Source organism: Microcoleus sp. K4-B3 (assembly GCF_036704615.1).
Taxonomy (GTDB): domain Bacteria; phylum Cyanobacteriota; class Cyanobacteriia; order Cyanobacteriales; family Microcoleaceae; genus Microcoleus.
Map to the genome: position 1 here is coordinate 1 of NZ_JAUBSF010000005.1, position 57,671 is coordinate 57,671.

Annotated in this window: 43 protein-coding genes and 5 pseudogenes (1 of these 48 running past the window's edge); 18 read left to right on the forward strand and 30 right to left on the reverse strand. The window is 44.4% G+C overall.

Annotated elements, in window-relative coordinates; translation table 11 throughout:
- Positions 1-83 precede the first annotated feature (83 nt).
- The gene (locus tag QUA78_RS04170) at positions 84-467 is read right to left on the reverse strand and encodes a YkvA family protein (protein ID WP_333301535.1); all 384 of its coding nucleotides are present in this window, start codon (positions 465-467) and stop codon (positions 84-86) included.
- Positions 468-756: 289 nt separating this feature from the next.
- Between QUA78_RS04170 and QUA78_RS04175 the strand changes: the two genes are divergently transcribed.
- Complete coding sequence (locus QUA78_RS04175) at positions 757-1,500, forward strand: SIMPL domain-containing protein (RefSeq protein ID WP_333301534.1); 744 nt, start codon at positions 757-759, stop codon at positions 1,498-1,500.
- Between the two features lie 270 nt (positions 1,501-1,770).
- Here QUA78_RS04175 and QUA78_RS04180 read toward each other — a convergent pair.
- A pseudogene (locus tag QUA78_RS04180) lies at positions 1,771-1,920 on the reverse strand (transposase); the annotation flags it as partial.
- A gap of 99 nt (positions 1,921-2,019) precedes the next feature.
- Between QUA78_RS04180 and QUA78_RS04185 the strand changes: the two are divergent.
- Both QUA78_RS04185 and QUA78_RS04190 read left to right on the forward strand, forming a co-directional pair.
- Positions 2,020-2,265: a Uma2 family endonuclease gene (locus tag QUA78_RS04185; protein ID WP_333301532.1), complete on the forward strand. Its 246-nt coding sequence runs from the start codon at positions 2,020-2,022 to the stop codon at positions 2,263-2,265.
- Positions 2,266-2,299: 34 nt separating this feature from the next.
- Entirely contained in the window at positions 2,300-2,551 is a 252-nt protein-coding gene (locus QUA78_RS04190; RefSeq protein WP_333301531.1) for a hypothetical protein, read from the forward strand.
- A 137-nt stretch (positions 2,552-2,688) separates the two neighbouring features.
- Here the strand turns inward: QUA78_RS04190 and QUA78_RS04195 are convergent, their stop codons facing one another.
- Both QUA78_RS04195 and QUA78_RS04200 read right to left on the reverse strand, forming a co-directional pair.
- Positions 2,689-3,006: a hypothetical protein gene (locus QUA78_RS04195; RefSeq protein ID WP_333301530.1), complete on the reverse strand. Its 318-nt coding sequence runs from the start codon at positions 3,004-3,006 to the stop codon at positions 2,689-2,691.
- A gap of 152 nt (positions 3,007-3,158) precedes the next feature.
- Entirely contained in the window at positions 3,159-3,287 is a 129-nt protein-coding gene (locus tag QUA78_RS04200) for a hypothetical protein (RefSeq protein ID WP_333301529.1), read from the reverse strand.
- A gap of 226 nt (positions 3,288-3,513) precedes the next feature.
- Between QUA78_RS04200 and QUA78_RS04205 the strand changes: the two genes are divergently transcribed.
- Together QUA78_RS04205 and QUA78_RS04210 are read left to right on the forward strand one after the other, a co-directional pair.
- Positions 3,514-4,905, forward strand: coding sequence for an NB-ARC domain-containing protein (locus QUA78_RS04205; protein ID WP_333301528.1), 1,392 nt, complete (start codon positions 3,514-3,516; stop codon positions 4,903-4,905).
- Positions 4,906-5,001: 96 nt separating this feature from the next.
- On the forward strand, positions 5,002-5,676 hold the full coding sequence (locus tag QUA78_RS04210) for a 5-formyltetrahydrofolate cyclo-ligase (protein ID WP_333301527.1): 675 nt from the start codon (positions 5,002-5,004) through the stop codon (positions 5,674-5,676).
- A gap of 609 nt (positions 5,677-6,285) precedes the next feature.
- Here QUA78_RS04210 and QUA78_RS32750 read toward each other — a convergent pair.
- Positions 6,286-6,621 (reverse strand): annotated as a pseudogene (locus QUA78_RS32750) (IS701 family transposase); the annotation flags it as partial.
- Between the two features lie 503 nt (positions 6,622-7,124).
- On the opposite strand from QUA78_RS32750, the gene QUA78_RS04220 reads away from it, so the two are divergent.
- From QUA78_RS04220 to QUA78_RS04235, 4 genes are all read left to right on the forward strand, one after another.
- A complete protein-coding gene (locus QUA78_RS04220; RefSeq protein WP_333193105.1) occupies positions 7,125-7,340 on the forward strand; it encodes a hypothetical protein in 216 nt (71 codons plus the stop codon).
- Positions 7,341-7,487: 147 nt separating this feature from the next.
- Entirely contained in the window at positions 7,488-8,384 is an 897-nt protein-coding gene (locus QUA78_RS04225) for a pirin family protein (RefSeq protein ID WP_333301526.1), read from the forward strand.
- Positions 8,385-8,706: 322 nt separating this feature from the next.
- Entirely contained in the window at positions 8,707-8,868 is a 162-nt protein-coding gene (locus QUA78_RS04230; RefSeq protein WP_445302344.1) for a hypothetical protein, read from the forward strand.
- Positions 8,869-9,250: 382 nt separating this feature from the next.
- On the forward strand, positions 9,251-9,397 hold the full coding sequence (locus QUA78_RS04235) for a hypothetical protein (protein ID WP_333301524.1): 147 nt from the start codon (positions 9,251-9,253) through the stop codon (positions 9,395-9,397).
- Between the two features lie 461 nt (positions 9,398-9,858).
- On the opposite strand, the gene QUA78_RS04240 is transcribed toward QUA78_RS04235, so the two are convergent.
- The 6 genes from QUA78_RS04240 to QUA78_RS04265 all read right to left on the reverse strand — a co-directional run bounded on the left by QUA78_RS04240 (position 9,859) and on the right by QUA78_RS04265 (position 19,996).
- Positions 9,859-11,205, reverse strand: a complete 1,347-nt coding sequence (locus QUA78_RS04240) for a response regulator (protein ID WP_333301523.1) — start codon at positions 11,203-11,205, stop codon at positions 9,859-9,861.
- The gene (locus QUA78_RS04245) at positions 11,202-17,990 is read right to left on the reverse strand and encodes an AAA family ATPase (protein WP_333301522.1); all 6,789 of its coding nucleotides are present in this window, start codon (positions 17,988-17,990) and stop codon (positions 11,202-11,204) included. The genes QUA78_RS04240 and QUA78_RS04245 overlap by 4 nt, the downstream gene beginning before the upstream one ends.
- A 193-nt stretch (positions 17,991-18,183) precedes the next feature.
- The gene (locus QUA78_RS04250; protein ID WP_333301521.1) at positions 18,184-18,333 is read right to left on the reverse strand and encodes a hypothetical protein; all 150 of its coding nucleotides are present in this window, start codon (positions 18,331-18,333) and stop codon (positions 18,184-18,186) included.
- A gap of 72 nt (positions 18,334-18,405) precedes the next feature.
- Complete coding sequence (locus QUA78_RS04255; protein WP_333301520.1) at positions 18,406-19,056, reverse strand: hypothetical protein; 651 nt, start codon at positions 19,054-19,056, stop codon at positions 18,406-18,408.
- A gap of 19 nt (positions 19,057-19,075) precedes the next feature.
- Complete coding sequence (locus QUA78_RS04260) at positions 19,076-19,378, reverse strand: hypothetical protein (protein WP_333301519.1); 303 nt, start codon at positions 19,376-19,378, stop codon at positions 19,076-19,078.
- A gap of 81 nt (positions 19,379-19,459) precedes the next feature.
- The gene (locus tag QUA78_RS04265) at positions 19,460-19,996 is read right to left on the reverse strand and encodes a hypothetical protein (RefSeq protein WP_333398599.1); all 537 of its coding nucleotides are present in this window, start codon (positions 19,994-19,996) and stop codon (positions 19,460-19,462) included.
- 4 nt (positions 19,997-20,000) lie between these two features.
- Between QUA78_RS04265 and QUA78_RS04270 the strand changes: the two genes are divergently transcribed.
- From QUA78_RS04270 to QUA78_RS04280, 3 genes are all read left to right on the forward strand, one after another.
- On the forward strand, positions 20,001-20,198 hold the full coding sequence (locus QUA78_RS04270) for a hypothetical protein (RefSeq protein ID WP_333301517.1): 198 nt from the start codon (positions 20,001-20,003) through the stop codon (positions 20,196-20,198).
- A 39-nt stretch (positions 20,199-20,237) separates the two neighbouring features.
- Positions 20,238-20,996 carry a phytochelatin synthase family protein gene (locus QUA78_RS04275; protein ID WP_333301516.1) on the forward strand — a complete coding sequence of 253 codons (759 nt, stop codon included), beginning with the start codon at positions 20,238-20,240 and terminating at the stop codon, positions 20,994-20,996.
- A 1,034-nt stretch (positions 20,997-22,030) separates the two neighbouring features.
- Complete coding sequence (locus QUA78_RS04280; protein WP_333301515.1) at positions 22,031-22,216, forward strand: hypothetical protein; 186 nt, start codon at positions 22,031-22,033, stop codon at positions 22,214-22,216.
- A gap of 172 nt (positions 22,217-22,388) precedes the next feature.
- On the opposite strand, the gene QUA78_RS04285 is transcribed toward QUA78_RS04280, so the two are convergent.
- Both QUA78_RS04285 and QUA78_RS04290 read right to left on the reverse strand, forming a co-directional pair.
- The gene (locus tag QUA78_RS04285) at positions 22,389-22,538 is read right to left on the reverse strand and encodes a transposase family protein (protein WP_333301536.1); all 150 of its coding nucleotides are present in this window, start codon (positions 22,536-22,538) and stop codon (positions 22,389-22,391) included.
- 270 nt (positions 22,539-22,808) lie between these two features.
- A pseudogene (locus QUA78_RS04290) lies at positions 22,809-22,940 on the reverse strand (transposase family protein); the annotation flags it as partial.
- Positions 22,941-23,340: 400 nt separating this feature from the next.
- Between QUA78_RS04290 and QUA78_RS04295 the strand changes: the two are divergent.
- A pseudogene (locus QUA78_RS04295) lies at positions 23,341-24,463 on the forward strand (IS630 family transposase).
- 501 nt (positions 24,464-24,964) lie between these two features.
- On the opposite strand, the gene QUA78_RS04300 reads toward QUA78_RS04295, so the two are convergent.
- The 9 genes from QUA78_RS04300 to petB form a co-directional block, all read right to left on the reverse strand.
- A complete protein-coding gene (locus QUA78_RS04300; RefSeq protein ID WP_333301513.1) occupies positions 24,965-25,510 on the reverse strand; it encodes a hypothetical protein in 546 nt (181 codons plus the stop codon).
- 260 nt (positions 25,511-25,770) lie between these two features.
- Positions 25,771-27,132, reverse strand: a complete 1,362-nt coding sequence (locus QUA78_RS04305; protein ID WP_333301512.1) for a cytochrome 450 — start codon at positions 27,130-27,132, stop codon at positions 25,771-25,773.
- Positions 27,129-27,257, reverse strand: a complete 129-nt coding sequence (locus QUA78_RS04310; protein ID WP_333301511.1) for a hypothetical protein — start codon at positions 27,255-27,257, stop codon at positions 27,129-27,131. Before QUA78_RS04310 ends, QUA78_RS04305 begins: the two co-directional genes overlap by 4 nt.
- 199 nt (positions 27,258-27,456) lie before the next feature.
- Positions 27,457-34,710: an FG-GAP-like repeat-containing protein gene (locus QUA78_RS04315; protein WP_333301510.1), complete on the reverse strand. Its 7,254-nt coding sequence runs from the start codon at positions 34,708-34,710 to the stop codon at positions 27,457-27,459.
- 71 nt (positions 34,711-34,781) lie between these two features.
- Positions 34,782-35,276, reverse strand: coding sequence for a hypothetical protein (locus tag QUA78_RS04320; RefSeq protein WP_333301509.1), 495 nt, complete (start codon positions 35,274-35,276; stop codon positions 34,782-34,784).
- A gap of 155 nt (positions 35,277-35,431) precedes the next feature.
- Positions 35,432-43,168, reverse strand: a complete 7,737-nt coding sequence (locus QUA78_RS04325) for a DUF7948 domain-containing protein (RefSeq protein WP_333398601.1) — start codon at positions 43,166-43,168, stop codon at positions 35,432-35,434.
- Between the two features lie 377 nt (positions 43,169-43,545).
- Complete coding sequence (locus tag QUA78_RS04330; protein WP_333301506.1) at positions 43,546-44,442, reverse strand: helix-turn-helix transcriptional regulator; 897 nt, start codon at positions 44,440-44,442, stop codon at positions 43,546-43,548.
- A 514-nt stretch (positions 44,443-44,956) separates the two neighbouring features.
- Positions 44,957-45,439, reverse strand: a complete 483-nt coding sequence (gene petD, locus QUA78_RS04335; RefSeq protein WP_333398602.1) for a cytochrome b6-f complex subunit IV — start codon at positions 45,437-45,439, stop codon at positions 44,957-44,959.
- 182 nt (positions 45,440-45,621) lie between these two features.
- Positions 45,622-46,290, reverse strand: a complete 669-nt coding sequence (gene petB / locus QUA78_RS04340; protein WP_333136441.1) for a cytochrome b6 — start codon at positions 46,288-46,290, stop codon at positions 45,622-45,624.
- A gap of 588 nt (positions 46,291-46,878) precedes the next feature.
- Between petB and ctpA the strand changes: the two genes are divergently transcribed.
- Positions 46,879-48,114, forward strand: coding sequence for a carboxyl-terminal processing protease CtpA (gene ctpA / locus QUA78_RS04345; protein ID WP_333306530.1), 1,236 nt, complete (start codon positions 46,879-46,881; stop codon positions 48,112-48,114).
- A 213-nt stretch (positions 48,115-48,327) separates the two neighbouring features.
- Here the strand turns inward: ctpA and QUA78_RS04350 are convergent, their stop codons facing one another.
- The 4 genes from QUA78_RS04350 to psaM form a co-directional block, all read right to left on the reverse strand.
- The gene (locus QUA78_RS04350; RefSeq protein WP_172190424.1) at positions 48,328-48,744 is read right to left on the reverse strand and encodes a slr1601 family putative cell division protein; all 417 of its coding nucleotides are present in this window, start codon (positions 48,742-48,744) and stop codon (positions 48,328-48,330) included.
- A 246-nt stretch (positions 48,745-48,990) separates the two neighbouring features.
- Positions 48,991-49,140, reverse strand: coding sequence for a hypothetical protein (locus QUA78_RS04355; RefSeq protein ID WP_333306528.1), 150 nt, complete (start codon positions 49,138-49,140; stop codon positions 48,991-48,993).
- 10 nt (positions 49,141-49,150) lie between these two features.
- Positions 49,151-49,363 (reverse strand): hypothetical protein, encoded by a 213-nt coding sequence (locus QUA78_RS04360; RefSeq protein WP_333306527.1) that lies wholly within the window; start codon positions 49,361-49,363, stop codon positions 49,151-49,153.
- Between the two features lie 849 nt (positions 49,364-50,212).
- On the reverse strand, positions 50,213-50,308 hold the full coding sequence (gene psaM, locus QUA78_RS04365; RefSeq protein WP_006633247.1) for a photosystem I reaction center subunit XII: 96 nt from the start codon (positions 50,306-50,308) through the stop codon (positions 50,213-50,215).
- 424 nt (positions 50,309-50,732) lie between these two features.
- Here psaM and QUA78_RS04370 point away from each other — a divergent pair, with 424 nt between their 5' ends.
- A complete protein-coding gene (locus QUA78_RS04370) occupies positions 50,733-51,503 on the forward strand; it encodes a TerC family protein (RefSeq protein WP_333306525.1) in 771 nt (256 codons plus the stop codon).
- Positions 51,504-51,651: 148 nt separating this feature from the next.
- Positions 51,652-51,759: pseudogene (locus tag QUA78_RS04375) on the forward strand (Uma2 family endonuclease); the annotation flags it as partial.
- A gap of 254 nt (positions 51,760-52,013) precedes the next feature.
- On the opposite strand, the gene QUA78_RS04380 reads toward QUA78_RS04375, so the two are convergent.
- The gene (locus QUA78_RS04380; RefSeq protein WP_333398603.1) at positions 52,014-53,102 is read right to left on the reverse strand and encodes an ABC transporter ATP-binding protein; all 1,089 of its coding nucleotides are present in this window, start codon (positions 53,100-53,102) and stop codon (positions 52,014-52,016) included.
- 126 nt (positions 53,103-53,228) lie between these two features.
- Here QUA78_RS04380 and QUA78_RS04385 point away from each other — a divergent pair, with 126 nt between their 5' ends.
- Both QUA78_RS04385 and QUA78_RS04390 read left to right on the forward strand, forming a co-directional pair.
- On the forward strand, positions 53,229-54,950 hold the full coding sequence (locus QUA78_RS04385; RefSeq protein WP_333299833.1) for an iron ABC transporter permease: 1,722 nt from the start codon (positions 53,229-53,231) through the stop codon (positions 54,948-54,950).
- Between the two features lie 36 nt (positions 54,951-54,986).
- Entirely contained in the window at positions 54,987-55,508 is a 522-nt protein-coding gene (locus tag QUA78_RS04390) for a pentapeptide repeat-containing protein (RefSeq protein ID WP_333299834.1), read from the forward strand.
- A 65-nt stretch (positions 55,509-55,573) separates the two neighbouring features.
- Here QUA78_RS04390 and QUA78_RS04395 read toward each other — a convergent pair whose 3' ends face one another.
- The 3 genes from QUA78_RS04395 to QUA78_RS04405 all read right to left on the reverse strand — a co-directional run.
- A complete protein-coding gene (locus QUA78_RS04395) occupies positions 55,574-56,623 on the reverse strand; it encodes a Fe(3+) ABC transporter substrate-binding protein (protein ID WP_333299835.1) in 1,050 nt (349 codons plus the stop codon).
- Between the two features lie 625 nt (positions 56,624-57,248).
- Positions 57,249-57,440 (reverse strand): nucleotidyltransferase domain-containing protein, encoded by a 192-nt coding sequence (locus QUA78_RS04400; protein WP_333189245.1) that lies wholly within the window; start codon positions 57,438-57,440, stop codon positions 57,249-57,251.
- 142 nt (positions 57,441-57,582) lie between these two features.
- Positions 57,583-57,671, reverse strand: the 3' portion of a protein-coding gene (locus QUA78_RS04405) for a cupin domain-containing protein (protein WP_333299836.1). Its footprint extends 400 nt past the window's final position; the window shows 89 of its 489 coding nt (coding positions 401-489); its start codon lies off the right edge, out of view — the gene reads right to left on this strand; its stop codon occupies positions 57,583-57,585.

Below are 57,671 nucleotides of genomic sequence, written 5' to 3' on the forward strand. Positions count from 1 at the left end.
GAGCGGAATGAAGCGAAAGTTTCACGTTCCGTTTTGAAGGAGAGGTAGGGGTAGAAATTCCCCTATCGACTCTACCAATTATTTTAACGTCTAAATATTTGTTTTAGGCTCATTGCTGCTAATATTCCCAAGCTCATCCAGATGGCAATAATCATAGCACCTGCAGCCCAATTTATCGGTTTTTCTCGATCTATTTTTGTGGTTGCTTTTTCCCGACACTCGGCTAAAACCTGTGGCGGAATCATCTTCAGTACCAGCCAAATTCCCAAAGGTACAATTATCAAATCGTCCAAGTAGCCTAGAATCGGTATGAAGTCAGGAATTAAATCGATCGGGCTAAAAGCATAGGCAACCGTAAGGGCTGCTAAAATTCTGGCGTACCAAGGTACTCTCTGGTCTATACTGGCTAAATAAACAGCGTAAGTCTCTTTTTTTAGTCGGCGGGCAACTTGTTTTAAAGATTGCATATTTTAACAATTTTACCCTTTTTCAATAAAACTTAAAAGTAACTAGGAGTTGCGCAGGTATTGTCAGAAACCAGGTTAATTTCTATATTTCTCGTTGCCAAACCTCTTATTTTGCCCAGAACACCGGGTTTGTTTGGTCGAGAGTCCTGCGGACATCATAATAACTCACAATTTCTTCAGAATTACTGACTGTTTTTTTAGTTGCTAAAAATGTAACAAGCCGGATATTTAGCAATTTCAGTGAGAAGGTAAAGTATAGCATCTGTCGTATGTGAGGAGCATCAAGTTTATGAATTCAAATTTGCAACGTGGCGATCGCATTAATTTCCGCAGTCTGTTAACAGCGTTGTGTTTAACCTTAACTCTCGTCAGTTTCGCGGGATTAGATCCGGCGGCTGCTCAAGAACAGCGGATGAGAACGCTGAGTGTCACCGGGCGGGGTGTGGAAGCAATTCCGACAACCCAAACTCAAGTTGCTTTGGGGGTTGAGGTGCAGGGGAAAACGGCGGCCGAGGTGCAGCAGGAAGCGGCGAGGCGATCGTCCGCTGTGGTAGAGTTGCTGCGATCGCGCCAAGTGGAAAAACTCGAAACTACCGGCATCACCCTCAACCCGACTTACAGCTACGAAAACAACCAGCAGCGCCTAACAGGTTATATTGCTACAAATACCGTCAGTTTTCGGCTTAATACTCAATCTGCTGGCACTTTGCTCGACGATGCAGTGCAAGCGGGAGCAACGCGAATTCAAGGTGTGAGCTTTGTGGCCGCCGACAGTGCGATCGAACAAGCTCAAAAACAAGCACTCAAAAAAGCAACTCAAGACGCTCAAGTGCAAGCGGATGCAGTCTTTAGCGCGCTCAATCTGAAGCGGGGAGAGATTCTGGGCATTCAAGTCAACGGTGCGATCGCGCCGCCTCCTACTCCTATGTATCGGCAACTTGCTGGTGCTCGCGGTGCTGCTGATGCTACAACGCCAGTGGTGGGAGGAGAACAGCAGGTAGAAGCTTCTGTGACTTTGCAAATTGGATATTAAAATTAAATAGTTAGGGGTTGAACTGGCCACCTCAGCTTGACCCTAACGATTTCTCGATTTATCAAGCAGCTTTGTCTACAAAAAACTTTAGCCGTTTTAACCACTTCTGCCAGTAGTCGAGCAAGTGTTCGCGTTCCAAGACAAATATTTCCGAATCTTCGCCCGGAAGAGCCACAACAATCAAAGCATTAACAATTTTGGCTCTTCAGTATATAATATTCTAAATTATTAGCTAAAATGCCATTTCAGTAAACATCGGGATTGAAAGTTTTAAAAATTTATGAATCCATAACCCGAACGTTTAATCAGTTTCAGCTTATTATTAATTCCCTCGACCACCCCACTGGTTTTTATACGATAAAAGTACGCAATAATTTCATACAGCCATCTAATAATTGTCTTCTGACTGTTTGGGAAATACTTTTGACGGGACAAAGCATTTCAATCTTTTAAAAGATATCCTCGTTTAATTGTCGAGGTTTTGTCAAATGGTAATGAAGGGTTCGATGGGGCGATAATTTGGCTGACTATCAAGAATTAGAAACGCTTCAAGAGTATGTGTTAATTAGCCAAAAATGGCAGAGGGTAGAGTGTTTTCGCCTTAATGCTGAAGGCTTGTGGGTTTTGTATTCCTATAATCAAGGAAGCGAACTACACTTGGCTAGCGTAGATTTTAACACAGGTATTGATGCTATTTATGAGGATGTAATTTTTACTAAGGAAGATTCAGAAGCAGAATTTGATGAACTGCGATCTAGGGGATAAATCATTAAAATCATTAAAGGAACTGATAATTACCATGTTATCCCCCGCACAAAACCTCGCCGAACACATCAAAGATTGGGAATTTATCGAGTTGTGGTTATATCCGATGGTTTTCCCGCCTCGGATTCTGATGTTAGTGGGCGACAAAAATGGTAAGTGTTGTATTTACTCGCCATCGGGCAATTACAAACCGCTGTTTTTAAGTTCAAGTTACGATGAGGCTCACTCGTGGCTAGTGGAAGATAAATATGAGCAAGTTGACGGTAGCTTTTACCGACAGAAATAGTTTGATACTGTGATATTATGAGGGCGATCGCACCTAGCCCAAACCCTACAGTTTTATTGCTGGAGTAGCTGCTCCGCTAAGTGCGATCGCGTAAGTGGGAAGGTATGGTTAATTCCCTGAAAAGCTGGGGACTCAATTTAAAATGCCAGCAAGAAAGCCCCGATTATTTGTAAGATATGGATGATAGACTCAATAGACAATCCCAGTGAGCCGGCCAAGGAGCCGATCGCTGTCGCTATTTCAGTAACACCGGCACCTGAACTCATTAAAGCTATCAACTGGCTAATAATTTCAATAACAGCGGGTACGTTAGCAATCAAGCCAAACAGAGCCGCAACAGAAACAGCTCCGACATTGAGAGCTTCGAGTAGTCCCGTTAGCTGCGCGATCGCGTCTGGCCCTTGGGTGTGAATGTAATCTAAAATTTGTGTGATTGCTGCTACGAGTGCATCCATGCTTATTTCCTTTTAAAGTCAAATACCTACGATCAATCAATACTCTTAGTCAACTAGCTGAAAAAGCAGTTCAAAAAATAGTCGGATTATTTCAAACCCATTCAAATCATTTCTCATATCGATACGATGCAAAAAAAAACTATTTATTAGCTTTAACCCGTAATTTTTCTGACAATTTTTCTATGCTTATCAATGACATCAGCAACCTCTTTGACCGTCTCCTTTTGTTCTGGTGACAGCGGACATTTCAGCTTAGGTTCTTTTTTTTGTTCGTTAGCCATGAGCTTAATACTCCAATGTTTTGCTATAGTTTATTAGCGGAAAATGATGGCTTATCTTTGGATAATATCATTATATTCACAGTGATGTCCAGTCATAAAACGTCAGAAAATGTAAGTTGTTTTACCTGACGCTAACTCTCAAAAAAACTCAAATGTTGCCATCCATGTCATAAAATGTCATAAAATAGCAGGTATAATAGGCAAAACCCCTAAACTTAACTCACCGATGGACGTTAAAGAAGTCTTGAGATTTGCCGATGACCTGGTTTTCGCTAAGACGGGAGAACATTTGGAGGATCTGCAAGAAGCTATCCTGGGGGGTGTATGGGAAGGTCAAAAATACTCTCAAATCGCGGAAGCATCGCATTGTAGCGAGGGTCACGTCAGGAATATAGCTTCAAAATTATGGAAGCGTTTATCAAATGTATTAGGTGAAGAAGTTACTCCATCGAATTTACGCTCCACACTTGAGAGACGACAATTATTCATCATTTCATCAAATTCGGGAAATGATTTTTTTATTGGTAATGTCAATGTCTGTAAGGATAGTCAATTTTCAGAATATCCACAAAAGCGATCGCCCTCAACCCCCACCTCAGAAACCTCCAAACCCCAAACCCGACTAGACTTAGCCGATGCACCTCATATTTCATTATTGTGCGATCGCACATCCGAACTCGCCACCCTGGAAAAATGGATCGTCCAAGAAAAGTGCACCCTCGCAGCAATATCAGGAATAAGCGGCATTGGCAAAACCGCACTTTCCCTCCACCTCATCCCACAAATTCAGCATAACTTTGAATGCGTCATCTGGCGAAGTCTCCGCCACTCCCCACCCTTAGAAACTACCCTCAAAAATATCCTAGAATTTCTCTTAAATAAACCAGAAATCGAACTCCCTATCAGCATCCCCGAGCGACTTTCCCTGTTAATGGAATATCTGCGAAAAAACCGCTGTCTCATCATCCTCGACGACGTGCAAAGCATTCTCAGCAGCAGACAACTAGCAGGAAATTACCGCACAGAATGCGAAAATTATAGCATCCTCTTCAGACAAATCGGAGAAACCACCCACAACAGTTGTTTAATCCTCAATAGTTGGGAACCTCCCAGAGAAATTACCGCCTTAAAAGGTGAAAATTCACCAGTTCGCACCTTGCAACTCAAAGGCATAGATGCAGCAGCCGAAATTTTCCGACAAAAAAGTTTACTCAATCCCGAAACATGGGAAAACCTAATTAACACCTATCAAGGCAATCCATTGTGGTTAAAAATAGTCGCCACCACCATTCAAGAAATATTCCGAGGCCGGGTTGCAGATTTTTTGAAATATGATAGGCTATTTCTAGGGGAAGAATTGGCAGCAACATTGCACCTGCAGATAAATCGTTTGTCAGAATTAGAGAAAAAGCTAATCTCCCAGCTCAGCCAAGAAGCGAATCCAGTTTCAATAGAGCAATTGCTACAAGATGCCGATTTCTCGCCCTCCGAGTTATTCAACGGGCTGCAATCTTTGGGGAGGCGATCGTTAGTGGAAATAGAAGAACAGGAGAATGAAACGCTATTCAGCGTTTGTCCTGTGGTGAAACAATATGTAATATCAAATCCAGTTAATTAGCCACGATATCTGTAGGGAGACGGCAATGCCGTGTCTCCCATTTTGAGGACACGGCATTGCCATGTCCGTACCCGCAGCGATGATTTAATATGAAATATGAATACTGCTGAACCTTCATTAACTAAAACCGAATTAAGACGATCGCTCCTCAACACCCGCAAATCCCTATCAGCACAAGAATGGAGACAAAAGAGCGATCGCCTCTGCAACCACCTGCAAAACTCGCCCCTATTCAACCAAGCAAAAACAATCCTCGCCTACTTCAGTTTTCGCCAAGAACCAGATTTAAGTCCCCTATTTACATCTTCTGTGGAGGAGGCATCTTGCCTGCTCAATTCTGGAGACAGGCAAGATGCCTGTCCCACAACCGCCATTCCCACCCCTAAAAAATGGGGATTTCCTAGGTGTGTCGGCAAACAGCTATCCTGGCACATCTGGCAGCCCGGAGATGCTTTACATACTGGAGCTTACGGCATACTCGAACCACTGCCGGATGCTCCTAAAATAGACCGCTCAGAAGTAGATTTAATCCTCGTACCCGCTGTAGGTTGCGATGTTCGCGGCTATCGCTTGGGCTACGGCGGCGGCTATTACGATCGAATGTTCTGTTTAGCTGAGTGGGAATCAAAAATTGCGATCGGCACAATCTTTGAATTTGCCTTGCTCGCCCAACTACCAGTAGACTCGTGGGACAAACCGCTGCACGGAATTTGCACAGAAATAGATTTGACAATCGTACAGCAAAAATCAAGAAGGTCGATCGAACAATAAATTTTCAGTAATTATCCTTAGATCCATATTTATATATAGCAACCGTCAGGGCGGCGCCGGACGAAAAGCCCAATACATCTTCGATCGCCAAAACGTAAACAATTAAACCGATCGAGCTGACGGGGTGACAACCCCTTCAAAACCCGCACCAGTGGTGGATTGACCCAACTTGAACTCTCAAAAGATGGGGTCGAAATTATTAAGTCGCTCCATCTGTTAATTATGTTTCCTCATTCTTATCAGAACCATCTCGGGGGGTGACAACCCGCCCCAAAGCCAGAGGGGGTAAAGGGCGAGGTAATTTGTGGTAACAAAAGATAGGCAGCCTGTGTTATTAGACGCTAGTCTATCTCAAAAAGTATGTTACTAACATTTTATCAGACCCACTTACAAAAACAACCGATCCAGACCCAATTTATTCAACTCACAATCTTGCTCTCTTTAAGACAATCCTAGAAACAAGTAAGATTAGAACGGCTCGCACTCCTTATTGCCCTATCCCATTACAACTGAAAGTCGGCGCCGCAAATTGCCGAGATTTTTGGAAATACCTCAATTAACGATCGCACGCTCTTTGGTTTCCCTTAATCACTTATTGGTTAACGGGACTTAAACAAATTTCAAGCCCAAACAGAGCATCGAACTTGCTATGTGTAAGGCGAATACGTCACCATTATCTTGCAGCCAACCGACAAATCGATAAGATATAGCTGTTCTAAAAGCTGAGAAGGCAGAGCGTAAATATTTTCAAAGGTTTGTTATCCCAACGCCTTCTCAATCCTCCGGTTAACTGTTGCAAAAAAATAAAACTGTAGGCGCCGAAAACTAATATGAAGTGCCTGTGAAGGCTTTTTATGCTTCTCACTTGATATTCTTTTAACCCTAACCAACATGAGAGCTTCACGGTAAAATACTTCCACCCAATTACGCCCTTGAATAAGTTGTGATTATTTTTTCTCCTGTCGCTTGGGTTCCGAGGGCATTAGTAAGTCGCTTCTGTCAAAAAATGGTGTAATTGGTGGTAAACCACTCCTACTGCGTTGTTTGACATCTGTGTTAAGTTTTTTCGCTCACGCAAGATCCAAAAATCCCCCCAAATAGTGTCTCAACCCTTTTTTTGGGCTTGATGACTAAACACATCATCGAACCGATCGCACCATTGCTCAAAGCATGGGGGCATGGCGTCAGGCGTGGTTTCTTTCATGGGTGTAGTTTGACGTAAAATGCTTACCCTATATACGTTATAAGCTCTTTACTCTTATTTCATTGTTTAAGTCCCGCCAATTGTTCCAGCACTGCATTGGTTTCAATGTTGTGACTTCCATCACTGGTAACACGGACTTGGTTCACCCAATATTTTCAGTATTATCACTGAAAAAAACCAGCACCATCACTTGCTCTTCGGAGAAACCAGGAGATGATTAAGGTGTCGAGTTCAAAACAATCCCATGTCTCCAGTTAACCTTCTCCCCGGCGCTATCAACGAATTAATCGCCACTGTCACCGATACTCACCGCCTTACTAAAGCTGACCGCTACGGCATGATGGCTGCCATCCTCGATGAGTCCATCAGCGAAGAAGAACGCGGCTCGCTCGATCGCCTGATTCGCTCCCTAGTCAAAGGTCGGATTCAAGTCACTGATGAACTTTCCATCGTCTCGTAAACAGAAAGCTGGTTGAGAACTCGATACTCTACAACAGCTTTCCATTACAAAAGTTTAGACAAGTCACTTATATAACTCTCTAGGGATAGCTTTTTGTATAATGCACTTTTGACATAGACGATTAGCGTTGGCAACTTCATCAACATTATGACGGATAGCATCCAGCATCTCATCGAGCCGCACATTCAAGATTTGGGTGGATTCCAAGCCCGCCGCCTGCTTCCCTCAAACGTTCTAGCACTGGTAGGCCCGTTCATCTTTTTTGACCATCTCGGTCCTGCGGTGTTTCCACCCGGTCGGGGCGTGGATGTCAGACCGCATCCACACATCAACTTAGCGACCCTCACCTACCTGTTTGAAGGGGTTTTGCTGCACCGCGATAGTGTCGGCAGCGTTCAAGAAATCCGTCCCGGCGCGGTGAACTGGATGACGGCAGGGCGAGGCATTGTCCACTCCGAACGCACGCCCCAGGACGAGCGCAGTAAAGAAGCCATCCTGCACGGCATCCAAACCTGGATAGCACTTCCCGACGAACACGAAGAAACCGACCCCTGGTTTCGGCACCATCCAGCAACCGATCTGCCTACTTGGGAGGATACAGGAGTTTCGTTCACCCTGATTGCGGGTGATGCCTATGGTCGCACTTCCCCAGTTCAAATATTTTCACCCATGATTTATCTGGACGTGCAACTGACTCCTGGAAGAGAATTTACCTTACCGGGCAATTACAGCGAACAGGCGGTTTACAGCGTAACAGAGGGGCTTGCGATCGATGGAGTGCCTTTAGAACAGCATCGGTTGGCGGTTCTAACTTCAGGCACATCGGCAAACATTTCTGCTTCAGGCACGGCTCGGTGTATTGTGATTGGCGGTGAACCTGTCGGTGAGCGGCATAAGTGGTGGAATTTTGTATCGAGCCGGCACTCGCGCATTGAGCAAGCTAAACTCGATTGGAGAGAGGGACGGTTTGCTCAGGTTCCTCAAGAGACAGAATTTATCCCACTGCCAGAAGAGCCGCCTGCTCAAGCAGAACAGCCATTGTGAATAGCCCCAGCCATATCAATTAAGGAACTGTTTTTTGATTCAGAATCCGGTCTTTTCTCCTCCACTTTTAGCGGATATTATTCCTAAACCTTGGATGGCGTTAGGCGTTAGGCGCGGAAAAAAGAGCGATGGCGCGGGGCATAGCAAGGTATTCGGGAACCTTTTTGGCAATCGACCTCCAACTAAGTTTCATTACTGTTTAAAGAATATTTTTAGCGAACACGGAAACGCGATCGCCCCTACCCCTGCACATCCTTTAATATCATGTCCGGTCGATTGACCGTGATACGATCTTGAAAAACACCACCCCTTCAGATCGAGAATGCCAAGACGAATTACGATCGCACCTCATCTGATCCCAGAAGAGCTTGATGGCTCGTTTCCGTCAGGCCAAAACAACCACGAGGGCCCATCATTACCAAATTATTTGGCTGCTGGCTTGCGGGAAAACCACCGCAGAAGTAATGGCGGTAACAGTTTATAGTCGCGGTTGGATTTATGAAGCGAGTCTGGGGATACAACCATTCTGAACCAGACTCTCTCGGAGATCGGCGCTGCCTTGCATACCGATCGGGACCCTCTACTCAATGATGTAGAACAAGCCTTATTGTGGCAAGTCCGAAAACAGCCTCCCCTCTATTGGTGGCCAGAGCCAAAAGCTTCATCAACGTGAGGCTCCACGCACGCTCCCTCACGCTCAGGAGGCAACGAAAGACGGACTCGCGGGCGAGATCTGGCGCGTCATAAATCACGCGAGGCGCGATCGCTGTGTCGATCGCATCCCCCATAGCATCAATTGTCGAGTTCGAGCGCGTCAGTTCCATGAGATTCACGCGCTCGACAACATCAATGAGAGTTTAGTTGAGATGACGGCTATTGTCGGGGCGTACACTCCAGAGTCAACGCCTGTGCGCGCGAGTGACCACAAGCGCTCCCAAAAGAATGCTTGGATAGAGATGAACTGTCGATCGTATCACGGTCGATCGATCGGACATGATATGAGTTGGGATTGATGGGCAAAGGGCGCAAATGGTTCGGAACGACTACCACAAAGCCTTACCGCGCCACTCGGCTAGCGTAATCTGAATCAAAAGATTTATCTAAAAGCGCACCTTGCAATAAAAGTACGATCGAGAAAGAGTAATTGCCCGAATTAATATCGGATGGTTTGGGATAACAATACTCCGGACAGTTTTTGGAACGATACTACAAGCTTACGCGGGGCAAGGAGCATAAAAAAGTCGAATTAAATGTAAGTCAGGGGTGGAGCTGACATTGATTTAATTATCCACAGGGGCTGCGAAGTCTTAGAACATAAGCCATTGGGCCCTATAAAAACTGTCCGGACTATTGGGATAATAAATGTCTTCTAAATCTTTATTAGCAGATATCGTTGTGCTGTAAAAACCAGTTTATTTTAATGGCGGTCAATAATACATGGTTGTTATAACCCTGCCAAATTTTATTTAAAAAATTATTTTTGAGAGTGGTGAATCGGAATTTCGATTGCCAATGTCGCCCCTTGAGCGGGTACCGAAAGACAACGGAGTTGCCCGCCGTGGTTTTCCACTACAATAGCATAGCTAATCGATAACCCCAAACCCTTTCCTTGGCCCACTTCCTTCGTTGTAAAAAATGGCTCAAATATGCGTTGTTGAATATCTTCGGTTATGCCCGGGCCGTTATCAGTAATATAAATACCCAGTTGAAAGTCGGAGAGTAACTTCGTGCAAATAGTAATAGTAGGGATTTGGCTGCTATCACCTGCCTCTTTTGCCCAACTTTTTTGTGACGGCAACGCATCAATCGCATTGGTCAGGACGTTCATAAAAACCTGATTCATTTGCCCCGCATAACATTCTATCTTTGGCAGAGCCTCATACTCTTTTACCACTTTAATTATCGTTTGGTCTGCTTCATCTTTCAGCCGATGCTGCAAAATCATCAGCGTACTTTCAATTCCTTCATGAATATCCACCGCTTTCAACTCAGCTTCATCGAGTCGGGAAAAATTCCGCAGCGATTGCACTATTTCTCCGATTCGGTCAGCTCCTATCCTCATAGAAGCAATTAACTTCGGCAAGTCATTCCTGAGAAAAGTGAAATCGATCGCCTCCAGTTGTTCCTGGATAGCGGCTGTGGGATTGGGGAAATCTTCTGCGTAGAGTTGCACCAGCCTCAGCAAATCTTCAGTGTACTCCCTTACGGGCGAGAGGTTCCCTTTAATGAAGCTAATCGGATTGTTAATTTCGTGAGCTACCCCCGCTACAACATTCCCCAAACTTGACATTTTCTCGCTTTGGATGAGTTGAGCTTGCGTATGTTGTAACTGTTGTAGAGTCAGCTCTAGTTGTTGGGATTTCTCCCGCTCTTTAGCTTCGGACTCCTGCAATCGCGCATTTTGTTCGTGCAGTTTTTTTTGCAAACGCTGAAGAGTTAGTTGATTTTCGACACGAGCTAAAACTTCTTCTAAATGAAATGGCTTGGTGATGTAGTCTACTCCTCCCACAGCAAATGCTGTGACTTTATCCAACACTTGATCTAGGGCGCTCAAGAAAATAACTGGAATACCCGAAGTTCTGCCATCCGCTTTTAAATGTTGGCAAACTTCGTAGCCATTCATCTGGGGCATCGTGATGTCGAGCAAAATCAAATTGGGTGGAGTTGAACGCGCTGCTTTTAATGCCATCTCTCCGTTTATTACGCCCCGAACTTTATACCCTTTGTCGCTCAGCATAGTGGATAAAAGACGCAGGTTGTCTGGCGTATCGTCAACCACTAAAAGATTGGCAAAATCAGATTCTAATTGCTGGCTGTTCATGGAATCATTTCTTCAGTTAAGTTAGTGATTTTATCAAACCGAAAGTTGTTAGCCCAATCGGCGATAGTCTCTGCAAAAGAAGTATTGGATTCGGAGATGACGGCGACCAAACTTAAAATCAGCTCTGCATCAGCATCGATAGCTGCTTGATGTAACTGTATCACCCACTCCGCAGGCATTGTGGCTAAATTCGTCCTCAATAATTCAGTTTCTTCCTCTCCTTTTACACTCAAGTCTTGACCCCCAAGCTGAGATAATTTAAGGTTCGGTAAATCTTCATAGAGATACTGTACCCCTAAATGTTCAGCCATTTTGGCAAAAATAACTTCTTCTCGGAAAGGCTTGCTGACAAAATCATCACAGCCTGATGATAAAACAATGGCTCGCTCTTCCTCAAAAGCGCTAGCGGTCAACGCAACGATGGGGGTAGCCTCCTCTTGAATCTGGGCTTTAATTTGTCTGGTGGCCTCATACCCGTCTATCACAGGCATTTGCATATCCATCCAAATTAGGTGAGGTTTCCAAGTTTCCCAGATTCTAATAGCTTCTTGACCATTTACTGCTTCGCGCACCTCCAAGCCAAGCGGTTCGAGAAGATGAACCAATAGCAAACGGCTCTCCCATTTATCATCAACCACCAAGATGCGATATGAGGGTTGGTTGGGTTCTAAACCAATTACCCGCCTTCTTGATTGTCGAGGTTGAACTTCAGCCATCTCAGGGGAGCTAATTTGGATATCAAAACTAAAAATTGTTCCTCTATTCAAGGTACTGCTGACGGTAATGTCTCCTCCCATCAGTTGTACGAATTGTCGGCTGATGGGTAAACCTAAGCCTGTTCCTTCTTGAGATTTCCGACCTGCTTCTGTTTGCACAAAAGCCTTAAATAGAGAATCTAGCTCAGTAGGATCAATGCCGTAACCAGTGTCTTCCACTTCAAACGTAATAGTCCCTGCTTCGTTGTCTGTTGGGGACTTTTGTTTCGCACTAATTGCTGCAACCCGAAGCGTTACACTTCCCTTCGTAGTAAACTTTATCGCATTTCCTAACAGATTAATCAAGACTTGACGCAATTTACTTTCGTCAGTCTTTACATACTGAGGAATGTTGGAATTGATGTTAAGACTGAGCTGTAAACCTTTAGAATCAGCTTTTAGTTTGAGCATTTCTTCGAGAGAATGGAGCAAATGATACAGGTCAAAGCTAGTAGGATTTAAGGTAATCCGACCTGCCTCGATTTTGGACATTTCCAGCACATCATTAATCAGTGCCAGCAAATGCTCTCCAGAGCGACTAATGATGCCGATCTGTTCCTGCTGTATGTGAGAAAGGGATGAGTCTCGGGCCAGCACTTGGGTAAAGCCGAGAATTGCATTGAGGGGAGTTCGCAGTTCATGACTCATATTTGATAAAAATTCGCTTTTAGCCTTGTTAGCCGCATCTGCCACTTCTTTGGCTTGTTGTAAGGCTTCCTCTGCTTTTTTGCTTTCCGTAATATCGCTTGCTGTGCCAGTTATTCCTAGAATATTTCCCTCGGAATCCCGCACTACAATTGCATTTGCCCGGAGATTGATAGGTCTGCTGTCTTTAGCTAATTGTATAGTTTCATACTGAAAGACGGACTCTCCGTTCAGGATACATTGGAATATCTCGTTATCTTTGAGAAGTTGTTCAGGTGTCTTGAAATCTGTAAATTTTCGCCCTATCATTTCTTCAGGGCAGTAGCCAAAAATATGTTTGACAGCAGCGTTGACGAAGGTATAACGCCCTTCAACATCAACTGACCAAATCATATCCTGCGATGTTTCAACTAAGTCACGGTATTTAGCCTCGCTTTCTTTGAGCGCTTCTTCTACCCTTTGACGATCGGTGATGTCGTTAGTGACTAAGAGAATACACGCTTCTCCACCCAGCTCAATAATATCTGCTGATACCAGCATCTTCCTCACCTCGCCGGCGGAAGTACGACAATCGAATTCCTGATTGCGAACCACTCCTGATTCTTGCAATAGTTGTCTGTATCTGCCACATTCTTCTAAATTAACCCAAAGATTCAACTCAATTGGTGTAAAACCAATTACCTGTTCGCGAGAGTAACTAAAAGTGCTGAGGAAACTGTCGTTCACTTCAATGTAGCGTCCATCTGCGAACCGCGCGATCGCGATCGGGTTAGGACTGGAACGAAAGGCTTTAGAAAACTTTTCCTCAGACTGGCTCAAGGCTCTTTCTGTCTGCATTCTAACAGCGATTTCCTGTTGCAATTCTTGGGTTCTTTCTATAACCTTACGTTCCAGGGTTCGCGAGTATTCCCCTAATTGGTCATAGAGTTGGGCATTTTTAATAGAAATTGCCGCTAGGGAACACAACATTCTGACCACTGACAAGCGGTTGGGAGTAAAGGCACCTGTAGTTAAATTATTTTCTAAGTAAACAAGACCGATGAGTTGACCTTGCCCTTGAATAGTAGCACACAAAACGGACTTAGGTTGATGCAATTTAATGTAAGAATCATTGAGAAAATTTTCAGCTAGATGCGCGTCAGCCAGAACGACATCTTGTTGAGTTCTGGCAACATAATTAATTATTGAAAGTGGGAGTAATAAGCTGTTTTGAACCGACACCAGTTGAGGCACAAATACTTGGTCTGACTCAAGTTTACCCGCTGCTTCTATCCACAGCTCACTTCCTCTATCTAAGATGAGAAAGCACGAAGTTGCGCCGGCATTTTCTAAGACTATTTTTAGTAATTTTGCTAATAAGTTTTCGAGAACAATTTCCCCAGCCAGCACTTGCGAGGCTTTCATCACTGTCGCAAAATCTAGTATATTAGTATCGGTCATTGTGGTTGAAGCGCTCGACTGGGTGGTACTTATAGATACGGTCTCTCGCTTAGCAATGCTTTGAAGTAACTGCGGATACCTTTTTTCTAAATCTCGAACCTTGGCTACTGCTCCCCAACGGGCATAACAGTAATATGCTTCCTGCATATAGCTGGCGGCCACTTTTTCTTTGCCCGAGTCAAGGTAAAACTTGGCAGCTAATTCGTGGGCTAACGCTTCTTCTTGGAGATATTCGTTTTCTTTGGCTCCTGCAATCGCGCGATCGTATAACTCTAATGCTTGCCAATTAATCCCTAATATCCGAGCTTTTTCTGCCTCAATTAATTCATATCTATGCTGGTTTACTTGTGGCGCATTGTCTGCCCAAAATTTCATTTTTTCCTGATTAATATTGACCTGCTTTAAGTAGTTTTGTTGTTCATCCACCGTGAGTTCATCATAGCAATTTAACAATGTTAGCGAATGATAAAAGTTGAGAACTACGACTTGCATAAAACCAAAAGCAGCTCCGGCTTGCTCCTGTGCTAGTCGCACATTTTTTAAGGCTTGGCTACTATCGCCCAACAAGTAAAGTAGAATAGTTTTAGCTACATAAAAAACAAATAAAACTGTTCCCGATTTAGCTGCAATGATGCGGGGCAAAATTTTACCTTCATCAAAACTTTCACCGCTCAATAATATGGAATCTGCTGCTTGATCCTGTAAATTTAAACCTAGTTGTCGCCATACTTGCGAAAAGTGAATAGGAATTTCTTGTTTAATGTTAATACACAAATCAACATAAACTCCTTGTTGCCGGACGGCAGAATCTAAGTTGTCCTCCGTAAAAAATAAGTAACTACACAAATTGGCTGCGCAATATCCACCCCATTCAAAATCACCTACTTCAAGCCCTGCTTGTACGCCTTCTCGCAAAGGATCGACACTATTTTTGGCGTGTTCTTTCCAAGTCCGAATATTAGAATTAAATAAGTTATAAACTTTAGACTTGAGTTCTTTAGCGTTAAATTTGTCTAATAATTTTAATGCGATTAAACCGGCATAGTATCCTCTATCTAATTGGCTAAATCCGACTAGCAATAATCCATAAAAACCATAGGCAAAAGATGATGTTGCCGAATTTCCATATTCAAGACACAAATTAATCATAATGATAATTATTTGCGGAAAAATCTCGGATCTGACCATAAATACAGGCGCACAAAGGATTTTTAAAATCTGCATTGCGGCCAGCTTATATGGATCGGTCATGTTTGGTAAATTATCTAAATTCTCAAGATTTGGTAAATCAATTATCAACTCCTTCTCCACGTCTATAGTTAACAAATCTATTGTGAGTTTTTCTAATACTTCCAATCCAATATCTACTGCCCTTACCATTTCTAGTTGAGCGATATAAATCTGCATTTGTAATTCATAAATTTTCACTCGATCGAGTAAATTATTGGCTGTTTGCATGGCAATCTCAGCTATATTTAAGGACTGCTCAAAGTTCAGGTTTAAATATTCAGCTTCGGCAGTAGCAATGTAAATATTGAGGGTCAATTCATAATGATTTTGCCAACAGTCTGTTGTCAATAACCCCATCGCCGTTTGCAAATATACCATTGCGGCAGCATAAGCAGTAGAAGTTTTGGCTTTCCGGCCTGTCACTAGGTTTAATTCGGCTAATTCTTGGCGCTCTCTTGGTTGAGTGATTAAATCTTTACCCTCATTTAAGTGTCTGACAATCTCAAATAATTTTTCATCCTGCTCTATGTCTGAGAATTTTTGTAATAACAACTGTCCGATTTGGAGATGAGTTACTTGCTTTTTTTCATCAGGAATGAGGGAATAAGCAGCTTGTTGAACGCGATCGTGCAAAAAACGATAGGCAACGGTTTGAGAAGTCGCTTCAGAAATCGCCTCTTCTGCGCCTACATAAAATTTATAAACTTCACTTTGGGGAATAATCAGCTCTTCCTGTAAAGCTTTCCACAGTGCGGTTGCGGTTTCCGTCTCCGAACTCTCTGAAACAATTGCCAATGTTGCCAGATCGAACTGGTTACCAATGCAAGCGGCTAATTTTAAAACTGACTGAGTTGTTGCTGGCATTTTTTGCAACTGCTGCGCCATAAATAGCACCACATCATCAGTGAGCGCTGCCTCTCGAACTTTGCTAATATCGCACAGCCAATGTCCCGATTTTATCTCAAAAGTAATCAATTCATCCTGATGCAATGCTTTGAGAAACTGCATCGCAAAAAATGGGTTTCCTTGAGTTTTTTGATAGACTAATTCTGTCAGCGGTTGTGCCAAATTAGGATAACAAACTAGCGTATCCGCTACCAATTGATTTAAACTGATTTGGCCAAGTGGTGCTAATGTAATAGTGTTGAGTGTGGTTCCTGCCTTCCTCACTTCATCTAGGGTCAACATCAGGGAATGGCCTGGTGATACTTCATTATCCCGATAGGCTCCCAGCAGCAACAGATAACCCAATTGCGACTCATTGACGAGCAATTGCATTAACTTCAGCGATGCCGAATCCGCCCATTGTAAGTCATCCAAAAATATCACCAATGGATGCTCTTTTGTGGTGAAGACAGCAATGAATTTGTGGAAGAGCAAATTAAAGATATTTTGAGCAGCCATCCCCGATAATTCAGGGGTTGGGGGTTGTGTTCCAATAATCAGTTCTAGTTCGGGAATGACTTCAATAATGACTTGTCCGCTGTCACCAAGCGCTTCGAGAATTTGAGTTTTCCATTCTTGGATTTTGGCATCACTTTCACTCAGTAATTGTGCCACAAAATCGCGGAATGCCTGGACAAATGCCGAGAAGGGAATGTTGCGGCTAAACTGGTCGAATTTGCCTTTGATGAAATAGCCGCGCTGCCGGACAATCGGTTTATGTACCTCGTTGACTACAGCCGTTTTTCCAATCCCGGAGAACCCAGCGACTAGCATTAATTCTGATGTGCCATTTGCAACACGATCGAAGGCATTCAACAGGGTTTGTACTTCTGTTTCTCGACCATAAAGCTTTTCGGGAATCAGGAAGCGATCGCTAATATCGCGCTGTCCTAATTGAAAGCTTTCAATCTTTCTAGTTTCTTGGTATTGCTGCAAACACCGTTCTAAGTCATGTTTCAATCCCAAGGCACTTTGATAGCGTTTTTCGGCATTTTTTGCCATCAGCTTCATGACAATATCCGAAATCACCTGCGGGATTTCTTGGCTGTTTATTGAAGGAGGTTGTTTGGCAATATGGCAGTGAACCAACTCCATCGGGTCGTCACATTCAAATGGCAGTTTTCCTGTCAGCAGTTCGTAAAAGGTGGCTCCCAGAGAATAAAAGTCGGTGCGGTAGTCGATGCCTCGGTTCATTCGTCCAGTTTGTTCGGGAGAAATATAGGCGAGGGTTCCTTCTAATACGTTGGGATTTTGAATTTCTTGGGTTTCTCTCGGCAGTAGGGAGGCGATGCTAAAGTCTATGAGTTTAATTTGTTTGGTTTCCGGATGTATTAGGAGGTTAGCTGGCTTAATATCTTTATGGATGACTCGGTTTTGGTAGAGATAGTGGAGAATCTCTGCTAGTTGCAAAGCCTTGTTGAGAAAGTTTTCTAAAGCTCCAGATTGATCGGGTTGGTTTTGATCAGTTGCTGCCTTGAGATAAGTAGACAGAGAGACTCCTCCAAAGTCTTCCATTATCAAAGCATAGGCGTTTTTGTAGGCTGCTAAATCGAGGGGTTTAACAATACTGGGGAGGTTGAGATTTTTGGCAATGGTATATTGGTTGCGAAAATGCACCAATTCGCTGAAGCTGGGGTATTCATTCCGCAGCAGTTTGATGACGACTGGAGTGCGATCGCTCTCCCGAACACCTCGATATACTAGAGTGCGATATCCTGCATAGAGTTGTTCTGTTATGCGATACCCCGGCAGGTCAGTAATTGCATCCATTTTCCAGTCCTCAATAAATTGGGGGTTACTATATCTCTAGTTTACTCAGCAAACTTGGAAATTTCTGGCGTTGCCTCCTAATGTGCCTGAACTTGTCAGTCCACGTGCGGAGATGGCTAAGTTCTAGTTGTTCCTTTTTCAGGTGACATGAGATTTTAGGTAGTCCCGGCTTTTCAAAACAGAGATTCTAGTTTTAGTTATTTCTTGTCTCCTGCTGCTGTTGTAAAAAGTGCGATCGCTCTTCCATTTGACAGAGGGTACGGGCAACTAAAGCGCAATGCAGGGCGTTGTACGTTACTGCCAATTGAATCACCTCTTTCTGCACTGTTTCCTGAAGTTTCAAAAAGTGCGATCGCCCAGAGTGTTGGGTTTGTTAAGGATTCCTAAAAAAAGATGCAGTAAGTAGGGGACATTCTCACGGGTTGGGTCGAACACAGCGCGAGCCCCCATCAGGAAATTTCTCGCTCAAACTCTTATCGAAATAATACTGACACCAAAATTCTGCTACTTCCAACAACAAGGGTACAGATTCAGCAACGATACCCGAACCAGACTGCAATCCATAACGTTCTACATATTCTGCGGCTAGTTTATAAGCCCAATAGGGAAAGTTTTCCTCCACAAAACACCGCAGTGCATACTCTAATTTTAGTAAATCTCCGCTGCGGACAAAGCGCACCGTCGTCCACCTAAAATTGCGGTAGTTATCCCCTTGCAACCCATCAATTTCTCTCAATAAGCTGTTGAGAGATTGCCGGCTTTCGTAACTAGGGTTTTCTCGGTAACTTTGCATCAGCGAAATTGCTTCATCCACTAACTGTTGTTGCTGTTCCCATTCTTCATCGGTGAAGTGTTCGGGACAAGCTGTCTGATTCATCTGCTGTTGTACCCGTTGAGTAATGTAGATCCCAAACTTTTCGGCGGCAACTTCATCAACGCACAGACTTTTGATACTCGTCAGCCTGGTTATCGGTATGGCAAATCGAGCTTTTTCAACTTCCTTAGTTGCTTGAATCCATTTTTTTATTTTATTGGCAGTAGCACGTTGTTGGTTGTTTTGTTTCATTTTCAATTGCCTACAACTCTTAATGTCCTGATTGAAGCAGCGCTCCAGAAAGCAAATCTGTTAGTTTGAGTGTAAGAGCCCACTGGTTCATATAAGCGATATCGAGCCGACCCAGTTGCACTTTCAAAACTCCCAACACATCCCTCCACTGTTTTTGGGAACCGCCGCGAGTGAGTTTGTACCAACTGAGTTTTTGTAAGACGATATCTTCGGGCGAGTAGATGTAAATTCCCTCTTCTTGTAAGCCGCTAACAGGGTATCGATTGATTGCGGCTTGTATCCTGACTTGACTGTGACTGTTGGTATCGGCGGCATGATGCAATCTCGCGTAAATCCATAGATTCCATAATTGTATTCCAGAATCAAAGTTTTTCAGGTGGGTTGAAAAAAATAAGATCTTTCCTTAATTATTGCGAACAATTGAACCTGTCAAAACACTTGCTATAATTAGATCCAGAGCAAAGGCAATAGTTGCTATAGCCAGTAACCAGATGGCAATATTTAGACGTTGACCTTTCTTTATTGCTGCCTCCTCAAATACTTCTATAGCTTCTACCCAAGTATTTATAATGTAAGCTCTGCATCTTTCCTCTGACAGATTGTACCAATAATCAGTCATTAAATCTTTTGGTTTGACAATATGACCGAGCTTGTTGGATGTTAGTCCTGTAGCACAGGCAAAAATAGATGCAGCAGAGAATCCGCATACCATTACTTTTAGTATCAAACAAGTAAGACACCCTGTGTTTTCTCCCGGTAAATCCGCAGCAAACCTTAGTAGCAATCCCCCAAAACCCAAAAATGTTCCCAGTTTCCCATTTTGGTTATCTAAGTCTTCCTTCCGAGCTTTGTAAACTGACTCTGTATACTCGTAAGCTAGGTGAATATTTGTAGACCCATTTGCATCTTCTATAATGTAATGAGTGTTATCATCTTCCATAATCATGTCTAATACCAATAATCCAGAGAAACCATCTACTCCCGGCTCTTCACAGCCTCTCATCCCTCAAAAAGCCAAAGGTTTTACCGGGCCTGCAAACCAAACACCGCCTGCCACACCAAGTGAGGGAACAGTAGCCAAATTCGACGGTGGTCACGAAAACATTGTAACGTTTAATCACCAACCGAAAAATTCCGGCTAAGACTTTTTTCACACAACTGTTCTTGAGAGAGATGATGATATGGACTTAAATCAAAAGTCTGGCAATCACCGATGGCGATCGCGACTAATAAAAGCTGGAGGGGATATTCTACTAATTTTCGGCACAGGTTTAAGCGTTTTTACCTGGAAGGTCTTCTCGCCACCTTGTGTTGAGCTACTACCACTTCCCAAAAATTTGGTTTCTCTAGAGTCACCAGAAGGACAACAACTACTGAGTCAGAGCAACAGCAAACAGGATTTTCAACCACTTAGCACCCACATTGAAACCCAAAAACGTCCAGCCTATTGTGGTGTGGCTAGTAGTGTGATGGTTCTGAATGCACTCGGCAGCAAAAGACAGGGCTATCGCCCTCTAACCCAAGACACCTTTTTTAATAGTCAAACCCAGAATATCCGTTCTTCTTATGCAGTCACTTTTTCGGGGATGACTCTTGATGAATTAGCGGCTTTACTGAGAAGTCACAACATCAAAGTTGAGGTCTACTATGCGTCGGGGACAACACTTAACCAATTTCGTACCCAAGCTCAAGCCAACCTTACGCGTTCAGGGGATTATATAATCGTAAACTACCAACGCTCTGTTTTGGGTCAAAGTAAAAGTGGGCATATTTCTCCCCTCGCTGCCTATCACGAGCAAAGCGATCGGTTTCTGATTGAAGACGTAGCCAGTTATAAATATCCGCATGTATGGGCTTCTACGGAGAATCTTTGGAAAGCGATGAATACTACTGATTCAATTTCCAAAAAGACACGGGGCTATCTAGTTGTGCGTCAGTGAAAGAAAGAATTAGGTATTGCATAGCTGGGCTTCAATCACTTACTAAAAAATGACAATAGTGCGGGGTTGTCAAAAGTAATTGGAGCATTATGCTATCTTTGATTTTAAATTTATCAGTTGAGAAAAGCATTATGTCTAAGCTTTTTGCGGTTGTTGTAGCAACCATTCCAGAGTATTACGACTCCAAAATCGCTCACCCAGAACACGATTAAAATCAGCTAGCTTCGTTTCGCGAGCAACAGGAGAAAGGAATACTACTGTGAGTAAAGCCCGTTTTTTCCCCATGATGGAACGGGACTTTGGGTGATTTAAACAGAAAATGTGGAAGAGGCTCAAAGGATTGTTAATAGTAGTCCCCGTGCGTGGGATGGTATGTTAGCGGAATCTACTCTTAATAGTGGAGTGGCAGGTGCATATTGGGTGCGAGCGTTTTGGGGAGAGTAAATAGGGGCTATATATGTTATTCCCATCACTATTACATACCGCCTAACTAAGTAGATGAGTGGGAAAATACATAAGTAGTCAAAAGCGAGGTGAAACGAAGCAATCGCAATAGTTCTGGCAGTTTTACCTTCGGTTACAAAGCAAAGTTGAACGGCTTATTATACAAGGGTTAGAGTTAATAGGCCTCAAAAAAGATCTGGAAGAAGGCGATCGCCACTTGTTCGGCTAACGACCTCCGAGAAATACCTTGGTCGCCGATCGACCGCTCCCGTAGCGATGCGGGGCGTAACCCATCGTCCTTGTCAATCAGCCTATCAATAATCCGCTATCTTTTTCGAGGTTGAGGAGCCTCAACACTCTTACCATCAAGGTAAAAGAGGCGTTGTCACCCCGTCAGATCTACTTCAGTACCTAGCAAAAAAGTTTTCTGTCTACTGACGATCGGTTCTCGCCACGAAAAGTAGAATTGCCCTATCATCTGCTGCACATCATTTGCCGTCTCAAGTTACTGTCTAGTTAGAGAGCGACATAAAAGAATTGATTTCATAGTTGGCAGAGGTAATCTAATCCCAAAACATTTACTCAATAGTGTGGATTGTCGCAAGCTAACAGTCAACAATTCTAGTTTTGTTCTCAATGACACAGCAGAAGCTTCGGACTTGGAGATGACTGCTCGATCGGAAATCTGCTTAACAGACATCTCCGAAAATCTCCAAGCCTTTCACGTGAGCCGTTTGTGGCTATTTGACACTTCGTTTCTAATTGTCAAAAACTAACGAAGCGATAAGCATTTAAAGATTAATTAATAAAAATGAGTCTATTTGAGCTACTGTTTTAATTCATTTTTATGTGATTTTATTTCACTTTAACTAGGTAGAGCAATCGCACCTATTCGCCACCTTACTAACCCATATACTGCTAAAATTATTTGTTCGTAATTCCCAGATTTTAGCCAAATCTTTCCGCAGCTACTCGGAAAATTTTGACGACTCTAATTATCTGCTCTACAACTATTCTTTTTTGGGCGCGCTTGCGATTTTCAGTTTTTGGCTCGGTCGTTAAATCTTGATTTTTCGTTTTCTTATGAGGTGCCGATATTGCTTTTTATCCTACAGAAGCTTTATTTCATTAAAAGAGTTGACCCTCGCTTAATTCTTTATGTCGTTCGCGCCATATATTAATATCACTTGTTGCTCCACTTTCTCCTACTACTACGTCTACTATTTCTTTGCCCGACGGGAGGACTATTAGTTAATTTTTAAATATATGTCTGTTTGGCTTTCCTGAATAATACTTTTTTTGCTTTTGATAGTGTGTAGGTCTTTCACAGGGATGTTCATAGCTGTCTACTCTTAATTCAAATTTACTCTATATTTCTTCTACCCATAGCCAGTCATTTTCATGGTTTTTTACTTGTTCTAATACACTCGCTGGCAACAATTCTCTCAAAACAGCTAACCAATGATGAAAAATGTCATTGGCTGTTGTTTCACTTACGTCAAATTGTACTCCTCACATTTGAAATATCGGCAATTGGTGTAAGTAAACTCAAGTTAATAGGATTTCATTGGCAACTGTTAACTTACGATTTTTCCCGCCTCCCGCTTTAATGATTCTCGTTTTTTTATGCTCTATTTCTGCTTGTTTTCGAGCGTACCAACCCTCAGATTGAACAATTAAACTTATCAGTTGATCGTAGTTAATACCTAGCAATCTTTGAGTTTTCGATGGATGCTTATCAATATGTTTCTGAAGCTGAATCATGTTTTTTTTATAGTTAAAATTTAATTTTAGACTATCTGCGATCCGGCTACCAATTTTGATTTCGGAGATGTCTAAGCTGATACGCAGCTAGATTGTATAATATAAATATAAGATAAGCGATCATTAGTTATAATGTATGCCAGCCAAAAACCATCTATCTCAAAATCAAAAACAGAAACTCATTAAACTCTTAAAAGAGTCGCATGATAATTATGTGAGGGAAAAAGTTCTAATTTTATTGCTAATAAATGACGGAAAAACTTATGGAGAAATCAGTGAATTCATGGAGATTGCTTACACAACGGTAGCTGATTGGTCAGTTCATGGCGACCCAGATAATTTGGAGAGTTTTTTAGAGAAAAGAAGCCCAGGAAATTTTCGCAAAGTCACTCCAGAGTATGAAAAAATATTGATAGATACAATCGATAAAGATCCGGCAGAATATGGATATGAATTTGGGAGATGGACGGCAGCCCGACTAGCAACATATTTAGAAAAAGTCACAGGAATTAAATTGAGTGGTTCTCAAATATCCAGGATACTACATAAAAAAAAATACGTTTACATTTGGGCTAAATATAGTTTAAAGGACAAACAAAATCCCGTTGAAAGAGAAGTATTTAAACAAAAGCTATCCGAGTATTTAAAAATAACAAAACAAAGCCCAGAGCTTTTACAGGTATGGTTTTGGGACGAAAGTGGATATAGAAGAGCGAGTGATAAGAAGAAAAACTTGGGGTAAAAAAGGTAGTCGAAAAAAAATCACAGGTCAAAGGAGAAGAGGCAGAGTAAATATCATGGGTGGATTGAGATATCATGACAAAAAAAGGTTAAATTTTGTAATAAAAAAAGGAGACTCGAATACGTTTTATGAGCAAATTAATGCCTTAAATGATTCGATAGTTCAAGAATGGAGAGAACAGGGTAATCAAGCTGAAAGTTTTGCCGAATCAGGAATAAAAATTGTAATTATTTTAGACAATGCTAGTTTTCATAAAAAGAAAGATATTGTGAGCCAAATATCAGCCGAAATGCCTCATATTATTTGAGAATTTTTGCCACCTTACAGCCCAGATTATAATTTGATTGAATTGGTCTGGCATTCAGCAAAAGAATATATAGCACATCGACTGTTTAAGTCAGTAGAAGAATTGTCAGAATTACTACATAGATTATTAAATGAAGGAGAAATGGTTATCAAATGGGAGCGAAAAATCAAAAATAAAGGCAATGCTGTTTTATCCGGTTTAGCTGCGTAGCAGCTTATCGATCGCTTTGGCTAGCGTGGCATCAAGAGTCTCTGAAATTCGGGCAGCTTCCGAACGAATAATCCCTTGGATTTTTGACTCCTGACAACTCAATTGGTGATAAATCTGGGGAGTAAGATCGCACTCTTGAACACAACGGGATGGTTACACCTATTTATCAACTGTCTCTTTTGGCAAAAATTTCGTATCTTTAGTTTTTTTTATAGCTTCCAATAGTTTGGAAACTTTTTAGGTCGTAGCCTGAAACCCTTGATTTACGGCTAAGCAGAGGGATTGCAGAATCGCCCTGAAACCCTTATTCTACAGTTGCCAATCACACACCATCCGAAGTATTGATCAGAATAATTGACAATAGCCTGCGAGAGCTTGCTGCATAGCCTTTATAGGCTAGCAAATAAAATGTGTGTAGTGGGGGCCGTCGGTTCAAACCGCGGCGCTTTGCTCGACAAAACCCGCCTAATTAAGCGGGTTTTGTCGTTTTTGTAAATATTTTCACTCTTTGGCAATGATTAAACAATCACTGTCAACTTTAGACAGCATATCGGGAAACGCTGATGTGTAGTTGCCATCTTTGTCTACAATCCTGCGGAGTATATATCCGCTGTCAGCAGGCTTGCCGAAAAAGGAGTTTCTTCGATACCAGATATCTCCATTCGGAGTGTTCGGATCTCGATCGATCAAAAAATCAACCAGCCACTCCGGCACAGACAATCCAAACACTATGGGCGTAATGTGCCCGTGCTGCAAAGTTGCATCCGAGAATCGGAACAAGTAGCTGAAGCGAGAAAATTTGACCAAATAAAGTAACATCCGTCCCGCCATTGATGAATAAAATGTCCAGATAATAGGGTCAAAAACGCGCAGCAATAAAGTCAGTTGGTCAGCATTCCAGTCTGAACTGTACATCGTCAAACAATCGTCTGGTAAAACATTCCCGTCCATAAAAAAGATACCTTGCAGGACTTCGGGTAACTCCGCTGGATGTTCTACTTTCATCCAATTCGCGATGTCTTTTAGTTGCTTTTCTTCGATTAACATGGTATTATCTATCCTCAAAATAGTTGTGTTTTGGTTTCCTATTAGATACCCCCTTGATTTCTTAGTCGCTCGATCGGACTTCGTTTGTGTGGCGTGCGGTTTCAACTCACATCTTGCACCATTGCCAATAAGTTTTTCAAGGGCGGGCGGGACACCCCACAAGAAACTTGATGTCTTGTGGAACAGGCCGGAAAGCCTGTTAAGCGAGAATGGTGTAATATCTCAGTTTCAACCGCTGTCCGATCGAGCTTTTGGATTAATTACCCGTGCAAGTTAGGCTCAGAGGCTCGGCGCACTTTGCCTACCGTACTCACGACATCCACCAGCATCTTGAGTGCGATGTCTTTACCGGGGCAAATCCGTCCCGCACTCCGATCGCCCACCCCATGAAATCCCATATGAAAAGGGCAGAGATTCTCGCGCTTAGGGTTGAATTCGTATACCGTAGAGCCCCAGAAACTCTCGTCTAGCAGCCCCAGGCTGAGCGGTATCAGTACCTTGGTTCCGGCAGGGAAAGTGCGCTCTTTGCCCGCTACCGTTGCGGTGAAGGGCTCTGTGGCGACTCGGTGGGTGGCGCTGACGGGGGCCCAGAGGCGGGCGCATTCCAGGAGGAAAAGCTCGATCGACTGGCGATCGTCCAAATCGAGCTCATCCCAAAAATCAATCGGGTTAATTTCGGCCGTCTGCTGTCCTTTATAGGCGGGGAGAGGGCGATATCCCATTGCCGTGTAGCCTAGGTGCAGGGGGCCTTGCAGTCCCGCTATGCCCATAATTGATGTCATCAGCTTTGCCAATTCCCGTTTAGTCATGCCGTTGTTTTCCGAGCTCTCCTCGAAGTCGGCTAAGGCTGGGGAATTTTCATAGATAGTCGCTGCACGCTCGATTAGAGCGGACAAATCCCCGTGTCCAAACAGGTTCAGGCTTTGCAGCAGGTTGCCGATGACGGCGAAGTAGTGCAGCGGGCTTTGGCGAGTGTAATGCAATTCGGTGAGAAGTTCGATCGACTCTGAATCGTCTGGATTAATCCCAAAGATGACGTAGTGCAGGTATCGGACTAAAAATCCCATCCAACCCCGCTTGACATCGGTAAAAAACGCTCCCCCCGCACCGTGCGACATCTCGGCATAATCTGCGGCTAGCCGATCGAGCAACCGTCTGCTGATTTCGTCTCCCTGGCGATCAGTTGTCGCACTGTTGAACAGATATTTCTGCATACAGCTTCGGAATGCTGCGTGGTTGCTGCTACTGTCAGTTTCGCGATCGGACAAAGACAGTAGAAAAAGGTTTCTGCCGCCGACATCTTGGTTGGGCGCGCGATCGGGATCGAGTACAGAAGTACCAAGCCGCCATCCGCGCGCCTGGGGCGATGTGAGTGCTTTTTCTAGGGTGTCAAACTCTCCCATCACGACTTGCCCCGCGCAGCAAAAATTGGCTCCGAAAGCCAGCCGTTTTATCTGCAAATAGGTGGGTTCGTTGGCAATCAAACCCTCAATCAGGGCGATCGGCGGTAACATCGTTTTGCTGAGACTTTCTTCCGGGTTTTGCAAAGCCCAAACCTGAAACTCGTTCAGGGCCGGGTTCATCAGCGATGAGAAAATAGTATCTAAATTTAGGTTCATCATAATTCCTCCGAGAATCCCTCGCCATAACGCGCTTCGCAGTTAGCAGCAAGAGGGTATTGAGCAGTAATAGAGCGGGATTGAATATCCGCTTCATTGCCAAAATCAGTAAATATAACTATAGCCATTTTTTTTGTGCACGCAGTGGCAATATAGAGATAGTTTTACTGAATATGTCTGCGCTCAAGTCTAGCCTTTTTCCGGAGATTGAGTGGAATTTATAACGCTGCCTGGTAAGTAGATCTACTTTCTGCTTCTCAAGTATTAGGCCCTATCTCTGAGAGTCGCACGTAAACCGTAGTTATGTGCGACTACTTGCTATTAAATTTAGCCAAAATCGGCGACATTAATTAGAGTGGACGACACCCCATTCAGAGCGGATAAAATTTCTCCGGTTGCTGACAAACGGATGAAAGTTGCACTGTTTTCTTGAGTAAGTGACAGTTGGGAGAAAGTAAGATTGTTGCCTAGAGAAAGCAAATCTTTTCCGTCTTCAAAATCCAAGATAATATCGATACCCGAATTGCTAGAGAGCAAGAAGCGATCGCTCCCATTCCCTCCTATCAAAGTGTTATCTCCCTCTTCACCGAATAGGAAATCGTCGCCATCACCCCCAATAATAGTATCATTTCCCTTGCCTCCGCGCAAAGTATCATTGCCAGTGCTGCCATCTAGCACATCGTCGCCTCGGTTGCCAAAGATAATATCGCCACCATCGCTACCTGTAATGGTATCAATTCCCTTGCCGCCGTAAAGGGTATCGTCGTCAAAACCGCCATTGATTAAGTCATTGCCTTGATTGGCATTAATCCAGTCATTGCCGTTAAAACCAAATATCAAATCATTTCCCTTTTTGCCACTTAAAACGTCATCGCTGCTGTCGCCGCCTAGAGTATCGTCACCATCAGTACCGATTTTTTGATTGGGGGAATTGTTGACTAATTCTATGCCGCTGTCGGGGAAAGGTTCGGCAGCAGTGAAGTCACTGTCTATATTCTGGCGAATTGTCGGATTATTGACGCTTGCTGATTGAATTTGTGCGTCTAAGGATGTGCCTGTATTTTCTGCGATCGCCTCCTGAATTGTCTTATTTCCGGCTGCGACTTGCTGCAAGTCTTTAGCGACTTCACCTTGTTCTACCTGTTGAACTTCGGCTATTTTAGTAGCTGCATCTGAAAGCGGGAGGTTGCTAGATGCGATCGCCCGTACCCGCTGATTCCCCTCTGCAATAATTTTAGCAACTTCCGGTGCAATATCGGACGCTTTTTGTGCTTGCAGTTGAGTTGCAGCAGACTGAACGATGGTTTGTAATTGTTCGAGACTGGTTAAATCGACAGCCCCGGATTGAATTTGATTGGCAATAGTGGAAATAATGCGATCGGCAATATCGGTTTTAGAGTTAGCCGAAATCTCGCTGATTAAAATTGTCGTCTGAACAACAACGTTTTGTACCTGAATGTGCGCTGCATAAACCGCCAAACCGTTCGGATCGTTTTGAGTAATTGCCTGTAGCGGATCGTAGCCAGTCAAATCAATTGTTGACGGGACTCCAAATGCTGCCTTAACTTTAGTCTCGGCTTCATTAGGATTGATACCTTGTGCCAGCATCTTCTGCATCAGAGTAGTTAAAGGCGTCACAACAGTAGCATCGGGTGTCGCTGTTAGCGCTGTTTGCTGCGGCAAATAAGTAGCGGTACTAATACCGTCTGCAACGACAAGTCTACCTTCATCCGATTCGAGTTCGCCACTGTTATTTTTGTCGAAATCCGGGAGAGATACATCTAAGTTAAAGCTGCCATCGGCATTACTAATTGTGAATGGTTCTTTTTCATCTTGGATGCCGTTAAAGTTAGCATCAAAGAAGACTTTTGCACCTGTGATGTAACTGTTAACACCGCTACCGCTCTTTCTTGAACTTTCTCCAGTGCCAAATTTAGCTATCTCAAATGTGGCAAATCTTTTATCGTATACTATTTTTTCTAAATCGATATCTCCGAAGAATGTTTTAATTTTAAAACCGACTTTTACTCTCGCACCCAAGTAAGCATTAACTTGACCGGATACGTCAAATAATTTCCAAGGTTCGCTGAGGCGTGGAACAATTTCAGAACCTCGAAGTTTACCATCACTTATCCCGTTACTTTCTCCACCATCTACCAAATCAATCCCTATTTTTCCTTCAATTCCGCCTTTGACATCACCCGAGGCAATTCCTAGCTCTAATCTTGCACCGGCTGCGATATTCGCGTTGATTTTGAGTTCCTCAACATCCTCACCAGTACCGTCGGGATTTGCACGATCGCTCACGTAAAAACCATCTAAAACTTTGTAGGCTGATGACCCCGAAAATTCATCATCTTTCCATTCTTTTAATCCGTAAGTATCGAACCCAAAGGCGAGGTGTGCTGACGCATTAAAGTTGCCTTCAATTAACCCTAGTATCGGCCCAAATATAGGAAACACTTTCTGAAAATTGAAGTCTACTCCCAGTTTAGGCATATCGTAGGTGAAAAGGACAACATCTGGTTTTCCTAAAAGAAGTTGAATGGCTGTTTCTGGCTTGGTTAAAATTGGCAAGTCTATGCCGGGAACACTCTTGAATTGATTGACAAATTCTTTTTTATTTCCGCCTGTTTTAGAATTAATTTGTTGAGAAATATCGGAAACTGAGTTGGTCAGTCTCGGTGTTTTGTTTTTGAGGCTAGAATTGGGCTTGGCTACATTAATATTTCCTAAACTGTAGGAACCTAAATCGATGGCAATATTGCCTGAAGAGTTTGAGAAGCTATTTGCCAATTGCGATATCTCGTCGATTTTGATAACTGCATTTAAGAAGTCAGTAGCAACATTACCGCCGGAGAATTTAGTTGCCAGTTCCAATATCGAAACTTTGCCATCTCTATTGTTATCAAAAGGACCATCAACGCCAAGTTCTGACAGTAATTTAGTGTCTGCATTCAGGAAATCGATAACGGGTCTAAACGGGTCGAGAATATCAGAAACAGTGGTGAGTATTGGTTTTGCCAAGTTACTGATAAAGGTTCCTAAATCGAGTTTAAGGTTGTTAAATTCGACTGTCGGGTTAGGCAATCCGGCAAAGGGATTGTCGGTGGTTGGGGAAGCTATATTTCCCTGATTATTTGATGGTAAAAATGAAGATAAATTGGAAGTTTTTCCTGTGTTTGAGCTTGAGGAACCTAGCGATTGATTTAACCCTGAAAACGCTGAATAATTCGCAGTGGATGAAAGTGATGAATTGAAATTTGATAGACCCGCTGAATTTGAAGAGGACGGCGAATTATTTAATTGACCGTTTCTATAATTAATCAGCGGCCAATTGACGGCCAAATCAAAGTCAAAAGATGGAAAAGCAGCATCGCCGTCGATGCTAGTTTTGCCGTGCAAGCCGAGATTGGCATTACTCGTTAAGCTAGATTGAAATAAGTCTTCTAACTGATAACTGCCGTCTAACTCAGACAAAGTTAAACGATTGCCATCATCAGTACCGCCCAGATTATCTAAGTCATTTAACTTGACTTCAAAGTTGGCATCAAGTTGAGTTGGATTTTCAGGATCGTCGGTAAATTCAGCTTGTAAAAAAGCAAGGTTGGCTTGAGCTTTAAATTTCTCAGGAAGTGCTAACTTAAAGTTAGCGTTTAATTTGGTATTGTCCGTATCGATGTAGCAGCCAAAATCTTTGTTGTAACCGACGCCAATAGATAATTCATAGTCAAATCCAGATTTTTGAGGTGTCTTGAAAAGACTGGCAACTGGCGAAATCAAACTCTGAGAAGGAACGATAGCACTAGAACGAGAGCCATTACTACTATCTATAACAGGTGCTAAGGCGGCTGAATTACTGATAGTATAATTGAGGCTTGATGCTTCTAAATTATTGGATAAATTGGCAAAGCGAGAGAGATTTGTAGTCGGTGAGAATGCGACAACTTGATTCGATAGCTTCGGAGGGTTTTCGACTTTCAATCCGAGTGCTGGCAGCCCTAAATCTTTAGCAAAAGTAATATTATCAAGCTGATATTTTTTTCCGATTTTAATGACTAAGTTACTGTCATTTGGATTTGAACTACTCTCGACTTTAACATCGAATGTTGACCCAGCAGCCTCACGAATGCTATTTTCTAGCTGACTCGGTGTGAAATCGGTTGCATTTTTTACGGTATTGACTAGACTATTTTTGAAATTGCTAATAAAATTCGGAGAAATGTCGCTTAGTCCTCCTAAGATTGGCAGTTTGAACGCATTCAGTTGGTCGTTAACAATGTTTTCCAGTTTGTCTAATCCTTTTTCCAAACCGCACCAAAGGGTTTCGTTATCGGTATTAGTAACGGCGACATCTGCTGCATTTAAGCCGGAGTATTTACTGTCATTGCTGACAGCAGGGCTGGTAACAATAGTGTAAGCTTTATTCCCGTCAGCAACGCTGTCGTCAACTCCTGTTACCATTACCGTTTGTGATCCATTCCAGTTCCCAGAATTGAAGGTCAGCGATACAGGTGAAACTATTCCTTCTGTTGTATTGGAACTTCCTAAATCTATTTTGACATCAGCAGTAGGTTGACTGTTGAGTGTGACCTCAAATGTTGCTGTTTGGCCTGCTTCTGTGGTGGTTAATCCACTTACAGGATTAACAGTAATTCCAGCAGGTGTGACTGTTGGGGTTGGAGGTATCGGTGTTGGGGTTGGAGGTGTTGGAGGTATTGGAGGTATTGGAGGTATTGGAGGTATCGGTGTTGGGGTTGGAGGTGTTGGAGGTGTTGGAGGTGTTGGAGGTGTTGGAGGTGTTGGAGGTGTTGGAGGGGTTGGAGGTGTTGGAGGTGTTGGAGGTGTTGGAGGTGTTGGAGGTGTTGGAGGTGTTGGAGGTGTTGGAGGTATCGGTGTTGGAGGTGTTGGAGGTATCGGTGTTGGAGGGGTTGGAGGTGTTGGAGGTGTTGGAGGTGTTGGAGGTATCGGTGTTGGAGGTGTTGGAGGTGTTGGAGGTGTTGGAGGTGTTGGAGGTATCGGTGTTGGAGGTGTTGGAGGGGTTGGAGGTATCGGTGTTGGAGGGGTTGGAGGTATCGGCGTTGGAGGGGTTGGAGGTATCGGCGTTGGAGGGGTTGGAGGTGTTGGAGGTATCGGTGTTGGGGAAGTGTCGTTATCAGTAATGGCGACGCTAACAGGCTCTATTGTGATGCTGTTATAATTAACATCGCTACTGGTAGCAGTATGGTCGATCGCGCCTGCATGATTTCCTTCAACTGCATTGTCATCAACCGCAGACACCGCAACAGTTTGAGCGACATTCCAATTAGTAGCGCTAAAAGTAAGTGCGGTAATTAGTTGAATTTCACTGCCTGTAGTCAAGTTAATCGTAACAGGTGCTGTTGGTTGAGTATTTAACTGAATGCTGTAACTTCCAGTTGCACCGCCTTCCGTTGCAGTCGTGCTGGTAGGATTAATCGTAATGCCAGGAGTTTCATTATCGCTGTTGCTGGCGCTGACATCATCGGGATTGAGATTGCTGTAATTAGTGTCGGTACTGACAGTCGCAGCAGTGACAATATTGTAAGTTTTACTGCCATCAGCGGCGCTGTCGTCAACACCTGTCACCGTTACCGTTTGCGGTTGATTCCAGTTAGCGGGAGTGAAACTTAAACTGTTGCTGGAAACTGTTGCTTCGGCGGGATTGGAACTGCTCAAATCAATGCTAACATTAGCACTTGGTTGACTGTTAAGTTTAACGGTAAATGTAGCGCTGTCGCCTGCTTCTGTCGTCACTAATCCGCTGGCAGGATTGACGGTGACTCCGGCAGTGTCATCATTACCGATCGTAGTTGTAGCGGTAGCAGCGGTAATAGTCGGAGTCGGGCCGGGCGCAACCGGATTTGACACAGTAACAGTAATAGTTTCATCCGGTTCAATTATGGCATCGCCCAACACATCTAAAGTAATAGTTTTCGATGTCTCGCCCGCCGCAAAATTAACCGTACCAGTAATGCTAGTTCCTCCAGAAGTGCCGCCGATATTGTTGTAATCGCTGCTGTTTGTAGCAGTTCCTCCAATTGCATAATTTACACTGCTGGCAGCATCAATCCCGCCGCTGCGAGTCACGGTAAAAGTAACGGGAGTAGTGCCACTGTTGCCTTCGGCGAGGCTGGCAGTACCGGCAGCAATGGCGTAATCTATAGCGTCATTGGCCGGAATAGTTAGTGTTGTTTCTTTTGTTGTACCTGCAATCCCATCAGTAATCGTACCAAAGCTAAACACCGCTGTTTCGGCGTTCTCTGGGATATTGTCAGCTTTGACAGTGACAGCAACATTCTGAGTGAGGGTGTTGGTACCTGCACTGAATGTGAGAGTGGCAGGTGAAAAAGTGTAGTCTGAATCTTGGGTAGCTGTACTGCTGGGGTTAAGTGCGATCGCAACTGTCAAATCTTTGACGGGACTGCTGCTGACAGTAACAGGAATATTAATAATAGTATCCGCGTTTCCTTCTGTGCCGCTGTAGGCAGCAGCACCGAAATTCACTGTCGGTGTATTGTTGAGTAAAACCGAGACGTTGTTAGAACCATAGTTCGCTGTCGCTAAGTCTGTTTTGCCGTCAGCGTTAAAGTCCCCAACAGCAACGGAATATGGATTTGTCCCCGCCCCAAAGTTGGCGATCGCGCCAAAACTGCCCTTACCATCTCCCAGTAAAAGAGAGACATTGTTAGAATTTGTCCCGCTGTTTGCTACAGCTAAGTCTGACTTGTTATCGCTGTTAAAATCCCCGACTGTAAGAGAATAGGGACTTGTCCCCGCATTAAAGTTAGTAGCAGCCCCAAAACTACCAGTCCCTGTTCCTAAAAGAATTGAGACGTTGTTAGATTGATTGTTTGCCGTAGCTAGGTCTAGTTTGCCGTCAGCATTAAAGTCTCCCGCGACGACAGACTGGGGCTTTGTTCCCACATCAATGTTAATAGGGATCCCAAAGCTGCCAGTCCCTGTCCCCAACAGGATCGATAGGTTGTTAGAGTCGTAGTTTGCCGTAGCTAAGTCTAGCTTGCCGTCAGCATTAAAGTCTCCCGCGAGGACAGACTGCGGATTTGTCCCCACATTAAAGTTAGTAGCAACCCCAAAGCTGCCCGTACCCGTCCCCAACAGGATGGATACATTGCCAGCAGTGTTTGCCGTAGCTAAATCTGGGTTGCTGTCCCCGTTAAAGTCACTTACAGCTACAGAAGAGGGACGATATGCCCCCGTGTTAAAGTTGGTGGCGGTGCCAAAGCTACCTGTGCCTGTTCCCAACAGGATGGCTACTTTGTAAGAGGGAAACTCCCCTCCGCTACTCTGCGGTGCAACTATATCCAGGTTGCCGTCGCTGTTAAAGTCTCCCAAGGTAAGGGAGTCGAAGTAACTCCCGTAGTTAGTGGCAGTCCCAAAACTGCCTGTGCCTGTCCCCAACAGAATGGAGATGCCGTTAGTAGATCCGCCACCATTGGATGTGGCGATATCTGGTTTGCCGTCTTTGTTAAAGTCTCCTACAACAACGGCATTTGGCAATGTGCCGACAGGAAAGTTGGTTGCGGTACTGAAAGTAGACATGATTGATTTACCTATTAGTTAACAACAATAATCTTTGATGTTTCGAGTTATGAAACTGATGCAAATCGCACCTAAGCTGGCATCAGTATCCCTACGATCGCAAGTACAAACAGGCTGCCCCCCACAGCGATTATTGCTATATTCCATGCCGAAAATCGACTGTTAGGATTGTGGTTGGGTGCTACTAAACTGTTCAGTTCATTCACAATCTCTTGAACTGGAAGCAAAACTATTACAGAGAAAAAACTCACTAGCAAGTATGGTTTTGGCAGTTGGGCACACAGCGTAAGCCCAAGCCAAGCAAGAGTCAGCAAGAATGGACTAAAGTTGGCCTCAATACCGCGCAATTTAGCCCTATTTCTAATTTTAGTAATCAAGGAATAACAAAAAAGACCGTTGAAAAAAGCTCTCCAAAATGGGCTAATTTTGCTTCCAGTTGCGGTTTTGAATAGCTGCCAGTTTTTGTAAAACCAAAAAATTTGATAGAGTCCGAAGGTTACTAGGGACATCACGAGCAACTTAAACCGAGAAACAGGAAAAAAGATTGGTTGTGAGTTTTCGTTCATATCAAAAACCTCATGGGTGGATACACTACTACTCGATCGGGACTTACGCACGGGTGGTCAGAAACCGGGTTTTTTACGATAAAACTTCGTTACAGCCCTTGAACCGGGCAAAAAACCCGGTTTATTTGGTACTTATGCGTCCAGAAATATTGCTATTAGATAGAGCCAAAATCGGCGACATTAATTAGACTGGCACTCACCCCATTGAGAGCAGCTAAAATTTCTCCGTTTACTGAGGAACGGATGAAAGTTGTACTGTTTTCTTGAGTAAAAGACAGTTGGGAGAAAGTAAGATTGTTGCCTAGATAAAGCAAATCTTTTCCGTCTTCAAAATCCAAGATAATATCGATACCTGAATTGCTAGAGAGCAAGAAGCGATCGTTGCCATCCCCTCCCGTCAAACTATCATTTCCCAAACCGCCATCCAACAAATCATCACCGTTACCTCCCAGCAGAATATCGCTGCCATCGCCGCCGTTCAAAATGTCAGCACCGCGATTGCCAAACAAGGCATCATCACCGCTACTTCCGAGCAAAGTCTCGTTACCTTTGCCGCCGAAAAGAGTGTCATTCCCCACCGCACCGTCGAGGGAATCATTGCCCCTCAGACCCAGCAAAACATTATTTGGACTGTCGCCAGTCAGGGTATCATCACCATTTGTACCGAGAATGCGATTCGGAGAATTGCTGCCCAAATCGGCGTCACCGGTGACAACAGGAGTTGCAATCCCAGCAGGTAATATCACAGCTTGAATTTTGCTATCTAAAGCAGCACCAGTATTCTCAGTAACTACCTGGGAAATTGTCTTAGTTCCCGCACCAACTTCTTTGAAGTCTTGAGTAGTTTGGCCCAAAGTTACTTGTTGGACGCGGGCTACTGATTCAGGAATTGATGTTCCTGTTGGGTTGGAGACAGCAGAATCAATGCGCTGATTTGCTGTTGCCATTACAGTCGCAGCTTGCGAAGTAATTGAGGTAACTTTTTGACTGTTGAAACTGGGGTCAATCTGCTGAATTTTCGCGGCACTTTGCTGAATGATTGGTTCTAAAGCGGCTGCGTTACTGAGGTTTAAAACCGTGCCAGATTGAATTTGACTCGTAATTGAACTGACAACAGCCTTGACAATTTCGTTAGTAGCTGCACTGGAAGCACCGTCAATCAAAGCAGCAGTTTGAGTGATGACGTTTTGAACTTTTACCATTGCTGCCAAAGTTGCGACGCCGCCCGGTTCGGTGTCGTTGGTGGCCGCGATCGGATCGAAATCTGCGATCGGAACATCGGCGGGAATGGCAAGAGCAGATTTGACAAGAGATTCGGCCCGATCGCTCTCAATTCCCTTATCTATCAAGTCCACCATCAGAGTAGTTAACAGCGTGACCACAGTAGCGTCAGCAGGTGCAGTAACAGGCGTTTCTAAAGGCAAACCCGTAGCAGTATCAATTCCGCCAAAAGCCACTAAATTGCCTTCATCTGAATCAATTTCCCCATTTTGATTTTTGTCGAAAGTCTCGAAGGGAAAATCGAGATTAAATACACCGTTACCGTCAGTATTAGTTGATGGTTCATTAGCATCAAGAATACCATTTTTATTAGCATCCAAAAATACCTGAGCACCTGCAATGTAATTATCAATTACCCAGCGACCGTTAACTTTCGTTATCTTGAATATCTGAGAACTGCTAGCACCGGCAGGGTCAGTGGCGGTTAACTTTACCTTAAAGGGTGTTACAAAACGTGTTCGGGGAGTGACAATAAGTTTGATGGTGTTCTGGTTAGAGTCGAAATCGAATATCAGCCCACTACTGTTGGGAGTGCTGTTTAAAGGACTGCCATCCTCTAGAGTTAATTGGTAGGAGATTAAGTCGCCATCCGGATCGGTGTAGACATTTTGAATGTCTTTATTAAACTCCTTATAGTAATAGGCTAAATGAATCTTCTCTTGTGGCGGACGGTTCTGAACAACACCTCCTCCAGCAATAGCTTCACCCAAAGCCAGCACATCGACGCGCTTGAAATTAAGACCGGTATGCTTAACGTTATCCTTTTCATCGTCGCCGTCGTTGATAGTGACACCGGTTTGTTTCAAAAGTTTGGCAAATTCCTTTGGTGTTAGTCGGCGGCCTAATTCTTGCTGTGCTAACTGTTGGGCTAATGCTGCAATTCCGGCAATGTGGGCTGTAGCTTGACTGGTACCGTGATAGGTGTTTAAACCGCCATTTTCGTTGGCACCTGTGATAGGTGCTCCTGGTGCAAAAACAGTGGTTAATTGCCCGTTACGCTGAGAAAAAGGAGCAATCCGATCGGCAGCGGTGGTGTTAGCTATTACAGACTCGTTATTATTTTCACCAGGCTTATTCGCAAAATAACTTCCCAAAGAGGAATAACCAATGTCGGAATTGTATACCGCGCCAACCGACAGCGAATTAGGATCGGCTGAAGGGTAGTTTACACCTGGAAGCTGATTAGGATCTTTCTGGTACGGGTAGTAACGGTTGCCTGATGCAGAGACAACAATTATATTCTTTGCGGCTAATGCTGCCAGTTCATCTCCAATACCGTAGAGTGAAGTTTGACTGGTGGGAAAATTTTCACCGCTGCCGAATGCCATACAAACGCTGGCAATGTTTTGAGCATCTGCATTTTCCAATACCCACTGCAAAGCTTGTTCAACATACCGAAACTTACTAATTTCGTCACTACCATCAGCAGGTATAATATCTTTTCTGACCTTGAGGTCGATAATCTTCGCCCCAGGTGCCATTCCCGTATAGGTTGGGTCTTGGGAGGCAATAATGCTGGCAATGTTCGATCCGTGTCCGTCTTTGTCGCTTGCATCTGCGTCACCCTCGGCAAAATCGTAGTTATAAACAATGCGCTCGCTGATGCCGTTTGAGTCGCTGTCAGGGCCAAAAAATGGGTGGTTTAAGTCGATACCACTATCTAATATCGCTACAGAGAAACCGCTGCCGTCAATACCGGAAAAACGCGGTGCGGCGCGGAATTTGTCCAGATTAATCAGTTTACTCGATACACTGGCATCGACCAAACGACCCAAGGGGTCGTTTCCGCCGTCAAAACCACCAGAATATCCTGTGTCGTTGTTGTTGCCACCAATACGGCTAATACGACGAGAAAGCACTGAAGATAGGAAAGAGTTCTCAAGCTGGGTACTTGATAGATTGTTATTGATTAAATTGTTGCTGCTTCCAGAATTGTTTTGGGGAGTTGCAACGGGCTGCGTTGCTGTGACGGCTGGGCCTTGATAGCCTGTAGTTGTGACACCTGCAAGACGAGGTATAACCGACAAGTTTAAATTGTATGGAGTTTCTACACTATTAACTGAAGAAACTCGCACATTGTAAGTGCCGTGTTCCAAAACGCGGTTAATTGACTGTGAGGCAGTGCCAGAATCTTGTGCAGTTGAAATGACATTTTGACTGCTGTCAAGCAATTCAATTTTGACATCTTGATTGACTCCACTGACTGACAAATTGAAGTCATTTTTAGCACCTAAAGTGAATTCGTAGAAATCAGGATCGTTACTACTCACTGCATCGGGGTAGTTTCTGGAACTAGAAGCTGCATTGATTTCCAGGGCTGTACTTACAGTGTTTCTAGCTACGTCTCTGGCTGGGATATTATTGGTAACAGCGACATCGGCTGCATTTAAGCCGTTATAATTGTTGTCCGTACTAACAGCAGGGGCAGTAACAATCGTGTAAGGTTTATTGCCGTCAGCAACATTGTCGTTAATACCTGTCACTGTTACGGTTTGCGCTGCATTCCAGTTACCTGAATTGAAAGTCAGCGAGGGTGTAGAAACTGTTCCTTCTGTTGTATTGGAACTTTCTAAATCTATTTTGACATCCGCAGTAGGTTGGCTATTGAGTGTGACATCAAATGTTGCTGTTCCCCCTGATTCTGTCGTGATTAATCCACTTACAGGATTAACGGTAATTCCCGCAGGTGTCGCTGATGGTGTTGGGGTTGGGGTTGGTGTTATCGGTGTTGGAGGTGTTGGGGTTATCGGTGTTGGAGGTGTTGGAGGTGTTGGAGGTGTTGGAGGTGTTGGAGGTGTTGTAGGTGTTGGAGGTGTTGGGGTTATCGGTGTTGGAGGTGTTGGAGGTGTTGGAGGTGTTGGGGTTATCGGTGTTGGAGGTGTTGGAGGTGTTGGGGTTATCGGTGTTGGAGGTGTTGGAGGTGTTGGGGTTGGCGTTGGGGCAGTGTCGTTGTCAGTAATGGCGACATTAACAGGGGAAATGGTGATGCTGTTATATTTAACATCGGTACTGGTAGAAGTATGCCCGATCGCCCCTGCGTGCGCCCCTTCCACAGCCGTATCGTCTGTAGCCGTTACTGTCACGGGTTTCGCAACATTCCAGTCAGTAGCGTCGAAGGTAATTGCACCGATCGCACTTATTTGATTTCCCGCATCAAAACTGATAGTAACTGGTGCCGTCGGCTGCGAATTTAACTTGAGTGTATAACTGCCTGTTGCACCGCCTTCTGTAGCAGTTGTGCTCTCCGGTGAAATACTCGCGCCTGCGGTATCGTTATCTGCAATCGTGGCAGTCACGGGAGAAATCGTCAGGTTGTTATACTGAGTGTCAGTACTGACAGACGTGTGAGCGATCGTGCCGCTGCGGGATCCTTGCGCTATGCTGTCATCGATCGCCGTAACAGTGACATTTTGCGCCACATTCCAATTATTCGGCGTGAAAGTAACAGGTGCGATCGCATTAATTTGACTGCCCGTATCAAAATTAATCGTGACGTTTGCAGCAGGTGCGGTAGTCAGAAGTACGCCGTAGCTATCCGTTGCACCGCCTTCAGCAATAGCTGTCCCGCCTCCTGATTGGACAATAGAAACACCGGGACTATCGTTATCAGTAATCGATGCCGTCACATTGGAAATGACTTTCGCATTATAATTTGCATCGGTACTCGTAGCTGTGTGAGCGATCGTGCCGCTGTGGGTTCCTTGTGCTAGAGTGTCGTCGATCGCACTGACAGTGACAGTTTTCTCAACATTCCAATTAGTGCTGTCAAAAGTAATAGGTGTGGCGATCGGATTAAGTTGATCGCCAGTATTGAAACTGATAGTAACCGGTGCCGTCGGTTGCGAAGTTAGCAGGATTTTGTAACTGCCATTTGCACCGCCTTCTGTAGCAGTTATGTTCGTAGGTGCAATGCTGAAACCTGCCGTGTCGTTATCGGTAATGGCGACACTAACAGCCGGAACTGTGATGCTGTTATAGTTAGTATCGGTACTGATAGCTGTATGGGCGATCGCACCTGCATGATTTCCTTCAACTGCATTGTCATCAACAGCAGCCACCGCAACAGTTTGAGCGACATTCCAATTACTAGCGGTAAAAGTAAGTGCGGTAATTGGTTGAATTTGACTGCCTGTAGCTAAGTTAATCGTAACAGGTGCGATCGGTTGGGTATTTAATGTAACGGTATAAGTTCCAGTTGCACCGCCTTCCGTCGCAGTCGTGTTAGTCGGAGTAATGCTAACGCCTGCGGTGTCGTTATCGGTAATATTAGCATTGACGGTATTGCCAGCAGTGCCATTGACCGTAAAACTTACACCCGCCCCGTTATAACTGGCATCGGTACTGATAGCAGCGTGAGTAATCGGGCCGCTGTGCGGCGAAGTTTCTGCTACTGCATCATCAACTGCACTGACTGTCACTGTTTGCGGTACAAACCAGTTAGTTGGAGTGAAACTAATGCCAGCAATCGGTTGAATTTGACTGTCAGTATTGAGTGCGATCGCCACATTTGCAGTAGGCTGATTAGTCAACACCACTGTATAAGTATCCGTCGTCCCGCTTTCTGCTACAGTAGTGCTGCCGCCCGACTCAACAATCTTGACCTGCGGCCCGCCAGCAATTATTTTAGTTATAAAAGCATCAGAATCACCTCCCCCATTCGCTGCTTGCAAAGGATTCGCAATAGGCAAGTTAGTAGAATTAGTACCTCCCGCCACATAAATTCCACCAGCAGTATCCACCGCAATACCATTACCGTAGTCGTCGCCGCTGCCGCCAAGATAAGTAGAATCAACTAAGGCAGAACCCGACGCATTGATTTTTGTGACAAAAGCATCTTTCCCGCCGCCGCTGACACTTTGAATAGCATTCTTAGTCGGGAAATTAGTCGAAGTCGTATCTCCCGTCACATAAACATTATTCGCACTGTCTACAGTAATGCGATGCCCGTTGTCATCTCCGCTTCCGCCCAAATAAGTTGAATAAAGAAAAGAACTACCGCTAGGAACCAGCAAGCTGACAAAAGCATCATTCGCACCACCTCCATTAGTGGCTTGAATAGGAACAGCGGTAGGAAAATTAGTTGAACTGGTAATTCCGACAACATAGGCAATTCCAGCACTGTTTACAGCGATATCAGCACCTTTTTCATCCCCACTACCACCTAAATAAGTCGAATAAATACGGGCACCATTCGCGTCATATTTACTGACAAAAGCATCATATACACCGCCTCCCAGTGTACTTTGACCTGGATTAGTCACGGGCAAGTTAGTCGAATAAGTAAGGCCAGTAATGTAGGCATTACCATTATTGTCTATGGCAATGGCTTGAGCGTCCTCGCGACCAGAACCGCCCAAATAAGTAGAATAAACTAAAGCACTACCTGCGGGATTAACTTTAGTAATAAACGCATCAATGTCGCCTCCAATTTGAGGTTGGGAGGCATTGGCAGTGGGGAAACCGTCGCCTGTGAGCCCGGTAACATAAGCATTACCGTTACTGTCTACCGCAATGCCGTTGCCTAGGGCGCCACTGGTGCTCGTGCCTAAAAAGGTAGAATAAACTAACGCATTGCCGGCTGCATTGAGTTTTGTTACCGCAGCAGTGTAATTAGGTGCTGTCGGTTGAAAAGAACCCGGTGTAGTTGGATAACCCGGATCGACTTGTCCGGTTAAATAAGTATTGCCTTGACTGTCTACCGCAATTCCAAAACCGTATTCATTGCCAATACCGCCGATATAAGTAGAGTAAACTAAGGCAGTTCCTTGGGGGTTAATTTTAGTAACTAAAAAATCAGCTTGACCCCCTGGGGTAGTTTGGAATGCACCAGGAGTAGTCGTAAAATTATTAACAGTCGTGCCAATAATGTAAGCCGCACCCGTGCTATCTACAGTCATGCGGTTGGCGGCATCATAGGTGCTGCCACCTAGGTAAGTGGAGTAAGCTAAAACCGGGTCAATCACTAGGGGTTGAGTGCGGTCAAAATATCCCAAACTAAAATTAACTTGACCGTTTCCTAATAAATTATAAGCTGCGGGAACATTCACCCGCTGTCCGTTGATATCTTGATAAACTATCGGTGCGTTATCAATTAATTCGCCTAGCGGTGTCTCTAATATCAGTGCTCCGTCGTCGCGCAACCGGATGTCGTTAACACCGCTATAGTTCATCCTAATTTGACTCGGATCGGCAAAAGGTGCAACTAAAAACTCGCTTTTTAGTTGTCCTTCTGTGCCTTTGAAAACGCGGTCAATTCCTTGATAGACGTTTTGATAAACAACACCCTTAAAAGTAGGCACATTAGTCTGCCATTGACTAGAATCTTCGCCTACAAGAAAGTTAGCAACTCCCGGCAATTGTTCCAACCCGGAAATTGTGGGATTCGGGTTGCTGTTGGCTAAGCTGCTGCGGACAATTGAAGAATTTGTTGGTTGGCTTCCCGGTTCATTAGGTGGCTGGAAAGCGAGGAAAGCGATTTCGTTTGGAGTAAAAAAGATACTGTGACCGGCACCTTTCACTTGGAATTTCACATTAGGGTCAGTTTGTCCAGCATTTGCAATAAAACTTAAGGGAATTTGACCGTAAGATGCCTGTTGATTTTGAGAGCTCATAGCTGGTACCCCTGGTTTATGTTATGCCAGAAAGTCTACTAAACTACGAGCTCGGCTGTATTGTAAATTCTTGCGGAAAATTTGCGAAAAATACAATTTTCTTGCGCAATTTCTCGGATTTTGATTAAAAATTGTAACAACGCCTGCGGGTTCGGTATAATATCTCATACAAAAGGACATAGCCTTGTTAAGGACACGGCACTGCCGTGTCCCTACAAATGGGATAATAAATATTATATGTAGGGACACAACACGGCGTTGTGTCCTGTGGTTGCGGAACACGAGATTGTCAAGAAAACGGCATTACCGTGTCCCTACAAATGGATAATAAATATTATATGTAGGGACAAACACGGCGTTGTGTACTTTTGCTAATATTAAAGTCGATCGCGATATTTCTTAGGAGTCAAACCGACAAGTTTGCAGAAAGTTTTACTAAAGTGACTTTGGTCGTGAAACCCGACTTGCTGCGAGATATAGGTTATTGATAAATCTTGCCTTTTCAACAACTGTTTGGCTTTTTCAATCCGGCACTGAATCACGTACTGATGGGGCGTAACTCCAATTGATTGTTTAAACAAACGACCGAAATAATAAGGACTCATCTGCACTAAATTAGCAAGTTCAGTTAAGTGCAAATCTCTGTGTATGTAATCATTAATGTAATTAATAACTCTTTGTAATTTGTGAGGGTCAAAACCGCCTTCAAAATCTCGCATCTTGGTTTTTTGTGCACAATAGCGGTGCAGTATATGAAGTGAAAGCGCGTTTTTCAGTGCATCGACATAAAGAGTACCGTTTAATCCACCTGATGCGAGTTCGGTTTTGAGGGCCCAAGCAATTCCCATAATCAACGGATCGCGGATTTGCCAGTGCGGTATAATTTCAATCTGATTGGAATTTGTCGATTCGCAAACTGTATTGTCGAAGTCGGTAGGTTCAAGAGCGATCGCAATAAATTCATGGTCTTCGACTGCATAGGGGTGGTAATCAGTACCAGCAGCAGCGATAAAAATCTGTCCACTCTGGCAGGGTTCGCTACCGTAGTGTTTCCCGTTCAGTTTGGCTCCCCCGATAGTTGAAGAGAGTATTATGCCAATGCTGTGCTGTTGCAGACAGTGTTCGGGGGATTCGCTTGGCGGCTGATGGTGATATTCGACATGAATTCCCTCCCAGTTTGCCCCGTGACTCGACAGGATTGCGGGATGGGGGAGAATCGATTTCATCGCGTCTGTCTGGGCAAAATCAAGAACTAATGCTTTCTCTGGGGACATAGCTTGCACCTGGGACAGTTGCTATTATTCTATAGGTCTGAAGTTCTTCCAGTTATACAAAGAATACCCAGACCTTACGCTACATATTCTCGGTCTGTTTGTCAAAATTTCGCAATAAAAATTAATGGAATTTGACCCTAGGGCGGTGTAGGGTCGATCGATAATCGACACTTTCATACCAGCCGTTGCGCCTAAGCTGCTACGCATCTAAATTGTATTTTTGGGCGGGCGGGACGCCCACCCCACAAGAATTTGCTCGAACTTGACTGTCAAATTTAGATGCGCCTCAGCTTACAATTAATTACTGATAATTATTAACTTTTAGAACGATCAATGTAAAATCCCCAATTCTAAAATCCCCAATTCTAAAATCCCCAATTCTAAAATCCCCAATCCCCAATCTAAAATCTAAAATCTAAAATCAAAAATAAAATGACGCCCGCTAAAGTTTCCCACCAGTACAAAAGCACTTTACGGGAAAGCCACGGGCGTCAAAATCAAGCAAACTTAAATCTTAGAAAAGACCCAGTGTAAAAGATTTGTCGATCGGGAAAATAGCACCAATACCCAACCACAGAGTTACCGCAGTTCCCAACAGGAAAACAGTAGTAGCAACAGGGCGGCGGAACGGATTTTGAAACTTGTTAACATTCTCGATGAACGGAATCAAAATCAAGCCAATTGGAACAGCAGCCATGCAAGCAATACCCAACAATTTGTTAGGCAAAACGCGCAGGAGTTGGAACACAGGCCACAAATACCATTCCGGCAGAATTTCCAGCGGAGTAGCAAAAGGATTAGCAGGTTCTCCAACCAAAGCCGGGTCGAGCACAGCCAAGCCCACGCACAGAGAAATCGTTCCCATAATTACTATAGGAAAAACGTAGAGCAAGTCATTAGGCCAAGCTGGTTCGCCGTAATAGTTGTGACCCATGCCCTTAGCGAGCTTAGCGCGGAGGTCTGGATCGCTCAAATCTGGTTTTTTGAGAATAGACATAGTAAGAGTGTTCTCCTTTTAGTTTTAGCCGGGCCTGGGATTCCGCTGTATTCGTTAGTCTGAATCAGCGGTGCGATCGCAGGAAGTATTGACCGTAAATAAATATCATGAGTGATGAATTCTGAATTTTCAACTCAAGATTCAGCGGGGGGCAAAAAAATACCGCCCCCACAACTCAAAACTTACAACGGGCCAGAGATACCTTGCTTGCGAATCATCAAGAAGTGAGCCAGCATGAACACTACAATCAGCCAAGGCAACACAAAAGTGTGCAAGCTGTAGTAGCGAGTCAAAGTGCCTTGACCCACGCTGACACCGCCGCGCAGCAGTTCAACCATCAAAGAGCCGACAAACGGGATGGCTTCGGGGACACCGGAAACGATTTTAACCGCCCAGTAACCGATTTGATCCCAAGGCAGCGAATAGCCGGTCACGCCGAAAGAAACAGTGATGACTGCCAAGATTACTCCTGTCACCCAGGTTAACTCGCGGGGCTTTTTGAAGCCGCCGGTCAGGTACACCCGGAAGATGTGCAAAATCATCATCAGTACCATCATGCTGGCAGACCAGCGGTGGATGGAGCGGATCAGCCAGCCGAAGTTGACTTCATTCATCAGGTATTGCACTGAAGAAAAAGCTTCTGCTACCGTGGGACGGTAATAGAAAGTCATGGCGAAGCCGGTAGCAAACTGGATCAGAAAGCAAACTAAAGTAATTCCGCCCAAGCAGTAGAAAATATTGACGTGCGGGGGTACGTACTTCGTAGTGATGTCATCGGCGAGCGCCTGAATTTCCAGGCGTTCCTCAAACCACTGGTAGGTTTTTGAGTCGGTGATTTGTTTAGAAAACATGGAGCCAGAATTCCTAAAAGAATATTGCTGTGGTTGAGGTTCAGGGCAGCAGCCACAAGGTTTTTTGTCGCCCCGCGCCGAGCAGCTTGCTTTTACTAGCAAATGCCTGAGGCTATTTTTTTAATTTGGAGCTGACGAAAGGAACTCTATTGTGCGATCGCCGGAAAGCCTTGGGAAACTAAGCGGTCGCTTGTCCCTACTCGCTGGCGTTGCCCGATCGAATTCCAGACTGTGATAAAAAATGTAACATAATTGCTGTGCAAATTTCACGCGAGCGATGCTTTTGCCGAGTCTCAAATACCATTTTCTGCAAGCTCAACATCCGCCCCAAGCTGGCATACAGCCAAGAGCCGAGCGGAGGATCAAAGTCCGAGCCGACCAGCGGGTCGCTGGGGCGCTAATTTTAATATTAATGATAAAACTTCACTAATTTTGCGATTAAATGTTACATTTAACTAATTTTTTGTTGGCGGCGGAGGTTTGACTAATGCCGAATGCCTTGGGGATAGTTAAATGCGCAAAAGCTTAAAAGCCTACAAACTTAAAATACAGGAGATGCAATACTTGCCTATCTTTTACAGAAAAATCATGCACAGACGAGTTTTCCAGATTGCTATTTTACTTTTCCTCCAAGTCGCCCTGGTTCTAGGCCCGTGGGCCGGGCCTGCGGCGGCCCTAACTCCAGAACAGCAGCTTTTGAGCGAAGCTTGGCGAATTGTCAATCGCTCTTATGTGGATGACAAATTCAACTCTAAAAACTGGTGGTCGATTCGCGAAAAAGCTGTCAAGCAACCGCTCAACGACAGACAGCAGACTTACACGGCCATCCAGGGGATGCTGGCGAATCTCGACGACCCCTTCACCCGACTGCTGAAACCCGAACAGTACCGCAGTTTGCAGGTCAACACTTCGGGAGAATTGACGGGAGTTGGGCTGCAAATTGCGATCGACCCCCAGACAAATACCCTGACAGTGGTGGCTCCTTTGGCCGGCTCACCGGCGGATAAAGCCGGCATCCAACCCCTCGATCGGATTCTGAAAATTGATGGCACTCCTACCTCAGAATTGAGCCTAGACGAAGCCGCAACTCGAATGCGCGGCCGCATCGGCACTCCCGTTACCTTGACCTTGGGGCGCGAGGGAAGGGACGCTGCTGAGGAAATTAAGCTAGTGCGCGATCGCATTGCTCTGAATCCGGTTTACGCCGAATTGCAGTCGCCGGACAATTTACCGGTAGGCTACATTCGCCTCAGTCAATTCAGCGCTAACGCCACTGAGGAAGTGGCCCGCGCGATCGACCGCTTGGAAAAACAAGGAGCCGCCGCCTACATTCTCGACCTGCGAAACAACCCGGGCGGACTGTTGCAAGCAGGGATTGAAATTGCCCGCTTGTGGCTCGATTCCGGGACGATCGTCTACACGGTTAACCGACAAGGCATTCTCGGCAGTTTTGAAGCCTCAGGACAGGCCTTGACAGGCGATCCGCTGATTGTTTTGGTGAACAAGGGAACTGCCAGTGCTAGCGAAATTTTGGCTGGTGCGCTGCAAGATAACGGCAGAGCTCAACTGGTCGGAGAAAAGACTTTTGGCAAAGGGCTGATTCAGTCCCTGTTTGATTTGTCTGACGGTTCCGGGTTGGCCGTGACTGTTGCTAAGTACGAGACGCCGAACCACACCGATATTAACAAACTGGGGATTTCGCCCGATCGGGTAGTGCCTTTGGAACCCATTGCGCGCGATCAAATCGGCACCGCAGCAGACTTGCAATATCAAGCTGCACTGCAACTACTGAAAGAAACAACCGTGCTGGCCAAGTCAGTATAAGCCGGAGTTTGAAGTTTTGAGCTTGCAGCAGGGCGTCAATACACAGGTCTGAGTTTCGGTCGCAATGACAGACAAGAACGATCCTCAAAACTCTTTAACTCAAAAGTCATATCACGTCCGACAGATTCATCTGTCATTGTTCGCTGTACGAAGCAATGACATACAAGAATGATCCTATCGGACGCGATATCAAAACCCAAAACTTCCCTTCCCTTAAGGTTGCGGGGTTGATTCCTCGGCTTCGAGTACCTCGGGTTCCTGCAAAATCACCGGACGCTGCTGGGGGTCAGCTTGATTGCTTTGCTCTTGCATCACAGTTTTAGCAAGACTGGGGTCAAAGTAGCGGTTAAACTCGGATCGCGATCGATCGACTCGCCCTTGGGTAAGATTGACTTCAGCTTGGATTTCGTGCAATTTTTCTTGCACGGCCCGGTAGTGAGGCCAAAGCTGAATCAAAGCAGAAGCGGCACAGACTGAAAGTACGATGTTGACTGCTAACTTGACTCCTGTTTCGGCGCCGAGCGTTTGGTGAGGGTAGGAACGCTGGCGGCTGCTGCTGCGACGAGGAGCAACCCGAGGGGAGTTTTTTACAGGTCGCAGTGGAGTAACGGTGGGTTGAATCGCTTGCATAATTTTTTTTCAAATACCTGAGACTGAGGTTTTAGAGCTGAAAACAGAAAATTCTGAGCTTAACGCACACCCCCCCGGTTTGTCAGGGTGCTGACAGCCAAGATTTTTGAGACTGAGTAAACTACCCACCGCTAACCGCGGTTAGCCGTTAGCGGGGGCTTTCAACAGCCCTCAAGCTAAAGAATAGCTTGTTGCCTTCAAGTCGGTTTACAGACGACCCAAATAATTTAATCATCTTCGCACCATTCAAATCAGCATCGCCATGCCAGCCACAATGTCCGCATTTAAAGCTTTTTCCGATCCGATAGGATTCACGCCAGCCGGATAGATGTGCAGGCATCGATCGCAGGTTTGACTCGTGTAGCGGGGATTGATAGCGAACTTCAAGCCTAGCATCAATAGCTTTCTAATCAAGGAATTGTCGCAACTGATAGAACGCCCAACTATTAGAACGTCTGCGTTCTGTTTTGGTGCGGGACATCTGATTAGTCCGCTCTCGGATTTCGGTCAAATCCTCAATGGCGACAATCGCATTACTCGCCAATGCTTGCTGAATGATGAGACAAGATTGCATCAATCTTTGATGCAAGAGGGAAACCGCAGATGAACGCAGAGGCATTTCAACATAGTTTGCGAATGCTTGTAACAAGTCTGCCGATTTGGCTTAAACTTCAACCTGATTGCGGGCCTCGATAACTACGAACTCAACTTTTCAGAATGACTTTTGCAAGAGATCTATACCATATATTCGATCGCCGAAGAACGAGCGGGAAGCCCAGGGCTACCGACATGGGAGGAATGCGGTTGCAGTTTCAACGGCAGTCAATATGCTAGAACTAATCGGCGAGTAAGAATAACCAAGCGTAGCGTTGAAGTGTTTTATTAAGGAGCAACCCCTGATTTATGTCGGATCGGCACGACATAAGCCTGGGCAAACAAGCAATGGTGGACCCGCAGCTTACCAATAGAGGCGTTGTGATGGACTCGGAAAGCAAAACAAGATAAAAGTAAGCGCAATTGCAATACGAATCGTAATGGTAGTGGTTTTTGAGCGTCTAGAGGTGATTTGTCATCACCTGCAAGACTTAATTATGGTCTTATGAATCCCTTCCTATGGGAGGCATGGGGAGTTGTCAAATATGCCATTAATCGTCCCAATGATAGACTTAATTAGTGAGTGGTCGCCTACCGATAGTCTGTTCTCACTCAGCTCAAAATCGACGAGCGGGGTGGGACTCCTGCTTCGTCACCCATTCCTCTATTAGCAACAAGCTTGCGCTGTGGCGGGGGCATTCTGGGGTGCGAGGTGACGCCTGAGGACAGAATTTCCCAATAAAAATGCCTGCCCTTGCAGTCTCGTCTTGCTGACAACAGACAATTTACTCCACTGAGGCAGCAATTGTCTGTAATGCCAGAGAGTTAACTACTAGGGCAGGCGATCGAGCGGTTCGCGGCTGGTGCCTGGAAACTACTTGTACAGTTCAGTTGCGAGCCGGAAAGCCATGATTCCGGGAATCAAAGCAATTACGAGCGCTACGTAGACTTGGGTATCTGTTAAAGACATATTGGGAAAACTCCTTTTCGCGGGCACGAGCTTTCACCAATTTCAGACAAATTGGCGCTTTTGGGAATCATTTGTTACAACTTGAAATAAATTTGGTGGGTTCGGGGAGGAGTGGGAGAGTGGAGAGTGGGGGTGTGGGGGTGTCGGAGATGGGGAAAGTGGGAGAGTGGGAGAGTGGGAAAAATCCTGCTTCTTCCCTCTTCTTTGTGCCCTCTTACCTCAACATCCATCGGTTACATCCGTTACATCCGTTACATCCGAAGCAAACGAATCAGTTGCCCAACTTTCTTCGTTCCGACGATCGGAGTAGTGCAGAATTACCGCATTAGGTTAAGATTTAAGTGAAGGTGACACTAATTTTAGACAGAGCGGGTAATTTGCGCTGCGCTCGACCCTTGCCAATCTTAGGTGCACAAAATAGTTAATGGTAGATAAATTTCTCGAAGCTTCGCCCAATTTTGGAGTTGATGGCTTTTTATTATTGTTGGTTTTGGTGGCTTTGGAGGCTGTACTTTCGGCTGATAACGCGATCGCCCTGGCGTCTATTTCTAAAGGTTTGGAAGATGCCAAGCAACAGCAAAAGGCTCTCAACGTTGGTTTGATAATTGCTTTTGTACTGCGGATCGCCCTCATTTTAACGGCTACTTGGGTGATCCAATACTGGCAGTTTGAACTGCTTGGTGCACTCTACCTGCTGTGGCTTGTTTTCCAACATTTCACTTCAGAGACAGACTCCGAAGGAGAACATCACGGGCCCAGATTTGCGTCTGTGTGGCAAGCAATTCCCATGATTGCTTTTACGGATTTAGCGTTTTCATTGGATAGTGTTACTACTGCGATCGCTGTTTCTGACAACACTTTTATCGTCGTAACCGGCGCTACTATTGGAATTATTGCCCTGCGATTCATGGCCGGATTGTTCATCCGCTGGCTGGATGAGTTCGTTCACCTAGAAAGTGCTGGTTACATCACAGTTGGGTTCGTGGGAATGCGGTTGTTGGTGAAAGTAATTAATCCGGATTTAGTTCCTCCGCAATGGCTGCTAGTTTCCAGTATCGTCTTGATGTTTGTGTGGGGATTTTCTAAGCGCACTCCGGAGTCAGTCGAGATGGCAAAATCTCTAGAAATTGCTCTCAATCAGCCGGATTCAGAAATTGCAGTGCCGGAATCGCAAGGACAGAAGTCTGAAATTTAACATAGTTTCATCTGAATAAAAGTAGCTTAAATCTGTCAAACCAACAAGATTGAAGGCAGGTTAAAATGTGCAAAAGCCTTTCATCCCCGGACTAAAGTCACCGGGATGAAAGGCTTTTATTTTGTAATATCGTTTCCTTCACTAGCCGATCGAACTTATAGGAGTACAATTGGGCCTATGGGCAGGCAGTTATCAAAATCAGACTCAGCAATGGTTAGACTGGTGGGATAGCGAGGGGAATTGGTTGCTGAGGGGGTTGGCGGCATATTGGCGATCGCAGGCGATCGATCCGGATCTGATTTGAGCCTTGGTGGTGGCTGTATTTTTTGAGGAGAGGGAAAGAGGGCGATCGATGGGAAGGAGTTGCAGGCGATCGCAATTTTTCGGCACCCTACATATAGTGTGTCTGCGTAAGTCCTGTTAAATAAGGAAGAAGGAAGAAGGAAGAGGGGGAGACTGAGAAATGGGAAGAGGGGGAGGATTTTTTCCCAATTAGGAATTAGCCATTAGCTATGGCTTAGGCTTACCGACAAAGAAAGCTAAGGGAGAATTCTCACCACAAGATAACCGAACTTTAGAACCAATGGGAAAAACATTTCCTGTGGTTGTGAGTGCATATAACTTTTCGCCCGAAGGAGTCTTTAAACAATAACGATTTTCTCTGCCTAAAAATTGGCGATCGCAAATCACAACAGCCGAATCTTCATCTAAGTATAAACTCAAGTCTTCCTGCCGGATCATCAATTCTCCTTGAGTAGAAACATCACAGGGAACTTGTGAACATGAATCTCGTTTAACAGCAAAACAACCTACTTCTGTTTCCCAAAAATCCTGCTTCAGCGATGCAGACACAAAATTAGCTTGCGTCACAAACTCAGCCACAAATCGAGATGCTGGTTCTTGATAAACTTCCTCTGGAGTGCCAAACTGTTCTACTTGACCTTGACGCATCACCGCTACCCAATCTGAAATCGAAAGTGCTTCTTCGCGATCGTGGGTGACAAATACACCAGAGGTTCCCGTTGCTTTGAGAATCTCGCGGACTTCTTGACGCAATCTTAACCGTACTTGTACATCTAAATTACTCAACGGTTCATCTAGTAAAATAATCGCAGGTCTAGGGGCTAAAGCACGGGCCAGGGCTACTCGCTGTTGCTGACCCCCGGATAATTCATGGGGATAACGGTTTTCTAATCCTTCTAATCCCACCAGCGCTAATGCTTCGGTGACACCTTTCTGAATATTATGCTTTGACTCTTTTCCTTGATGCGTCAAGCCAAAAGCTACATTTTTCGCGACTGTCAAATGGGGGAAGAGTGCATAGTCTTGAAACACCATACCAATGTCTCGCTGTTCCGGCGGCACTGACATATTAACACTCGCTACAGTTTTTCCTGCTAGAGCGATCGTCCCTGCTTGTAGCTGTTCAAAACCAGCAATTAACCGCAGCAACGTTGTTTTTCCACAACCCGATGGCCCCAACAACGCCAGTATATCTCCTTGATGTAATGTCAGGGTGACAGATGCCACCGCAGGTGATGCTGCTTGGGAATAATGTTTTGTTACACCATCTAAATGCAGAATTATACGTCGAGCCATTATTGCTATAAATAATCAACAACTTACTATTCTACAATAAACCACTTTAGTGAGATAAATTGTCATAAAGACTTGACAAATGTTTACACCTACTGATAAGCTAGCTAGCTAGACATTTTACTAGCGATGAAAAATTCCCAACAATCACTACAGCAAACAGCAATCAGGACAATCGAATGGCGATCGACCTTACGCGGTCTATCCGCTAGTGGGTGGACTGTGGCAATTATCGCTTTAGCATTGCCGATCGCCATACCAGTTCTTAGTGTCTTATCCAGTATCTTTTTTGAAGCTAAAGATACATGGCAACATTTAACTGATACAGTTTTAACCCGTTATATTGTCAACTCTTTATTGTTAACGATCGGTGTCGGCTGTGGTGTTGTCGCGATCGGCGTAGGATGTGCCTGGCTAGTAACAATGTGTCGCTTTCGGGCCAGTCGCTTATTTGAATGGGCATTACTGTTACCCTTAGCGGCCCCAGCTTATGTATTAGCTTATACTTATACAGATTTTTTAGAATTTTCCGGCCCAGTTCAAACTGCTTTGCGTTATATTTTTGGCTGGAGTTATGGAGACTATTGGTTTCCTAACGTGCGATCGCTCCCGGGAGCAATCTTAATGCTAATCTTAGTTTTATATCCCTACGTCTACCTATTAACAAGAGTTGCGTTTTTGGAGCAATCAACTTGTACCATTGAAGCTAGTAGAATACTGGGCTGTAGCCCTTGGCGGAGTTTTATTACAGTTGCCTTACCAATGGCAAGACCCGCAATTGTTGCAGGTTTAGCACTGGCTTTGATGGAAACTCTCAACGATTATGGCACTGTTCAGTATTTTGGAGTTGATACATTCACCACAGGTATTTATCGGACTTGGTTTGGCATGGGAGAACGAATTGCAGCAAATCAATTAGCTGCCCTGCTATTATTATTTGTTCTGGGTTTAATCTTGCTAGAACGCTGGTCGCGGAGTCGCACTAAATATTATCAAGCTAGCAGTCGCTATCGCCAACTGCAAACTTATCAACTTAAAGGAATTCGGGAGATTTTAGCGGTAATTGCTTGTTTGATTCCGCTATTATTCGGTTTTTTATTGCCAGCAGGTCTTTTAGTCAAGTTGACATTAGCGAATTGGCAAGTAACCTTAGATGAACGCTTTTGGATATTTGCCCGTCATAGTTTAATTTTGGCAACACTGACAGCAATTTTAGCCGTAGTTATTGCCTTAATTATGGCTTATGGCTTACGGTTATATCCTAATTTAGGAGTGCAGTTAGGAACTAGAATTGCGGCAATGGGCTATGCTGTACCTGGTTCTGTGATTGCAGTGGGGATTATGGTTCCCATTGGTAAAATTGACAATCTATTTGATAGTTGGATGCGTGAAAACTTGGGGATTTCTACAGGCTTGTTGTTAAGCGGTACGATCGCAGCTTTGGTATTTGCTTATATAGTTCGCTTCCTAGCTGTTTCTTTAAATGCTGTGGAGTCCAGTTTGAGCAAAATTAAGCCTAATTTAGATGATGCGGCGAGAAGTTTGGGTTATACTCCGATGCAAACTTTAGTTACAGTTCATACACCAATGATGACGGGAGGTTTACTAACTGCCATGATGTTAGTATTCGTTGATGTAATGAAAGAGTTACCTGCTACTATAATTATTAGACCTTTTAACTTTGATACCTTGGCTGTGCGAACTTATCAACTTGCCTCAGATGAGCGCTTGGCTGAAGCTTCTGGCCCTGCATTGGCAATTGTTTTAGTGGGGATGTTACCGGTTATTTTATTAAGTTGGAAAATTGCGCGATCGCGCAAGTCTTCAACAGAGTTAACAGTTAACAGTTAACAGTTAACAGTTGACATTATTCCTTTGAAATTCAAGATGATTAATAAAAACTTAGCAATGTTTACCCGCACTACTGGCACAATCTCTTTCTTACTACTTACTATTTTGGTCACGTTTGGATGCCAAAAACAGGTTGCAAGCCCCCTCGAAACATTACAAAAAACGAAGCAATGTCCAGAATGCGACCTGACTGGCGCTAAGTTAAGCAACATTGATTTAACAAGCGCTAATCTCAATGGTGCTAAGTTGGAAGGTGCCGTTCTAGAAAATGTCAAACTTAATGAAGCCTTACTCGATAGCGTCAATCTCAAAGGTGCAAATTTAAAAGGTGCTTCTCTGGAAAAAGCAGGTTTATTTGCTGCCGATCTCACAAAGGCTGATTTGAGTAATGCAAATCTGAAAGGGGCTTTTTTGCGAGGGGCAAAACTGAATAATGCCAATCTTAGTAATGCCGATTTAAGTGAAACTGACTTAAATAGTGCTGATTTGACAGGGGCAAACCTGAAAGGGGCAAACCTGAAAGGGGCAATAATGCCGGATGGTAAAATTAAAAATTAAAGTTGATTGGATTCGGCGGTTGAAACCGCCGAATCACAAAGAGTAGCTTCTTGTTCAAAAAGCCTTTATTTCCATCCTGCGCGATCGGCAATCTTTAAAGCTTCGGGGTTATTTTTCCCAAACACATCAGGGTTAAGAGGGTCAGATTTGAATGTACCAAAACTGGCAACTACAGGATCGATCGCCACACCTGAAATCACAGGGTATTCGTAATTACCCCTAGCAAAAATTTGTTGCGCTTCGCGACTGGCTAGGTGTTCCAAGAATTTGGTCGCGCCTGCTTTGTTACGGGAGGTTTTGACTACACCGGCACCACAAATATTGACGTGGGTACCGCGATCGCGCTGGTTGGGAAAAAATACACCTACCTTCGCCGCGATCGCTTGTTCTGCTGGATCTTTCGATTTCATTAAGCGGGCTACATAATAGGTATTAACAAGCGCAATATCGCCTACCCCATCAGCAACAGCCTTGATTTGCGCCGTATCGTTTCCTTCTGGAGGACGTGCAAAATTAGCCACCAATCCTCGCGCCCAAGCTTCTGTTTTTTGAGCCCCATGAGTCGCTAACATGGCTCCAACAAGAGACTGATTATAGATATTAGTGGACGATCTCACTAAAATTTTACCTTTCCACCGAGGTTCTGTCAGCGCTTCATAGGTTGACAATTGGGCAGGGTTCACCTTGCTTTTGTTATAAACAATCACCCGTGCCCTGCGCGATAGACCAAACCAGAAACCTTGAGGATCTCGCAAACTCGCTGGAATTGCCGATGTCAGGACTGCTGAAGAAACAGGTTGCAGGATACCTGCTTGTTTCGCCCGCCACAAACGCCCACCATCAACGGTGATGAAAACATCAGCAGGGCTATTTGCACCTTCACTTTTAATCCGTTCAATTAGTTGGTCAGCCTCCGCCTCAACGAGGTTAACTTTGATCCCAGTTTTTTTCGTGAAGCTTTGGTACAACTGATTATCAGTGTCGTAGTGACGTGCTGAATAAAGGTTGAGGGTGCCCGTTTGGGCTGTGACTGGGGCTGTTTTGCTTAGTTCCCCCAGTGCCACGACAGCCATTGCTGTACCGCTGGCAAGAAAAATACGCCGAGAAATGCTCATTGCTCTATAATGATAGATTTTTTTATCTGTTAATTGACATGATGGTGCATCCACAGCCATCTACAGTCAATGCTCTACTATATTAATGCAAGTAATTCTTATTTGCCGATCGAGTTCGTAACGATTTTAGGGCTGACGCCCGGGTGATCAGAAACCGGGTTTTTTGACCAAAAGACTGTGTTGTAGCCAGCAGATTCGGTAAAAAATTCGCTTGTGAAGGTATTGATGCGTCTTGGAATGTATTAATGACACAGATTTTTGCTGACTAGGTAGCACAACGGTTGTTTGTAATGATGTTGGTATTACCATGAGCAGAATGGGGAGTTCAATTGCGTGTCTCCGTTTTTCGATCGCCCGGTTCGTCGCCCCTGACGGCTCAATTACAAGCCCGGCCAGACAACAAAGAACTGCATTCACTAGCTTATTGCCAACAGATAAAAAGTCTCTAGCCTGAGTACAAAGTTTGTTTGGGGATTCTCTAAATAATCTGGTTTGTGCCGGAGTGGGAAGGTCAGCGCTAAACTAACTTAGGTAAATCATCTTATATAATGATGACTATTTTTACTCTGCGCTCGATCGCCCGTTTACTGATTAGATCGACTTGTCTGCTGAGGATTGCTTTGAGTTATTCCTGCATTTGAGCGCGATCGAGTAAACTCCAATTGGCTGTCAGAACTAAGGTAACTAGGATATCAATGTCACTGTCTGCATGAAAGTCGTCCCGAAGGACAGAACCAAAGAAAGAGAGTTCGATGATTTGCCAATGTTGACAAAATTTGATGATTTGGTCAATTGGCAGGGCGATCGCGGTTTTCATTCAGCCTCCTTACTGATTGACCAAATAGTTTGCTTGAGAATCTTGCTCAAGCAGCATTCGTAGAGTCAAGTTGGACTGCTTATGAGCTATCTCTTTACTTCTTTGCGTTGTTGTTTTTTTACGGTAAGAAATCGCACGATCGCTACTCGGATGGTGGAGGTACGATCTCGATACCGTACTTGGGAGCAGTAGTAAGAATTTTGTCAAGGTCTTCAGGGTTCAAGGATGCTC

What these genes read in the sequence shown, in the direction of transcription:
- QUA78_RS04205 (WP_333301528.1), top strand. Translation starts at nt 3,514, where the DNA reads ATGGACGTTAAAGAAGTCTTGAGATTTGCCGATGACCTGGTTTTCGCT.
- QUA78_RS04360 (WP_333306527.1), bottom strand. Translation starts at nt 49,363, where the DNA reads ATGCCTCTGCGTTCATCTGCGGTTTCCCTCTTGCATCAAAGATTGATG.
- QUA78_RS04225 (WP_333301526.1), top strand. Translation starts at nt 7,488, where the DNA reads ATGACGGATAGCATCCAGCATCTCATCGAGCCGCACATTCAAGATTTG.
- QUA78_RS04380 (WP_333398603.1), bottom strand. Translation starts at nt 53,102, where the DNA reads ATGGCTCGACGTATAATTCTGCATTTAGATGGTGTAACAAAACATTAT.
- QUA78_RS04245 (WP_333301522.1), bottom strand. Translation starts at nt 17,990, where the DNA reads ATGGATGCAATTACTGACCTGCCGGGGTATCGCATAACAGAACAACTC.
- QUA78_RS04265 (WP_333398599.1), bottom strand. Translation starts at nt 19,996, where the DNA reads ATGGAAGATGATAACACTCATTACATTATAGAAGATGCAAATGGGTCT.
- petB (WP_333136441.1), bottom strand. Translation starts at nt 46,290, where the DNA reads ATGTTTTCTAAACAAATCACCGACTCAAAAACCTACCAGTGGTTTGAG.
- QUA78_RS04370 (WP_333306525.1), top strand. Translation starts at nt 50,733, where the DNA reads ATGGTAGATAAATTTCTCGAAGCTTCGCCCAATTTTGGAGTTGATGGC.
- QUA78_RS04310 (WP_333301511.1), bottom strand. Translation starts at nt 27,257, where the DNA reads ATGGCTATAGTTATATTTACTGATTTTGGCAATGAAGCGGATATTCAA.
- QUA78_RS04390 (WP_333299834.1), top strand. Translation starts at nt 54,987, where the DNA reads ATGATTAATAAAAACTTAGCAATGTTTACCCGCACTACTGGCACAATC.
- psaM (WP_006633247.1), bottom strand. Translation starts at nt 50,308, where the DNA reads ATGTCTTTAACAGATACCCAAGTCTACGTAGCGCTCGTAATTGCTTTG.
- QUA78_RS04325 (WP_333398601.1), bottom strand. Translation starts at nt 43,168, where the DNA reads ATGAGCTCTCAAAATCAACAGGCATCTTACGGTCAAATTCCCTTAAGT.
- QUA78_RS04175 (WP_333301534.1), top strand. Translation starts at nt 757, where the DNA reads ATGAATTCAAATTTGCAACGTGGCGATCGCATTAATTTCCGCAGTCTG.
- QUA78_RS04170 (WP_333301535.1), bottom strand. Translation starts at nt 467, where the DNA reads ATGCAATCTTTAAAACAAGTTGCCCGCCGACTAAAAAAAGAGACTTAC.
- QUA78_RS04210 (WP_333301527.1), top strand. Translation starts at nt 5,002, where the DNA reads ATGAATACTGCTGAACCTTCATTAACTAAAACCGAATTAAGACGATCG.
- QUA78_RS04240 (WP_333301523.1), bottom strand. Translation starts at nt 11,205, where the DNA reads ATGAACAGCCAGCAATTAGAATCTGATTTTGCCAATCTTTTAGTGGTT.
- ctpA (WP_333306530.1), top strand. Translation starts at nt 46,879, where the DNA reads ATGCACAGACGAGTTTTCCAGATTGCTATTTTACTTTTCCTCCAAGTC.
- QUA78_RS04320 (WP_333301509.1), bottom strand. Translation starts at nt 35,276, where the DNA reads ATGAACGAAAACTCACAACCAATCTTTTTTCCTGTTTCTCGGTTTAAG.
- QUA78_RS04330 (WP_333301506.1), bottom strand. Translation starts at nt 44,442, where the DNA reads ATGTCCCCAGAGAAAGCATTAGTTCTTGATTTTGCCCAGACAGACGCG.
- QUA78_RS04385 (WP_333299833.1), top strand. Translation starts at nt 53,229, where the DNA reads ATGAAAAATTCCCAACAATCACTACAGCAAACAGCAATCAGGACAATC.
- QUA78_RS04315 (WP_333301510.1), bottom strand. Translation starts at nt 34,710, where the DNA reads ATGTCTACTTTCAGTACCGCAACCAACTTTCCTGTCGGCACATTGCCA.
- QUA78_RS04220 (WP_333193105.1), top strand. Translation starts at nt 7,125, where the DNA reads ATGTCTCCAGTTAACCTTCTCCCCGGCGCTATCAACGAATTAATCGCC.
- QUA78_RS04195 (WP_333301530.1), bottom strand. Translation starts at nt 3,006, where the DNA reads ATGGATGCACTCGTAGCAGCAATCACACAAATTTTAGATTACATTCAC.
- QUA78_RS04200 (WP_333301529.1), bottom strand. Translation starts at nt 3,287, where the DNA reads ATGGCTAACGAACAAAAAAAAGAACCTAAGCTGAAATGTCCGCTGTCA.
- QUA78_RS04400 (WP_333189245.1), bottom strand. Translation starts at nt 57,440, where the DNA reads ATGAAAACCGCGATCGCCCTGCCAATTGACCAAATCATCAAATTTTGT.
- QUA78_RS04230 (WP_445302344.1), top strand. Translation starts at nt 8,707, where the DNA reads ATGCCAAGACGAATTACGATCGCACCTCATCTGATCCCAGAAGAGCTT.
- QUA78_RS04190 (WP_333301531.1), top strand. Translation starts at nt 2,300, where the DNA reads ATGTTATCCCCCGCACAAAACCTCGCCGAACACATCAAAGATTGGGAA.
- QUA78_RS04355 (WP_333306528.1), bottom strand. Translation starts at nt 49,140, where the DNA reads ATGCTAGGCTTGAAGTTCGCTATCAATCCCCGCTACACGAGTCAAACC.
- QUA78_RS04395 (WP_333299835.1), bottom strand. Translation starts at nt 56,623, where the DNA reads ATGAGCATTTCTCGGCGTATTTTTCTTGCCAGCGGTACAGCAATGGCT.
- QUA78_RS04270 (WP_333301517.1), top strand. Translation starts at nt 20,001, where the DNA reads ATGTCTAATACCAATAATCCAGAGAAACCATCTACTCCCGGCTCTTCA.
- QUA78_RS04305 (WP_333301512.1), bottom strand. Translation starts at nt 27,132, where the DNA reads ATGATGAACCTAAATTTAGATACTATTTTCTCATCGCTGATGAACCCG.
- QUA78_RS04275 (WP_333301516.1), top strand. Translation starts at nt 20,238, where the DNA reads ATGGACTTAAATCAAAAGTCTGGCAATCACCGATGGCGATCGCGACTA.
- petD (WP_333398602.1), bottom strand. Translation starts at nt 45,439, where the DNA reads ATGTCTATTCTCAAAAAACCAGATTTGAGCGATCCAGACCTCCGCGCT.
- QUA78_RS04235 (WP_333301524.1), top strand. Translation starts at nt 9,251, where the DNA reads ATGACGGCTATTGTCGGGGCGTACACTCCAGAGTCAACGCCTGTGCGC.
- QUA78_RS04300 (WP_333301513.1), bottom strand. Translation starts at nt 25,510, where the DNA reads ATGTTAATCGAAGAAAAGCAACTAAAAGACATCGCGAATTGGATGAAA.
- QUA78_RS04255 (WP_333301520.1), bottom strand. Translation starts at nt 19,056, where the DNA reads ATGAAACAAAACAACCAACAACGTGCTACTGCCAATAAAATAAAAAAA.
- QUA78_RS04350 (WP_172190424.1), bottom strand. Translation starts at nt 48,744, where the DNA reads ATGCAAGCGATTCAACCCACCGTTACTCCACTGCGACCTGTAAAAAAC.